This window comes from Brevundimonas sp. UBA7664 (assembly GCF_002483305.1).
Taxonomy (GTDB): Bacteria; Pseudomonadota; Alphaproteobacteria; order Caulobacterales; family Caulobacteraceae; genus Brevundimonas.
The window spans coordinates 54,222-109,417 of record NZ_DLHQ01000025.1 but is presented as its reverse complement, the minus strand read 5'-3'; the positions used below and the strand labels follow the sequence as shown (position 1 = coordinate 109,417).

The window sequence follows — 55,196 nt, the reverse complement described above, 5'->3', positions numbered from 1 at the left end:
GCTAGGCTTGCCTGATGGACACCCTTGCCGCCCGCTGGACCCTTCTGGCGCCGCACATCACCGTCGCCGGCCCCGACGATGACCGCCCGCGCCCGGCGGTGATCCTGTTCCACGGCTGCGGCGGCCTGCGCGGCCATCTGCCGAAATATGCCGCGGCGGCGAAGGCGGCCGGTTGGCGCGCCTTCATCGTCGATTCCTACGGACCGCGCGGCTGGAGCCGCCAGTTCGCCATGGCCATGGTCTGCACCGGCGTCCTGCTGCACGGCTCGCAGAGGGCGGGAGACGTGCTGGCTGCCTTGCATGGCGTGTCGCAAAGGCCCGACGTCGATGCCTCGAAGATCGTGCTGGCCGGCTGGAGCCACGGCGGCTGGGGCATCATGGAGGCGATGAGCTCGGATCGGGCCGCGGGCCAGCTGGGCGTCGCCGACCCCGGCGCCGTCCCGCTGGACGGGGTGATCGGGACCTGGCTGGCCTACCCCTATGTCGGCATCGGCGCCTTCAACCGGATGCGGCCCTGGCGGCATTGCCCGAAGACCGTGGCGGTGATCTCGCGCACCGACCACCTGACCACGGTGCGCAACGCCGAGCGGGTTCACGACATGGTCCGCAATTGCGGGGCCGATGTGGAGACCTGGATCGCCGACGGCACCCACAGTTTCGATGAGCCGATGACCGCGCCGCCGATGCGCTACCATCCGGAACTGGCGGTCGAGGCCGAGCGGCGTTTCGTGGCCCTGCTGAACGACGTCGCCGTGGCCCCGGCGGGTTAGCGCGCCTCGATCGTCACATCCGCCCGGATCGAATTGGCGATGTAGCACGCCTCGTGGGCGCGGTGATGCAGGGCGTCGATGGTGGCGGCGTCCGGTCGGTTCTCGCCGGAGAATGCGACGGCGGGCCTCAGCGCCACGGAGGTGATCGAGGTCTTGCCCCGCTCGTCCCGCCCCAATACGCCGACCGCCTCATCGCGATAGCGATCGACCGTGAAGCCGCCCTTGGCCGCGAAGGCGAGGAAAAACAGCATGTGGCAGCTCGACAGGGCCGCCACCAGCGCCTCCTCCGGATCGACCGCGGCCGGATCCGACAGCGGCGCCGGCACGAGGTCGGACGGCGCCGAGGACCCGCGGACCTCCGCCCCGCCGTCAAAGCGCCAGTCGTGGGCGCGGGCATAGCGCTTGTCCAGGAACGGCTGGTCGCCGCGGCTCCATTCGATGGTGGCGAGGTGTTCGCTCATGACTGTCCTCCATTGGGCGATGAACCAACCGTGTAGCACGACACGGCCGGGAAACCCGGCGCGCGCCTTGCTCCCGCCCTCGACCCGCCTTATCCCCGCTGACATGGCCGCGCCCCTGATCTGCCCCTCCATCCTCGCCAGCGACTTCGCCCGCCTCGGCGAGGAGGTTCGCGCCCTCGACGCCGCCGGCGCCGACTGGATCCACGTCGATGTGATGGACGGCCATTTCGTGCCCAACATCACCATCGGCCCCGAGGTGGTGAAGGCGCTCCGTCCCCACACCGCCCTGCCGTTCGACGTGCACCTGATGGTCGCGCCGGTCGACCCGTGGCTGGAAGCCTATCGCGAGGCCGGGGCCGACATCCTGACCGTCCATCCCGAGAGCGGGCCGCACCTGCACCGCACCTTGGGCCGCATCCGCCAGCTCGGCGCGAAGGCCGGGGTGGTCCTGAACCCGGGCACCCCCCTCGGCGTGCTGGAAGACGTCATCGACCTGGTCGATCTTGTGCTGCTGATGTCAGTCAACCCCGGTTTCGGCGGCCAGTCGTTCATCGAGGGGACCCTGCGCAAGATCGAGCGGACCCGCGCCCTGCTCGACGGCGCCGGATCGGCGGCGCATCTGCAGGTCGACGGCGGGGTCACCGCCGCCAACGCCGGAGCCTGCGTCGCCGCCGGCGCCGATGCCCTGGTCGCCGGCACGGCCGTGTTCCGGGGCGGGCCGTCCGCCTATGCCGCCAATATCCAGGCGCTGAAGTCCGCGTGAGTCCGCTGGGTCCCTTTTCCCGCGCCGAGGCCGACAGTCCGCCGCCCGGAGAGATTCCCGGCCTGCGCGGCGCCCCGATGCGTACGCCGGTGCGCACGGCCGGCTCCGGCGCCGGAGCTGGCCTCTGGCCCGCAATCGTCGGGCGGTTTCTGACCCGCCAGCTATGGATCGAACTGTACGGCCTGCCCGGCTACAGCCTGACGCTCAAGGGCCGCCCGGCCCAAGGGTTCGCGGCCACGCCGCGCGATTTCCGGCCCGCCGATCCGGCACCCGGCAAGCTCGCGGTCGACGGCCGGTTCATCCTGGCCGGGGCCAGCCTGGAAGCCCCGGCCCCGGAGGATCCATGGAACCGGCCCAGCCCGAGCCGGGCCTTCGCCACCGAACTGCACGCCTTCGTCTGGCTGCCCTCGCTGATGATGCAGGGCGAGCGCGGCGCGCGGGAGGCCGTGCGGCTGACCCTCGCCTGGTACGCCGCCTTCGCGCGGTGGTCGCCGTTCGCCTGGGGTCCCGAGGTTCTGGCGCGGCGTACCTTCAATCTTGCCTGCGCGGCCCGCCGGATGGGGCAGGTCGCCACCGAGGCCGAACGGCTGAAACTCGCCGATGTCCTCGGCCGGCAGGGACGTCAGCTGCTGCGCCCGCCCGGCGGTCTGGCCGGCAGCGCCCAGCGGCTGATCGCCGCGGCGGTGGCGGGCTGCGTCCTGGCCGGCGCCGCGGGAGCCTCCCTGCGCCGCGCCGCGCTGAACCGCCTGCCCGGCGTCCTGGCCCGCACCGTGGGCGTCGACGGCGGCCATGCCTCGCGCAGTCCGGAGGCGGGGCTTGAGCTTCTGCTCGACCTGCTGACCCTCGATGACGCCCTGTCACAGCTGTCCGAGGCGAGTCCGGAAGCGGTCCGGGACGCCATCCAGCGCCTGACTGTCGCGCTGCGCCTGCTGACCCTGCCCGACGGCCGGCTGGTCACCATGCAGGGCGGCGGACCGTCGACCCAGGCCCGGATCGCGGCCGCCCGCGCCCATGACGACGCCCCGGCGGCGGAGCTTCCGACCCGGATCGTCGGCGGCATCGCCCGCATCCGCAGCCCGCTCCTGACCATCGCCGCTGATGTCTCGGGACCGGGACGCGGGGCCTGGTCGGTCGCGGCCTGCGCCCAGCCGATGGCGCTGGAGATCGTCTGCGGCAAGGATCGGCTGGTCACCGGCTGCGGCTGGACGCCCCGCGCCGCCGACCGCCAGGGCCTGCGCCTCTCGCCCGGCCATTCGACGCTGATTCTCGGCGAAGGCTCGACCGGCCAGCCACTCGGCGGCTGGAAGGCCGAGCTGATGGGGCACCGGCTGATCGGCCGGCCGCTGCACGTCGATGTCCAGCAGCGCGACGGCGAGGGCGCGGTCTGGCTGGAGGTCGAACACGACGGCTGGGTCCATGACTACGGCCTGCTGCACCAGCGCCGCCTGTATCTCGACCAGAAGCTGGACGAGCTGCGCGCCGAGGAACGGCTGCATCCGGCCCCGAACCAGAAAGACGTCGTGCGCGCCATCGCCGCCCCCTATGCCGTGCGCTTCCAGCTGGAGCCCGGCGTCCAGGCCTCGCTGGCGCGGGATCGGCGGTCCATCCTGCTGCGCGGCCATTCCGGCCGGGGCTGGTGGTTCCGCACCGACGGGCCGGATGTGGCGATCGAGCCGTCGGTCCATATCGATGAGGGCCTGACCCGCCGTTCGCTGCAGATCGTCGTGCGCGGCTCGGCCCGCACCGACTCCGAGACCAAGATTCGCTGGAAGCTGAGCCCGGCGGGCGCTGGAACCGATCCGAGCTGAGCCCCTTGAGACGGGCCGCGCCCGCGACCATCTGAAGCCTGCCGCGTTCCGCCTTTTCCGATACAGGATCGATTGATGAGCTTCGCCGACCCGACCGCCCTGCCCGAAGACCTGATCAAGGACGGCTCCGACGCCGGCTTCATGACCGATGTCATCGAGGCCTCGAAGTCGCAGCCGGTGCTGGTCGACTTCTGGGCCACCTGGTGCGGGCCGTGCCGGACGCTGACGCCGATGATCGAAAAGGCCGTCCGCGCCGCCGGCGGGGCGGTGAAACTGGTCAAGATCGACGTCGACAAGAACCCGGCCTATGCGGGCCAGCTGCGGGTCCAGTCGATCCCCACCGTCTATGCCTTCGTCAACGGCCAGCCGGTCGATGGCTTCCAGGGCGCGGTGCCCGACAGCCAGCTCAAGGCTTTCATCGACAAGCTGACCGGCGGGACGAGCGCCAATTCCGACATCGAACAGCTGATGTCGCTGGGCGAGGAATCACTGTCGCTCAACGATCTCGGCGGCGCCGCCCAGGCCTTCGCCCAGGTGATGACGCTGGAGCCGGCCCACGAGCGGGCCATCGCCGGAATGGCGCGGGTCTATCTGGCCGACGGCGACATCGATCAGGCCCGCCAGACCATCGCCATGGCCCCGCAGGACTCGAAGGACGCGACAGTGCAGTCGGTCCGGGCCCAGCTGGCCCTGCTCGCGTCCGCGCCCGCCGACGCGGGCGGAGAGCTGGAGGCCAGGGTCGCCGCCGACCCGGCCGATCACCAGGCCCGCTATGACCTGTCGCTGGCCCAGGCGGCCTCGGGGGATCTGAAGGGCGCGGTCGACAGCCTGCTGACCATCGTCGCCGCCGACCGCGAATGGAACGACCAGGCCGCGCGCAAACAGCTGCTGGTGGTGTTCGAGGCCGCGGGCGCGGCGTCCGATGTGGCGAGGGACGGGCGTCGTCGCCTGTCTTCCATCCTGTTTGCATAGGAGACGGATCGTGGCCCAGGGGTATGTGAAGGCCGCCGACCTGCCACAGGTGATCCCGGTCTTTCCCCTGCCCGGCGTCATACTGCTGCCGCGCGGCCAGCTGCCGCTGAACATCTTCGAGCCGCGCTATCTCAACATGATCGACGACGCCATGGCAGGCGACCGGATCATCGGCATGGTCCAGCCGCAGCTGGGACCGCAAGGCCTGTCACCGATCGGTTGCGCCGGCCGGATCACCAGTTTCGCCGAGACGTCGGACGGCCGCTACCTGATCACCCTGACCGGCTGCGCCCGCTTCCGGCTGGCCAGCGAAATCCCGACCCAGACCCCCTATCGTCAGATCCGCGCCGACTTCGGTCCGTTCGAGACCGATCTGAGCCCGCCGCCCGTGGATGACATCGGCCTCGACCGCGACGGCCTGCTGGACGCCCTGCGCGCCTATCTGGAGACGCGCGGCCTCGATATCGACTGGGACACGGCCGAAACCGCGCCGCCCGAAGCCCTCGTCAACAGCCTGTCCATGGCCCTGCCGTTCGATCCGCCTGAGAAACAGGCCCTGCTCGAAGCCGCCAGCCTGACCGACCGCTCCGCCGTCCTCACCGCCCTGCTGACGATCGATGCGGCCAGCGACGGGGACGGCGAGGCCCCGTCCATGCAATAGGTGCGATCATGAGCGACGCCTTCCACACCCCGCCGTCCGTAGATCCGCGCCTGCTGGAGGTGCTGGTCTGCCCCGTCACGCGCGGCAAGCTGACCTATGACCGTGAGCGTCAGGAGCTGGTGTCCAAGGGGGCGAAACTGGCCTTCCCGATCCGCGACGGCGTGCCGATCATGCTGCCGGAAGAGGCGCGGGCGCTGGACTAGCCTCGCTCAAGCAGCAAGCCGCCGCGCGGCGAGCGATACCGATCAAACCGCTTCACCCCTGAGCAACCGCGGCAGGTCCCCCGTCGCGCCGCCGGCCTCATGCATGAAGGTCCGGCGCAGGGGGGCGATGCGGTTGACGGCGGCGATGCCGATAGTCCGGGCCAGACGCACAGGCGCGATATCGTTCGAGAACAACCGCACGAAGCCGTCGAACCCGGCCGCCAGCGCCGCATTGTCGAACCGGCGCCAGCGGGCGTAGCGGTCGAGCACCGTCTCCGACCCCACGTCCTCGCCCAGCCGCACCGCCTCGACCAGCACTTCGGCAAGGGCGGCGGCGTCCTTCAGCCCCATGTTCAAGCCCTGGCCGGCGACCGGATGCACGGCATGGGCGGCGTCGCCGATCAGGGCGGTGCGCGGGGCGGTCAGTTGCTCCGCCAGTTGCAGCGACAAGGGATAGACGAAACGCGGTCCCACCACCGTGACGTCTTCGAGAAAGTCGCCGAACCGCCGCATCAGGTGGGACTGGAAGGCTCCGTTCGAGGCTGCCCTCAGGGCCTCGCCCCGCCGCGTCGATTCCGTCCAGACCAGGCTGGCCCGGCGTTCCGTCAACGGCAGGATGGCGAAGGGGCCGGACGGCAGGAAATGCTCATGAGCGACATTGCCGTGGTCCCGCCCGAGAGACACGGTCGCGACCACCCCGCTCTGCCCATAGCCCCAGCCGACCGTCTCGATCCCCGCGGCCTTGCGGACCGGCGAGGTCCGACCCTCGGCGCCGACGGTCAGCGGCGCCTCGATCACCGATCCGTCGGCGAGGGTCACCCGCGACATCGCCGGTCCGGCCTCGACCCCGACGACAGAGGCGGGCGCCCGTACCTCGATCCCGGCCGCCGTCACGGCTTCGGCCAAGGCTGCACGGATGCGCCGGTTCTCGACCATATAGCCCAGCGGTTCGCCATCGGTGCGGTCGCCGATCTCGTCGGCGTCGAACCGAAGGAAGGCGGAGGAGGCTGACCGCGAGGCCGCCCCCGGCCGGCGTCCGTCGGTGACCAGAATCCGGTCCATCCGGCAGGCATGGGGCCGCAGGGCCGCCCCGACGCCGAGCGCGTCCAGCATCCGGAAGGTGGCGAAGGCGATCGCGGTCGAGCGCCCGTCGAAACTCGGCGCCAGCTGGGCGTCGAACGGCTGGGGATCGATCACAACGACCTTCAGCCCGCCCTGCGCCGCCGCCAGGGCGAAGGTCGCCCCGGCCAGGCCGGCGCCGGCGATGATGACGTCGTAACGGTCAGGCTGGGTCATGGGGCGGTTGTCGCGCTTCGCCGCGCGCCCGTCCAGCGCCGGAAGGTCGCGGCGCGGTCCGCTGGTAAACAGCCCCTTAACCCTCCGCGCGCGACAACAGCGGGTCTGTACCTTCGACCGGAGTTCCCACCCGTATGTCCGCCGCCCTCGCCATCGGCCAGCGCGCCTGGGTCAGCGCCCGCATCATCTGGGGCGCGCCGATCTCGGTGAAATTCCGCGGCGTGCTCCAGGCCCTGCTGGCGGCCCTGCTGCTGGTGGCGCTGATCTCGTGGAATCCGGCCGATCCCAGCCTCAATGTGGCCTCCGGCGCGGAGCCGACGAACTGGCTGGGACTGAACGGCGCCCTGTTCGCCGACATATTCATGCAATCGCTGGGGCTGGCGGCCTGGCCCGCCGCCATACTCCTGATCGCCTTCGGACTGGCCGCCGCCATCGGCGACGCCATTCAGCAACGGCTCAAGCCCACGGCGCTGAAGGCCCTGTCGGCCACCGGCGGCGTTCTGGCCCTCTCGACCGCCCTGTCGGCCCTGGCCGCGCCGGCCGCCTGGCCGCTGGCGGCGGGTCTGGGCGGCCTTTGGGGGGACGCGATCGTCGGCCTGATCCGCCTCATCTGCGACGGCCTGCGCCTGCCCGGCGCCCCCGTCATCGCCGGCCTGCTGTTCCTGCCGCTGGCCCTGTGGGGCATCGGCTACGCCGTCGGCCTGAGATTCGCCGACCTCGGGGAGGGGCTGGCCTGGGCCCGGGGCGCCCGCGGCCCCGCGCCGGCGGCTCCGAAATCGCGCCGCGCCGCGGTCAAGTCGCCGCCGCGCACCCGCCCGGCGCCCGAACCAGAGGACGAACCGAACGGGTACGACGCGCCCCCGCCCTGGGAAGCCCCCGCCCCGGCGCGCGGCGCGCCCGAGCCGAAAGTCGCCGCCGCCAAGGCGCCGAAGCCGCGCCGCGAGGCCGACGACAGCCAGGCCGCCTTCGACTTCGTCCGCCCCTCGACCGGCTTCGACCTGCCGCCGCTGTCGATGCTGACCAAGCCGGCCAAGCGCGTCACCTCGGTGGACGAAGACGCCCTGAAGCAGAACGCCAAGATGCTGGAGGGCGTGCTGCAAGAATTCGGCGTGCGCGGCGTCATCGACCAGATCCGCCCCGGCCCCGTCGTCACCCTGTACGAACTGGTCCCCGCGCCGGGCGTGAAACACGGCCGCGTCGTGGCCCTGTCGGACGACATCGCCCGGTCCATGTCGGCCCGCGCCTGCCGGATTTCGGTCGTGCCGGGCCGCAACGCCATCGGCATCGAACTGCCCAACGCCAAGCGCGAGACCGTCTATCTGCGCGACCTGCTGGCCTCGACCGAATACGACAAGCCGGCCCACCTGCTGCCGCTGGCGCTGGGCGAGACCATCGGCGGCGAGCCCTATGTCGCCGATCTGGCGCGCATGCCCCACCTGCTCATCGCCGGCACCACCGGCTCGGGCAAGTCGGTCGGGGTCAATGCCATGATCCTCTCGATTCTCTACCGGCACAGCCCGGCCGAGTGCCGCTTCATCATGATCGATCCCAAGATGCTGGAGCTCAGCGTCTATGACGGCATCCCGCATCTGCTGGCCCCGGTCGTCACCGATCCGAAGAAGGCCGTCGTCGCGCTGAAATGGACCGTGCGCGAGATGGAGGACCGCTACCGGCGGATGTCCAAGCTCGGCGTGCGCAACATCGCCTCCTACAACGAGCGCGCCCGCGAGGCCGTGGCCAAGGGCGAGCATTTCGAACGCACCGTCCAGACCGGCTTCGACGAACAGGGCCGCCCGGTCTATGAGTCCGAGAAGATCCGCCCCGAACCCCTGCCCTTCCTCGTCGTCGTCATGGACGAGATGGCCGACCTGATGCTGGTCGCCGGCAAGGACGTCGAAGGCGCGGTGCAGCGACTGGCCCAGATGGCCCGCGCCGCCGGCATCCACCTGATCATGGCCACCCAGCGCCCCTCGGTCGACGTCATCACCGGAACCATCAAGGCCAATTTCCCGACCCGGATCAGCTTCCAGGTCACCTCCAAGATCGACAGCCGCACCATCCTCGGCGAGCAGGGCGGCGAGCAGCTGCTGGGCCAGGGAGACATGCTCTACATGGCCGGCGGCGGACGCATCACCCGCCTGCACGGCCCGTTCGTGACCGACCAGGAGGTCGACGAGGTCTGCAAACACCTGCGCAGCCAGGGCGAGCCCGACTATCTGGACCTGATCACCGACGATCCGGACGGCGACGGCGACGCGGCCTTCGACGATGAGGGCGGCGGCGGCTCGGGCGACGACCTCTATGATCGCGCCGTGGCCGTGGTCACCCGCGACCGCAAGGCCTCGACCAGCTACATCCAGCGCCGCCTGCAGATCGGCTACAACCGCGCCGCCTCCCTGATCGAGCGGATGGAGCAGGAGGGCGTCGTCAGTCCCGCCAACCACGCCGGCAAACGGGATATCCTCGCCGGGCCGCCGCCGATGTAGCAGGCAACGCGAGGCGCAGCCGCCGCGTTGAGGGCCTGTCGTCGTCGCCTGAAGCTGAACAGGGCTTCATCGCAGCGCCGGAATATGGTCAGGCTCGGGCCATGCCCGCGCCTTTCCCGTTCCGCATCACGGCATGATCCACAACCATCCCGAACGGGAGAAGACCCAGATGACTGTTTCACGCCGAGCGTTCGCTTTCGGAACCGCCGCCATCGCGGCCGTCGCCGCCATGCCCGCCGCCGCACAGGGCGCCCTGTCGGCCGAGGATCGCGCCGTCCTGGCCCAGGCCCAGACCTATCTGCAGGGGCTGACATCGGCCCAGGGCAATTTCGTCGAAACCTCGGGCGCCCAGCGCCGGGAGGGTCGGTTCTACCTGCAGCGCCCCGGCAAGATGCGGTTCGAATACACCAATCCGGCCGGGCTGCTGGTCGTGTCGGACGGCTCGAACGTCAAACGCTACGACCCCCGCCTGAACGTCTTCCGTCAGGTGCCCCTCGGCGCGACGCCGCTGTCGACCTTCCTCGCCCGCAACGTCCGTTTCGATCAGGGGGTGCGGATCGACCGGGTCACCCGCATGGCCTCCGGCGCCTTCGCCATCATCGCCCGCGACGCCCGCCGGCCCAATGAGGGCTCGGTCATCCTGTCCTTCGCCGGCAATCCCGTCCGTCTGCACGAATGGACCATTCGCGACGCCCAGGGCGGCAGCACCCGGACCCAGCTGACCTCGCTCACGCCGGCGCCCAACCTCAGCGCCAGCCTGTTCCAGCTGCGTGATCCGACCCGCCGGCCGGGCCGGAGCTGATTTCGCCTGCCGCGCGAACGCGGGTTTGACATTTTTCGCCGACCGTGGCACTTTCGTCACAGGTCGGCGGGAGAGCCGATCTGACCCGCTACGGATTTCATCCCCTTCCCGGCGGCGAGAGACGAACCTTCCAGCGCCCGGTCCCACGGCCGGGCGCTTTTTTGTGCACGGCCCGCGACGGCTGCTACAGCCCTCACATGCTTCGTATCGCCACCTGGAATATCAACTCCGTCCGCCTGCGCATCGACCAAGTCGCGCGGTTCGTCTCCGAAAGCGGGACCGACGTCCTGTGCCTGCAGGAAATCAAATGCCTTGAGGACCAGTTCCCCCGCGCCGCCTTTGAAGCGATGGGCCTGCCCCATCTGAAGATCGGCGGGCAGAAGGGCTGGCACGGGGTGGCGATCGCCAGCCGCAAGCCGATCACGCAAGCGCCCGTCCTCGACGTCTGCCGCGAAGGGCACGCCCGCTGCGTCGGGGTCATGGTCGACGGCGTCGAGGTGCAGAATTTCTATATTCCGGCCGGCGGCGACGTCGCCGACCGGGCGCTGAACCCGAAATTCGATCACAAGATGGATTTCTACGAACGCCTGACCGCTGAAATGGCCGGGCGCGACCGGCAACGGCCGCTGGTCCTGGCCGGGGATTTCAACATCGCCCCGGGCGAGAACGACGTCTGGAACCACCGCTATATGTCGAAGATCGTCAGCCACACCCCGCTGGAGGTCGAGACCCTGCGCCGGCTGCAGGCGGCGGGCGGTTTCGCCGACGTGGTCCGCGACCAGATCCCGGAACCGCAGAAGCTGGCCAGCTGGTGGAGCTATCGCGCCGCCGACTTCCGCAAGTCCAACCGGGGCCTGCGGCTGGACCATCTGTGGACCTCGCCGGGCCTGACTCCGGCGGTGACGCCGGGCAGCGCCCGCATCCACGACACGGTCCGCGAATGGACCCAGCCCAGCGACCACGCCCCGGTGACGATGGACCTCGCCGTCTGATGCGTCAGAAGGGGAAAAAGATCGGGATGGCGATCATCGCCGCCACCCAGGTGATCAGGTTCAGCGGCACGCCCACCCGCACGAAATCCATGTAGCTGTAATTGCCCATCTGGAAGACCAGCACATTGGTCTGATAGCCGAAGGGCGTTGCGAAGGCGGCCGAGGCCGCCATCATCACACAGACCAGAAACGGACGCGGATCCACCCCCAGGCTCTCGGCGAGGGCGACGGCGATCGGGGTGATCAGCACCGCCACCGTGGCGTTGGACAGCAGCTCCGTCGCGAACAGGGTCACGCCGTAGAGGATGATCAGGGCGACCAGCGGTCCGAACGGCCGGATTACGCCGATCAGCATGCCCGCCCCGGCCGCCGCCAGGCCGGTGACCTCGATGGCGATGCCGATGACGACCATCCCGGCGATCAGAAGCAGGATCTCCGGCCGCAGCCCGGCATAGGCTTCCTCCGCCGTGATTACGCGCAGAAGGATCAGGGCGACGGCGCCGGCGAAGGCCGAGGCGGCGATCGGGGCCAGGCCGAGGCCGGCGGAGGCGACCACCGCGACAAATACCCCGAGCGCGATCAGGGCCCGACGGAGATGGAACGGGCGATCCGCCGCGCCGAACAGGGCCACATCGCCGAGATGGGCGTCGCCGGAGCCGTCGGCGTGGGTGCGGGCCTCGCCCAGTCGCGGCAGGTTGAAAGGGAGGATGCGGCGCTTGCGGGCCGCCGCCTCGGTCGCCGCCTTGCGCCGCGCCTCCTCCATCTCGGCCAGCCGCGCCTGTTCCGCCTCGTCGGCAGCCACGCTGCGCCCCAGCTGTCGCGCGCCGACGAAATACAGCCAGAACCCGCCGGCGAGGGCGATGGTCAGGCCGACGGGCGTGATCTCAAAGAGGCTGAAGACGGGCTGTCCGGCGTTGCGGGCCATGTCGTTGACCAGCAGATTGGTCGAGGTGCCGATCAGGGTCATCAACCCCCCCAGCACCGAGACGTGGCTGAGCGGCATCAGGAAGCGTTTGGGCGACAGCTTCAGCGACTGGGCGACGTCGCGGATGACGGGGGCGGCCAGCACCACCACCGGCGTATTGTTGAGAAAACCGCCCAGAACCCCGCACATGCCGATCACGGCCCAAACCCCGATGGCGCCGACCCGCGCCGCCAGCGCCGTCGCCTTGCGGATCATCAATCCCAGCAGGCCGGACAGTTCGATCGCATAGGCGATGACAAACAGGCCGGCCAGGGCGATGACGGCGGGACTGGCGAAGGCGCTCTGCACCTCCACCGGCCGCACAACACCCAGGAGCAGCAGCACCGCCGCTCCGGTCAGGGCGACGACGTCTGCCCGCACCCGGCCGTGTATCAGCACGCCGACCACCGCCGTCAGGACCGCCAGGGCCGCGATTTGATCGAAGGTCATGGAACGGCGCTGGCCCCGGCAGCTTCCTGAAAGGGGTCCCGCATCGGGGCTCCCCATGTCCAAGCGGACGATGTGCTAGGGTTGTTCCATGGCTTTCGAGATCAATGCTCCCCTGAGGACGGCGGCGATCCTGTTTTCGGCGGGCGTTCTGGTCGCCGGCTGTGACCGGCCGGCGGAACCGGCCGCAGCGCCCGAAGTCCCGGCCGCGCCCGCGCCGCCCTCGCCCACGCTGGACCGGGGCTCCATTCTCGCCGCCATCGACGCCGCCGCCTCGGACGCTGCGGCGGGCGTCGCGCGGCCCGGGCCCGATCCCCTGGTGGGCCGCACCTTCTCCCTGAGGCTGGCTTTCGGCTGTTTCGGCCCGCAAGCCCCCACGCCGGGCGAGTCGGCCGACCGCGACGGAACACCCCGCTGGTCCGCCCCGGATGACGGCCGGACGATCCGCCTGACGCTGTCCCCCGCCGACTGGTCGGCCGGCGACGTGTCAGGCCCCGCGCCCGACGGCTTCGACACCCTGTCCGGCGTCTGGATCAATCAGCCGTGGATGCGGTCCGAAGCCTGCCCGGCCTGGAGCGTTCAGGAGGCTGAGGCGCCTGAAGCGCCACGGCCCGCCCGGGTCGCCGCCCTGGTCATGGTCCGGCCGTCGGGCGCCTCGCGGGTCGGGCGGTCCGGCGACCAGACCTTCACCCACGTGGTGCGAACCCAGGGCGAGGCCCCGGTCGCGAGGCCGGCGCTGGGCTACCGGCTGGTTCTGGAAGGCCGGCTGGCCGGGTGGGCGGACGGACGCGTCATCCGTTGCCGGGTCGTCACGCCGGAACGCCCGCCGGCCTGCGCCGTCGGCGCGACGGTGGATCGCGTCGCCTTCGAGGACGGCGCGACCGGCGCCATTCTCAGCGAATGGCGGCCCGGCTAGGGCTGCAGCCGGTAGCCGCCGGCGTCGGTCAGCAGCAGACGCGCCTGCCCCGGCTCGGGCTCGATCTTCTGGCGCAGACGGTAGATGTGGGTTTCCAGGGTATGGGTGGTGACCCCGGCGTTGTAGCCCCAGACCTCCGTCAGCAACTCCTCGCGCGACACGGCCTTGGCCCCGGCGCGGTAGAGGTATTTCAGGATGTTGGTTTCCTTCTCGGTCAGGCGGACCTTCTTCGCCTTGTCGTCGATCAGGACCTTGGCGGCCGGACGGAACTCATAGGGGCCGATGCGGAAGACGGCGTCCTCGGACTGTTCGTGGCTGCGCAGATGGGCGCGGATGCGGGCCAGCAGGACGGCGAAGCGGAAGGGTTTGGTGACATAGTCATTGGCCCCCGACTCCAGCCCCAGCACGGTGTCGGAGTCCGAGGACTGGCCGGTCAGCATGATGATGGGGGTCGAAACCCCGTCCTTGCGCAGCAGGCGACAGGCCTCGCGGCCGTCCATGTCAGGCAGGTCGACGTCGAGCAGGATCAGATCAGCCCGAACTTCCCGGCCCATGCGGACGCCTTCAGCCGCCGTTGCGGCCTGGACCGGCCGGAAGGCCTCGTGCAAGGCCAGCTGTTCGGCCAGGGCCTCGCGCAGGTCGTCGTCGTCGTCGATGATCAGGATGGTCTTGGGCGTGGGCATGGGTACCAGAATGGCGAGCGTCGCCCGATCCGCCAAGGGTTGGACCCCAAGCGGAGCGGTTTTCAGTCAATAGAGGGGGTTTCGGGGCCCTTTCGTTCCCCGAACAGCGACGATCCGACCCGGACATGGGTCGCGCCGAAGCGGATCGCGGTCTCATAGTCGCCGCTCATCCCCATCGACAGGGTCCCCAGGCCGTGGCGGCGCGCGATCTTTCGCAGCAGGGCGAAATGCGGTCCCGGCGCCTCGTCGGCGGGTGGAATGCACATCAGGCCCTCGACGATCAGGCTCGCGGCGCGGGCGCGGGCGATCAGGTCGCCGACGTCTCCGGGCAGGACGCCGGCCTTCTGCGGCTCGGCGCCGGTGTTGACCTGGACCAGGACGCGCACAGTCTTTCCGACGCGCGCGCCGGCAGCCGCAAGGGCGTCCGCCAGTTTCACCCGGTCCAGGGTCTCAATGACATCGAACAGGGCGACCGCGTCGGCGGCCTTGTTGGTCTGCAGGGGCCCGATCAGGCGCAGCTCGAGCCCGGCCAGGTCCCCCCGGCGCCCGCCCCAACGGGACTGCGCCTCCTGCACGCGGTTCTCGCCGAAGACGCGTTGGCCAGCCGCGAGGGCGGCATCGATCGCCTCGGGCGGCTGGGTCTTGGACACCGCCGTGAGAGTCACCTCGTCGGGGGCGCGGCCGGAGGCGCGGCAGGCTTCCGCGATCCGGCGGCGGACGATCTGGAGCCGCGCCGCGACAGCGCTGGACGGCAGGTCGGGTTCGGGGGAAGAGGAGATCATGAACCGGGCGGACGCCAAAATCCTGTGGGATGCCGCCTGCGTCCTCGCACGGGACGCCGGCAAAGTCAGCCGCGATGGCGATCGGGCGCCGCGGGACCTTCCGCCGCTGCTGTTCTTCACCGACCCGGACCAGACGCCTCGGCCCTGGGAGACGGCGGCGCGCCTGCCGGCCGGCGCGGGCGTGGTGTTCCGGTCTTTCGGCCGGGTGGATGCGCATGAGACCGCGCTGCGCCTGCGTGAGGCCACGCGGGGCCGCGGCGTTCTGCTGCTGATCGGGCTGGACGCCGCCCTGGCCGAGGCGGTCGGCGCCGACGGCGTCCACCTGCCAGAGCGGGCGCTGGACCAGGCGACCGCGCTCGCGGCGGCCCGGCCCGATTGGCGCATTACCGGCGCGGCGCATTCAAGGGCGGCATTGGGCGCATCAGGCCTGGATGCGCTGGTCGTGTCGCCGGTCTTTCCGACCCGGGGGCCCTCAGCGGGCCGCGCACACTTGGGAGTCGTAGGCTTCAGCGAGCTGGTCCGCGCCGCGCCCTGCCCGGTCTACGCCCTCGGCGGGATCGGAAGCGGCAATGCGCGCACCCTGATCGGCTCAGGCGCGTGCGGACTGGCGGGGGTTTCGGCGATCCAGGCGGCCTTCGGGCCGGCCTGATCAGGCTCTAGAACCGGAAGATCGATTCCAGCCGGAAGCGCGGTGCGGCGCGGCGGTCAGTCTGCGGCGCGCGGGCCGGATCGGTCTCGGGCTCGGCCAGACCGGCGGTGGCGCCGACGCGCAGGCGGGGGTTGACGCGGTAATAGGCTCCGGCCTCAACGTCGCCGAGGGTGCTGTCGCGGCCCACCGGCTGGCTCAGGTTGAGATCCAGACCCCAACGCCCCCGTTCGGTGAACCGCAGACGCGAGGCTCCGGGTTGAGCCGCCGCGGCGCGCGCAGCCTGGGCATCGTTCAGGGACACGGCGGGCGTGCGAGCGCGCGCGGACGCGCCAGTGGCCTGGGCCGAGGCGATGTCGGCCACGGCCAGGAGCGAGAGCCCCGCGGCCATTCCAACGATCAAGGCGCTCGTCTTGCGCGTCATGCGGCGCATATCCTGCCCTTCACATCACAACAGGGAACGTCGTGATCCCCAGCAGATAGACACCGCTGGTCAGCCTGGTCAACGGAACGGCGCCGCCGGGACCCGGTTCCCTGCGACTCTGGAAGACTCCTGTGGCGCGAGCGTCACGCGAATCCGCCCCCGCGGCCCGATCCGCCCCCCGATCGCCGCGGGCCTCCGCGTCGAATGCGTCTTCGCCTTGTCATAGCCCCTTTTCGCCGTGTTATAGAGCGACGCTTCGGCTTGCCCGTGTTCGGGAGGGCCAGCGCGTGCGTTGGAACCGGTCCGCTGCACGTCATGATCGAATGGAGATGTCTCGATGGTGCTGGTTCGCGGCGCAGCGGTCGCCCTGATCGCCTCGGGTCTGATGCTGGGCGGATGCGGCGGTCTTCCCGGCATGGGCGGAGGCTCGCAGGCGGCGGCATCGGCCCAGACGGGCATCGGCGTCAACGCCTATCTCTGGCGCGCCACGCTGGACACGCTGAGCTTCATGCCGCTGGCCAACGCCGATCCCTGGGGCGGCGTCATCAACTACGGCTGGTACATCGACCCGCAGACGCCCAACGAGCGTTTCAAGGCGACCGTCTTCATCCTCGACCGTCGTCTTCGCGCCGACGCTCTGAACGTCAGCATCACCAAACAGGTCCTGCGCCCCGGCTGCACGCCCAATCCGGCTGACGCCGACGCGGAAGTCGACACCGCCGGCTGCTGGACCGGCGCCCGGGTCGCGGCCCAGACCGAGACCGATCTGGAAAACGCCATCCTGACCAAGGCGCGTCAGCTCAACCTTTCCAACGCCGGCTGACGGCCCTCCCCATCGACTAGCCTCCGTCGGGCCTGTTCCTGAAGGAGCAGCCTGAAAGACTCCCGTGGCCAAGACCCCGGTTCGCTACGAACCCAAGACCGCCGAACCCCGCCAGCAGGCCCGCTGGGCGGCCGCCGATGCCTTCCGCATGCCCACCGAGGGCACCGGGCGGCCGAAATACTATGTGCTGGAGATGTTCCCCTATCCGTCGGGGGCCATCCACATGGGCCACGCCCGCAACTACGTCATGGGCGACGTGGTGGCGCGGTCTAAGCGGGCGCAGGGCTTCGATGTCCTGCACCCGATGGGCTGGGACGCCTTCGGACTTCCGGCCGAAAACGCGGCGATCGAGCGCGGCATCCATCCCGGCGACTGGACCTGGTCCAATATCGCCGCCATGCGCGACCAGCTGAAGCTGCTGGGTCTGTCGCTGGACTGGAGCCGCGAGTTCGCCACCTGCGACCCGGCCTATTACGGCAAGCAACAGGCCTGGTTCCTCGAGCTGCTCAAGCGCGGTCTGGTCTATCGCAAGGACTCGGTGGTCAACTGGGATCCGGTCGACAATACGGTTCTCGCCAATGAGCAGGTGGTCGACGGCCGCGGCTGGCGCTCCGGCGCCGTGGTCGAGAAGCGCAAGCTGAACCAGTGGTTCCTGCGCATCACCGACTACGCCGACGATCTGATCGAGGGCCTGAAGGAACTGGAAGGCCGCTGGCCCGACAAGGTCCGGCTGATGCAGGAGAACTGGATCGGCAAGAGCCGCGGCGCCACCCTCTGGTGGGATATCGCCGATGCTCCCGCCGTCCTGCCGGCGTCCGCGCCGGGCGAGCCCAACCACGCGCGCGACCCCGTAGAGATCTACACCACCCGGCCCGACACCCTGTTCGGGGCCAGCTTCCTGGCGCTCGCGCCGGACCATCCGCTGACCAAGGCCATCGCCGCGCACCGGCCCGACGTGGCGGAATTCGTGGCGGCCTGCGCCCGGTCGGGGACCAGCGAAGCCGATATCGAGAAGGCAGAGAAACTGGGTGTCGATCTCGGCGTCCGCGTCCGCCACCCGTTCGACCCCGACCGTACCGTGCCGGTCTGGGCAGCCAATTTCGTTCTGTCGACCTACGGGTCCGGAGCCATCTTCGGTTGCCCGGCCCACGATCAGCGAGACCTCGACTTCGCCCGCAAATACGGCTTGCCCGTCGTCCCGGTCGTGAGACCGGATGACGCCTCTGCTGATTTCGGTGTCGAAACAGAAGCTTACGTTGGCCCCGGTCGGCTGTTCAACTCCGATTTCATGGACGGGCTCGAGGTCGAGGCCGCCAAGGCCGCTGCCATCGCCCGGCTCGAAGCGGCCGGTCAGGGCGAGGGCGCGACCCTCTACCGCCTGCGCGACTGGGGTGTCAGCCGTCAGCGCTACTGGGGATGTCCCATCCCCGTGATCCATTGTGAAAAGTGCGGTCCGGTCGGCGTTCCGGCCGACCAGCTGCCAGTCGAGCTGCCCAAGGACGTGACCTTCGACACGCCCGGCAACCCGCTCGATCGCCACCCGACCTGGAAGCACGTCGCCTGCCCGTCCTGCGGCGGCAAGGCGGTGCGTGAGACCGACACACTCGACACATTCGTCGACTCCAGCTGGTATTTCGCCCGCTTCACCGATCCGACCGCGGCCGAGCCGATCTCCCGCGCCGCCGCCGACAAATGGCTGCCGGTCGACCAGTATATCGGCGGGGTCGAGCACGCGGTGCTGCACCTGCTCTACGCCCGCTTCATCAGCCGCGCCCTCTCCGACGCCGGCCTGATGTCGGTGCGCGAACCCTTCGCCGGCCTGTTCACCCAGGGGATGGTGGTCCACGAGACCTACCGCCGCGCCGACGGCGCCTGGGTCGAGCCGACGGATGTCGATCTCACCAATGACGCCGGCCATCGCTCGGCCCGCCAGCTCTCGACCGGTGAAGCCCTGACGATCGGCGACATCGAGAAGATGTCCAAGTCGAAGAAGAACGTCGTCGCCCCGCAGGAGATCGTCGACACCTATGGCGTGGACGCCGGCCGACTGTTCGTCCTGTCCGACAGCCCGCCCGAACGTGACGTGCAATGGACGCCCGGCGGCGTCGAGGGTGCGGCCCGCTTCGTGCAGCGCGTCTGGACCGAGGTCGACGGCTTCGATCCCGACGCCCCCGCCCATGAGTCTGACGCCGCCCTGATCCGCGAGACCCACAAGGCGATCAAGGCCGTGTCCGAGGGCGTCAGCGGTTTCCGCTTCAACTCGGCCATCGCCAAACTCTATGCCTTCGTCGCCACCGTGCGCGATCACGGCGCGGCGGGCGGCGCGGCGCGGCGTCAGGCCCTGTCGGCCCTGGTCCGGCTGGTCGCCCCCTTCACCCCCCACCTGGCCGAGGAGTGCTGGACGCGGCTCGGCGAAGAGGGGATGGTGCTGGACGCGCCCTGGCCGGAATTCGACCCGGCGCTGGCGGCCGACGACGAGGTGATCCTGCCCATCCAGGTCAACGGCAAGCGCCGCGGCGAAATCCGCGTCGCCCGTGGGCTGGAGCCGGCCGAGGTCGAGGCCATCGTCATGGCGGACGCCGACGTGCAGGCGCGGCTGGAGGGTCAGACGGTGAGGAAGATCGTGGTGGTCAAGGATCGCATCGTCAATCTGGTGGTCGGCTGATGCGCCGCCTTGCCCTGGCGGCTGTCGCGATTGTGGGACTGGCCGGTTGCGGCTTTACGCCTCTGTACGGCGACGCCGGGACAGGTTCCTCGCTGTCTCGCATCTCCGTCACCACCCAGGACGACCGTCTCGGCTACCGGGTCCGTGAACAGCTCGAGGACGCCCTCGGCCGCAACGGCGCCGAGACGCCGCTGTGGCGGCTGCAGACCACCCTCGACCAATCGCGCCGTCCGCTCGGCCGGCGCATCGACGACACCGCCACCCGCTATGAGCTGACCTTGCGCGGCGCCTGGGTCCTGACTCCGGCGAACGGCGGACCCGCCGTCTCGGGCGTCGAGACCGTGACCACCACCTATGCCGCGGCCGACCAGCCCTTCGCCGCCATCGCCGCCCAGCAGGACGGCGAGGAGCGCGCCGCGGCCGAACTGGCGCGCCTGATCCGGCTCGACGTGATGCGGGCCCTGTCAAACCAGCCATGATTCCCGCCCGATGATCCTGGCGAAACGCCCCGAGGTCGACCGCTTCCTGAAATCGCCGGACCGGGGCGTCCGCGCCGCCGTCATCCATGGCAAGGACCGGTCGGGCGTCGGCGAACGCGCCGAGATCCTGTGCAAGGCGATCACGCCCGATCTCAACGATCCCTTCAACGTCACCGTCCTGACCGACAGCGACATCGACGGCGACGAGGCCCGGCTGGAAGAGGCCCTGACCGCGCTGTCGATGATCGGCGGCCGCAGGCTGGTCCGGGTCCGGCTGGGATCGGAGAAGGCCGCGATCGACAAGCTGCTGGCCGCCGCGCTCAAGGTCCACGCCGAGGGCGGCTACAATCCCGACGCCATGCTGGTGATCGAGGCCGGCGCGCTCGGACGTGACTCAGCCCTGCGCAAGGCGGCCGAGGCGTCGCCGGGCGCCGTCGGCATCGCCTGCTATGAAGACGAGACCGGCGACGTCGCCCGCATGACCCGCGAGGCCCTGGCGGCGGACAAGGTCGGCCTGACCGGCGACGCCCTCGACCGGTTCGTCAGCCGCCTGCCGCGCGAACGCGGCCTGATGCGTCAGGAGATCGAGCGTCTGGCTCTCTACATCGGCCCGGGCTCCGGCAAGACCATCGATGTGGAAGAGCTGGAGCGGCATCTGGGGGTCGAAGCTGACGCCTCCCTGCAGGACGCGGCGCTCCAGGCCTTCGGCGGTCGGCCCGCACCGGCTCAGTCAGGCCTGAGGCGCGCCCTCGCCGAAGGGGAATCGCCTGTCATGGCGGTGAGACAAGCCTCGATCCATCTCGGCAAGCTGCGCCGGATCAATGTGCTGCAGTCCAACGGCGCTGGAGCCAAGGAGGCGGCCAAGGCGGCCGGCGTGTTCTGGAAACAGGAGGCCGAAATGCTGCGCCAGGCGCGCAGCTGGCGGCTGGAAGACCTCGACCGCGTGCTCGACAGCGTCAATACGGCTGATGTGGCGACCAAGACGACGGGGTCGCCGGACCAGCTGATCGCGGAGCGGCTGCTGCTGGAGATTTCCGCGCGGGCCCGGCGGCTGGGGCTCTAGCCCCGCTTCGACGCCTTGCGGAAGGCGGGCTTGGCAAGCGCGGCGCTGCGCGCCTGCTGCGCCTTCTCCTCGGCCCGGGCGGAGCCCTGCAGGCCCCCATGCGATGGACCGCCGCCGGCCTTCTTGGCGGCGAGGGCGCGCTTCATGGCTTCGGCGGTCGGGTTGGAAGGCTTGTCGGTCATGTCCTCAGCCTAGCACAAACCGGCCTCAGCCGCGCATCAATCGGCGGCACAAGTCGTCGAGCTGCTCAAGGGAGCCATAGCGGATGGTCAGCTCCCCCTTGCCGCCGCGGTCGGCCAGTTCGACCTTGAGGCCGAGAGCGTCGGCCAGATCCTGCTCGAGTGCGGCGACATCCGCGGAGGTCTCGCCGCCGGCCGGCGAAGCGCCCGGCTTGCGGCTCTTCGGGCCGTCGGCCTCGCGACGCGCCAGCGCTTCGGCCTGACGGACGTTCAGCCCCTCGGCCACGATCCGGTCGGCCAGGGTCACGGGATCCGGCGCTGTGATCAGGGCCCGCGCATGACCGGCGCTCAGCTTGCCGGTGCGGACATGGTCCAGCACCGCCTCGGGCAGCTGCAGCAGACGCAGGGTGTTGGCCACATGGCTGCGGCTCTTGCCGACCACGCCGGCGACGGCGTCCTGGGTGCGGCCGAACCGGTCCATCAGCAGGCGATAGGCGTCGGCCTCCTCCAGCGGATTGAGGTCGGCGCGCTGGACGTTCTCGATGATGGCGACCTCGAACACCGCGACGTCATCCATCTCCTTGACGATGATCGGGGCCTCGGTGAGCCGGGCCATCTGCGCCGCACGCCAGCGGCGTTCGCCGGCGATGATCTGCCAAACCCCATCCTCCTTCGGATGAGACCGGACCAGAATGGGTTGAAGCACGCCCTTGTCGCGGATCGACGCGGCCAATTCCTCCAGGTCATCGCGGTCGAAGATCTTGCGCGGCTGATCGGGATTGGGCTTGAGGCTCTCGATGGGCGCCATCTGAACGCCGACCGGCGTAGCGGCGCCGTCGACCGGGGCGCTCTCGGCGACCTGTTCTCCGAGAAGGGCGGAGAGACCCCGGCCGAGACCGCGCTGACGTTCGCTCAACTGATTGTTTCCGTTCTTCTAATCGTTCTCACGCGGCCTGGAGCCGGCGGGATTTTTCGCGGGCCACGACCTCGCGGGCGAGGCGCAGATAGGCCTGGCTGCCGGCGCATTTCAGGTCGTAGATCAGGGCCGGCTTGCCGAACGACGGCGCTTCGGCCACGCGGACGTTCCGCGGGATCACCGCCTCATAGACCTTGTCGCCGAAATGCGCCCGGACATCGGCCGCGACCTGCCCCGACAGGGTGCTGCGCCGGTCGTACATGGTCAGGACCAGGCCCTGGATTTCCAGCGTGGGGTTCAGGCTCTGCCGCACCATTTCGATCGTCTTCATCAGCTGGGTCAGGCCCTCAAGCGCGAAGAACTCACACTGCAACGGCACCAGAACGGCGTCGGCGGCGGCCATGGCGTTGAGCGTCAACAGGTTGAGCGAGGGTGGGCAGTCGATCAGCACATAGTCATACCGGGTCTGACCTTCTGCCCCCTGCCCCTGCAGCGCATCGCGCAGACGGAAGGAGCGCCGATCGGCCTGGCTGAGCTCGATCTCCACGCCCGACATGTCGGCGTCGGCGGGAACGATATCCAGACCCGGAACTGTGGTCGGTACGGCGGACTCATCAACCGAACGCCCGTCCACGATGACGTCATAGATGGTGACCCGGCGTGTTTCACGTGGAACACCCAGACCCGTTGAGGCATTGCCCTGCGGGTCCATGTCGACAATCAGGACCTTTTCACCGATCGCGGCGAGGGCCGTGCCGAGGTTGATGGCCGTGGTGGTCTTGCCCACCCCGCCCTTCTGATTGGACACCGCGAGGACGCGGGTCTTACCGGCTTTGAACACGTCGGAGGCTCCGGACGGAAACGATACGGCCGCGCGGGTCACTGCGCGAAACGGAGAGGTCGCTGTCGAACTGCCAGACCTTGCGGGCTTCGATCAACTCAACCTCCGCCTTTTCCCCCTTGAGAAACAGCCCCTGTGCGCCCCGTTGTAGATAAGGCTGTGCATAGCCCAGCAACCGGTCCATCGGTGCGAGGGCGCGGGCGGTGACGACATCGGCCTTGATCCGTTGCTCCTCGGCCCGACCGTTGACGACCGTCGCGCGCAGGGACAGGGCGTCGACCACCTCCTGCAGGAAGCGACAGCGTTTGCCGAGACTGTCGATCAGCCAGACGTGACTGTCAGACCGGTCCTTCAGCAGGATGGCGAGGACCAGTCCGGGGAAGCCCGCGCCGGCGCCGAGATCGGCCCAGGTCGCAGCTTCCGGCGCGAGATCGAGCAACTGGGCAGAGTCGAAGATGTGCCGGCTCCAGACGTCGGGAATCGTGTCCGGTCCGACCAGGTTCATGACCGCATTGGCTGCGGTCAGCCGCTCGATCAGCGTATCGAGATCGGCCATCTGCGCCGGGGTGGCGGCGCGCAGGGCCTGGAATTCGGAGGGAGTCATGCCGCGTCTCCTCCCCCTCTTGGGGGAGGGGGACCATGCGAAGCATGGTGGAAAGGGCTCTCCCCCTCCGTCACGCCGCTGACGCGGCGCGACACCTCCCCCAAAGGGGGGCGGAGACAGATCGCCGAACTTCTCACGCCGCGACCTTCGCCTTCTTCACATGCGACAGCAGCGCCGTCAGGGCGCCGGGAGTCATCCCCTCGATCCGACCGGCCTGACCCAGGGTGCGGGGCTGGATGAGGGTGAGCTTCTCACGGACCTCATTGGAGAGACTGCCGATGGCGGCGTAGTCGAGGTCAACAGGCAGGGCCAGCGCCTCTTCATGGCGCAGGGCCGCGGCGTCCGAGGCCTGACGGTCGAGGTAGCCCGCATAGCCGGCGTCGATCTCGACCTGTTGTCGGACCTGGGGGGACCAGGCCGCGATCTCCGGTCGGATCGCTTTGAAGGTGTCCAGAGTCACACCGGGGAAGGCCAGAAGGTCGCGAATGGAGCGGCGCTGACCATCAGCGTTGACGTGGATCCTGAGAGCCGCGGCCTCCTTCGGCGTGAACACGGTTTCACGTGAAACAACGGCCGCTTCCGCAAGCTGGGCGGCCTTGGCCGCGAAAGCCCCGGCGCGCTGTCTCGAGACGAGTCCGCTGTTGATCGCCAGGGGAGTCAACCGTTGATCGGCATTGTCGGCGCGGAGGGTCAGCCGGTACTCGGCCCGGCTGGTGAACATCCGGTAGGGCTCGGTCACCCCACGTGTGACCAGGTCATCGACCATGACGCCGATATAGGCCTCATCCCGCCCGAGGATCACCGGATCGGACCCGGCGGCGGCGCGGGCGGCATTCAGCCCGGCAAGCAGGCCCTGGGCGCCGGCTTCCTCATAACCCGTGGTCCCGTTGATCTGGCCGGCCAGATACAGGCCGGGACGCTTCTTGACCTCCAGCGCCGGGGTCAGTTCGCGCGGGTCGACGTAGTCGTATTCGATCGCATAGCCGAAGCGGAACACCTCGACCGCCTCCAGACCCGGGATGGTCCGCAGGAAGGCCGCCTGGGTGGCATCTGACACCGAAGTCGAAATCCCGTTCGGGTAAACCGTCGGGTCGTCCAGCCCCTCGGGCTCGAGGAAGATCTGGTGCGAGGTCTTGTCGGCGAACCGGACCACCTTGTCCTCGATCGAGGGGCAGTAGCGAGGACCCCGGCCCGACAGGTGGCCGCCATAGACGGCGCTGTCGCCGAGGTTGTCGGCGATGATCCGGTGGGTGGCCTCGGTCGTATGGGTGACGCCACAGGCGATCTGGGGCACGTCGATCCGGTCGGTCAGGAAGCTGAACGGCACCGGCTCGGCGTCGGCCTGCTGCATCTCCAGCCGGTCCCAGCCGATGGTCCGGCCGTCCAGCCGCGCGGGGGTTCCGGTCTTGAGCCGGCCCATCTGCAGGCCGGCGCCGTACAGGTCGGCGGCGAGGCCCGTCGATGGCGCCTCGCCGTGTCGGCCGGCAGGGATGCGCTGGTCGCCCTTGTGGATGACGCCGTTGAGAAAGGTCCCCGTGGTCAGGACGACGGCGGCCGCGCGGACCTCGGTCCCCTCCCCCGTGACCACGCCTGCGACGCGATCGCCATCCAGCATCAGCCGTTCGGCTGTGCCGGCCATCAGTGTCAGGTTGGGCGTCTGCGCGAGCTCGGCCTGCATGGCTTCGCGGTAGAGGCGCCGATCGATCTGGCTGCGCGGACCCTGGACCGCCGCGCCTTTCGACCGGTTGAGCAGGCGAAACTGGATCCCGGCCTGGTCACCGAGCCGGGCCATCAGCCCGTCCATGGCGTCGATCTCCCGGACCAGATGGCCCTTGCCGAGTCCGCCGATGGCCGGGTTGCAGGACATCTCGCCGATGGTCTCGAGTTTCTGGGTCAAAAGAACGGTGCGCGCACCCGCGCGCGCGGATGCCGCCGCGGCCTCGCAGCCGGCGTGACCGCCGCCGATGACAATGACGTCAAAACCCTTCATGGGCGGGCACATAGGGCAAAACCGGCCCAACCGCCACCTTGGCCGCAAGGGTGTTTCACGTGAAACGACTCACTTGCCGATGCAGAAGGTCGAGAACACTTCGCCGAGAATGTCCTCAACGCCGATGGCGCCGGTCACGCGGGCCAGGGCATCGGCCGCACGGCGCAGGTCATCCCCCGCCATTTCGGGGGCGACCTCGAGCGCGGCACGGCCCGCCTCGGCGGCCGCCAGGGCTTCCACCAAGCGACGACGATGTCTCTCGCGCGTGACAGCCGGAAAATCGGCGCCGGAAAGGTCTCGGGCCAGCCGCGCCGCGATCCAGTCGTGGAGCTCGGCCAGACCCAGCCCGGTCGTGGTGCTGATCGAAAGGGTTTCATACCCGGCCACCGACGGGGCGAGGCCCAGATCGGCCTTGGTCAGGACCAGGAGATCGCCGGCCCGCGCAAAACCGGCGGCGTCGCCTTCCTCGTCGTCGGGACCGCGGACCCACAGACGGAGGTCCGCCGCTTCGGCCCGCGCCCTCGCGCGGCGCACCCCCTCCGCCTCGACCGGGTCCGCGCTGTCGCGGAGGCCGGCGGTGTCGGACAGGGTCACGGCGTAGCCGCCGATGATCAGGTCGGCGTCGAGCACATCCCGCGTGGTCCCGGCGATCGGCGTGACGATGGCCGCCTCGCGCGCGACGAGGGCGTTGAACAGGGAGGATTTGCCGGCGTTGGTCTCGCCGATCAGGACGATCCGATAGCCCTCTCGCACCCGCTCGCCACGGCGGGCGTCGGCGAGGGCGGCCTTCAGGTCGGCGATGAGCCGGTCGAGCACAGGACCGGCGGTCCGCGCCAGATTGTCGGGAACTTCCTCGTCCGGAAAGTCGATCTCGGCCTCGATCAGCGCCAAGGCGGTCAGCAGATCACGGCGGAATCCGGCATAGGTCTGGCTCAGCGCCCCGTCGAGCTGACCCAGCGCCTGAGCGGCTTGGGCCGCCGTCTCGGCGTCGATCAGATCAGCGACGGCTTCGGCCTGGGCCAGGTCCATGCGGCCGTTCTCGAAGGCCCGTCGGGTGAACTCGCCGGGATCAGCGGGTCGCAGGCCGAGGGCGACCAGGGCATCGGCCGCCGCCTCGACCACGGCGCGACCGCCGTGCAGGTGCAGTTCGGCGCAGTCCTCGCCGGTGTAGGAATTCGGCGCCGGGAAACGGAGGACCAAGGCCTGGTCGATCGGCCGACCGTCGTGGACGAGGTCGCGCAGGGCGGCGTATCGCGGCTTCAGCCCTCCGGCGCCGAGGGCGGCCAGAGCGGCGTCTGTCCCCGGGCCAGACAGGCGCAGGATGGCGATAGCGCCCCGTCCAGGCGGGGTGGCAAGGGCGAAGATGGTGTTCATGCCGTGTCTCCTCCCCATGAAATGGGGAGGGGGACCGCGAAGCGATGGAGGGGTTTGGCCGCATCGGACGGTGTCCGGGGATATACCCCTCCACCATCCTTCGGATGGTCCCCCTCCCCACGTTGTGGGGAGGAGACGGTCGTCACGGCTTGACGGCCGCTTCCATCAGTTTGCGGAACTGGTCCTGGGCCTGCATGCCGAAACTGGTCCAGGTCTTCATCAGTTCGTCAGGCTGCATGGCGGACATGTTCTCGTCCATGCGCCGCTTCATCTCGGCGACGAGATGATCGTTCAACGGCTCGACATTGGGCAGGCCGAGGAAGGCGCGCGCCTCCTCCGGTGTGCATTCGACCTCGACATTGACCTTCATGCCGCCGCTCCGTGTTTCACGTGAAACAGCCGAAGCCGCATCAGGTGTTCATCGACTGGAAGAAGTCCGCATTGTTCTTCGACTGACGCAGCTTGTCGATCAGGAACTCGATCGCGTCCTGCGGGCCCATCGGGTTGAGGATGCGGCGCAGGACATAGGTCTTGGCCAGCTGGTCCTTCGGCGTGGTGAGCTCTTCCTTGCGGGTGCCCGACTTGAGCACGTCGATGGCCGGGAAGATCCGCTTGTCGGCGACCTTGCGGTCCAGGACGATTTCCGAGTTACCCGTGCCCTTGAACTCTTCGAAGATCACCTCGTCCATCCGCGAGCCCGTATCGATCAGGGCGGTGGCGATGATGGTCAGCGACCCGCCCTGCTCCACATTCCGCGCCGCGCCGAAGAACCGTTTCGGCCGCTGCAGGGCGTTGGCGTCGACGCCGCCGGTCAGGACCTTGCCCGACGACGGGACGGTGGCGTTGTAGGCGCGGCCGAGGCGGGTGATGGAGTCGAGCAGGATGACGACGTCCTTCTTGTGCTCGACCAGGCGTTTGGCCTTTTCGATGACCATTTCGGCGACGGCGACGTGGCGGGTGGCCGGCTCGTCGAAGGTCGAGGCGATGACCTCGCCCTTCACTGTGCGCTGCATGTCCGTCACTTCTTCCGGCCGCTCATCGATCAGCAGGACGATGAGGAAGACCTCAGGGTGGTTCTTCTCGATCGACTTGGCGATGTTCTGCAGCATGACCGTCTTGCCGACGCGCGGCGGGGCGACGATCAGACAACGCTGGCCCTTGCCGAGCGGGGCGACGATGTCGATGACCCGGCCCGAGCGGTCCTTCAGCGTCGGGTCCTGGATTTCCATGTGCAGCCGCTCTTCGGGATAGAGCGGGGTCAGGTTGTCGAACAGGACCTTGGTCTTGACCGTCTCGGGGTCCTCGAAATTGATCGTGTCGACCTTGAGCAGGGCGAAATAGCGCTCGCCCTCGCGCGGGCCGCGGACGGCGCCGTGGATGGTGTCGCCCGAGCGCAGGCCGAAGCGGCGGATCTGCGACGGCGAGACGTAAACATCGTCCGGGCCCGGAAGATAATTGACGTCCGGGCTGCGCAGGAAGCCGAAGCCGTCGGGCAGGATTTCGAGCACGCCGTCGGCGATGATCTCGACTTCCTCATCGGCCAGGGTCTTGAGGATGGCGAACAGCAGGTCCTGTTTGCGCAGGTTGCCGGCGTTCTCGATCTCGAGGCTTTCGGCGAAGGCGACCAGATCTTCCGGCGTCTTCTCGTTCAGTTCCTGCAGGGTGATGCGGCCGTTGGGCACGATCGGCTCGCCGTCGTCATCCTCGTCGCCATGCTCCTGGTCGACCATGGGCAGGTCGGCGGCAGCGACTTCATTGCCGGCCTCGGGCGCTTCGGCCTCTGCGGTCAGTTCGGTTTCAGGCGTGTCGGTGGCGTCGGTCATGGCGTGCAATCAAAAGCATCGCCGCGAGACAGGGCGTCTCGCGGGCGGGAAAATCCAGCAATGTCTGGCCTTGCGGCCGGGTGGGAAGGCGACGGGTCGTCCCGGCGAGATCGGCGGGCGTCGCAGAGAGTGGGACCGCCCCAGACTCCTGCAGGGCGGTTCGCCTGAGCGAAACCACGCGGGGGGCCTCAGGTCAAGCTGAGCGGCTCAGCCGAAGGTCCATTGGGTTGTGACGGAAAGGACCATGACCACAGCGATGATGAAGGGGACTTCGTTGGTCATGCGCCAGAATTTGCCGGAGCGGGTCGAGGTCCCTGCCTTGATCCGCTTGAGCTCGCCGGCGAGGAAGCCGTGCCAGGCCGAAAGCGCGAACACTCCGGCCAGTTTGGCGACCATCCACGGCTGGGCGAGGAAGCCCCAGCCCTCGCCGTATTCGAACATATGGATGACGATCATCCAGACGCCGAAAATCCAGGCTGCGATCATGGACGGATTGATGATGATCTTCAGCAGCCGGTGCTGCCAGATCCGCAGCAGGCCCCGCATCTCCGACCGCAGGGGCTCGGCCTTGTCCGCCTGTTCGGCGTCATAGGCATAGAGGCGCGGCAGGAAGAGCATGCCGGCCATCCACGCGATCACCGCCAGGATATGCAGGCCGCGCACGATCTCGAATGTCATGCCGCCCTCCGCTCGCAGGTCCGGGGACAGGCCTTCCAGTCCGCCCGGCAACCGGGACCGTAGGGCGCCGCGCCCGTTCGCGACAGGGCCTCGACCACGGCGTCCGCGAGCGTCCTGATGAAGGGGGCAGCCACGCCGACCGCGGGGCTGCGCAGATAGGGCGCCACGCCCAGCTCGTGGGCGAGTTCGGCGTATTCGATGTCCAGCTCGACCAGGGTCTCGATATGCTCCGAGACGAAAGCGACCGGCGCCACGACGACGCCGACCCCGTCACGCCCGGCCTGGGCGATGGCGTCCGGGGTCGAAGGTCCCAGCCATTTCATCGGTCCGACCCGGCTCTGGTAGCAGATCGCCCAGGCGCCCTCGGCCAACCCGGCCCGGGCGGCGATGGCGGCGCAGGTCGATTCGATCTGCTCCTGATAGGGGTCGCCCTTCTTCGAAATCAGGCTTTCGGGGATGCCGTGGGCCGAGAACAGCACCCGGACGGGCCGGTCGCCGGCTTCCGCCAGCTTCGCGCGCACGCCCTCGGCCTGGGCCTCGATCCAACCCGACGCCTCGGGGTAGCAGCAGACCGTCCGGCTGACGCCCGGCCCGGCATAGATCTCGCGCCAGGCCTTCAGTGAGGACTCGGTCGTTGTCGTCGAGAACTGCGGATAAAGTGGCAGCAGGACAATCTCGTCCGGCGCGAAGGCTGCGACCTCGGCGGCGGTTTGTTCGGTCAGGGGCGACCAGTAGCGCATGGCGATGAAGGAGCGGATCTCGTCGCCCGGCAGAACTCCGGTGAGGACCTGCGTCAGGGCCTCCGTCTGACGGCGCGTCTCCGGCAGCAGGGGCGAGCCGCCGCCCATCAGGGCGTAGTTGGCCTGGGCGCCGGTTTCGCGACGGCTGGAGATCAGCCGCGCCAGAAGCGCGCGAAACGGATTGGGCAGGCCGATGATGGCCGGATCGCTGAACAGGTTGAACAGGAAGGGTTTGACCGAGGCCTGGTCGTCCGGCCCGCCGAGATTGAACAATACCACCGCGATGCGACGGCCGCCCGGGGTCCCGCTCATTGGGCGCCGATCCGTTTCAGAACCTGTTCGACATGGGCGATCGGCACGTCGGGCAGGATGCCGTGGCCGAGGTTGAAGATCCACGGCCCCTGCCCCCAGGCCTCGAGCAGCTGGTCGACACGGCGGTCCAGCATCGGCCCGCCGGCGCGCAGCAGCAGGGGATCCAGCGCGCCCTGGATCGGCTTGATCGCCTGCACGCGCCGTCCGATCTCCAACGGACAGGCGGTGTCCAGCGCCACGGCCTGGACGTCGACCTCGGCGGCATAGCGTTCCGCCAGCGCCGCCGAGCCACGGGGGAAGCCGATCAGCGGGACGGTGACGCCCAGCTCACGTATGCGACGCACCACCTTCTGGTGCGGCCGCAGGACGAGGCTTTCGAAGAGATCCTCCGGCAGGCCCTCGGCCCAGCTCTCGAAGATCTTCAGCACCTGGGCCCCGGCATCGGCCTGCATCTTCAGATAATGGGCCGTGGCTTCGACCAATACGTCCAGCAGGGCCGCGACCTTGTCCGGTTCGGCATAGGCATAGGTCCGAGCCTGCGCCCGTTCGCCCTTGCCGATGGTCCGGGCTTCCCCGTCGAGCATATAGGTCGCCACAGTCCAGGGCGCGCCCGCAAAGCCGATCAAGGCGCGTTCGGGCTCCAGCTGCGCCCGCACGAGCGACAGGGTCTGGCCGACCTGTTTCAGGGCCTCTCCGGCCCCGGCGGTGAGATCGTGCATGCCCTTGACCGGCGGCAGGGCGCCGAGGCGCGGTCCCTCGCCGGCCTCGAACCAGACCTCCTGGCCCAGGGCCCGGGGGATGAGCAGGATGTCGGCGAAGACGATGGCGGCGTCAAAGCCGAACCGCCGCATCGGCTGAAGGGTCGCCTCGGCCGCCTTTTCGGGATCAAGGCAGAACGAGATGAAGTCCGGCGTCGTCGCCCTGAGCGCCCGGTACTCCGGCAGGTAGCGACCGGCCTGACGCATGAACCATACCGGCGGTCGGTCCGTCGCCTCACCGGCAAGAACCTTGAGCAACAGGGGGGCGTCGGGGGAAACGGTCATCTGACCTTGGTCCTACCGGCCAGCCCGGTCCCGCTCAAGCCCGTCCCGTGTCGCACCCTTCCTGTTCTTCTCAAGAAAAGAATCGAAAGGTTCGGAAGTAGAAGGCAGGGCCGGGGATGGCGGGGACAAGTCAGCTGATCCATCCGGTCAGGGACGGGTTTTCCGCAAACCGTCACAAGGCGCGGGCGCGGTCTCCACCGGGCTGGTGAAAGCGGGGATAAATCCTAACGAGGCCTTAACGGCGGGCTTCGCGGCCGGCGCGACCCTCTCCGGCCTGGGCGCCGTTAACGTCTCGTTAAGGATCTCCACAGCCGGACGGGACATGAAGGTCGGCCTTGGGATGAAAGATGCCGGCGGGTCGGTCGCCGTCCACCTCTGTCCCCGCTCGCGGCCCGCGTCCGGCCCGGCTATAGGAAAAGGCGCCCCCTTCGCCGCCGCCGGCGCCCCGATGGCGCCCCGCCCCGTCCACAGGAGTCTCGCAATCATGGACAGCCGCCGATGACCCCGGGTTCGTCCGGCCCGGGCCGCGCCTCGGGCCCGTCGCGGCTGGCGACCTATTTCCACGTCCATCTGGTCTCGGATTCCACCGGCGAGACCCTGAACGCCATGGCCAAGGCTGTGGTGGCCCGGTTCGACGGGGTCATTCCGATCGAGCACATCTACGCCCTGGTTCGCTCCGGAAAACAGATGGAGCGGGTGCTGGAAGAAGTCGCGGCCTCGCCCGGCGTGGTCTTGCACACCCTGGTGGACCGCGAGCTGCGCGAACAGCTCGAGCAGGGTTGCCTCAAGCTGGACATGCCCCAGATCGCCGCCCTGGACCCGCTGGTCGGCGCGCTGTCTCGCTATCTCGGTGCGGCCCTGTCGACCCGGGTCGGGGCGCAGCACGCACTGGACACCGACTATTTCAACCGCATCGCCGCCCTCGACTACGCCATGGCCCATGACGACGGCCAAGGCACGGCGGTCCAGCTGGAAGGCGCGGATGTGGTGCTGTGCGGGGTCAGCCGCACCTCCAAGACCCCGACCTGCATCTATCTGGCGCATCGCGGCATCCGCGCCGCCAATGTGCCGCTGGTGCCGGGACAGGAGGACGGCGAACGTCTCGTCGGGCTGAAGAATCCGCTGGTGGTCGGCCTCACCGTCTCGCCGGACCGGCTGGTGCAGATCCGCAAGAACCGGCTGGAGGGACTGAACGCCGACCGGGCCAGTTCCTATGTCGACCATGAGGCTGTGCGCGAGGAAACGGTCAAGGCCCGGCGCGCCTTCGAACGACGCGGCTGGCCGGTCATCGACGTCACCCGGCGTTCGGTCGAGGAGACGGCCGCGGCCATCATCAACCTGCTCAACGAGCGCCGCACCCGGAAGCTGGGAGCGGCCTGGTGACAGCGCCCTCCGAACGGCTGATCCTCGCCTCCAAGAGCGCGGCGCGCCGGGCCATGCTGGCCGACGTCGGCGTGCTCTTTTCGGTTCAGGTCGCCGATGTGGATGAGGACGCGGTCAAGAACGCCCATGATCCGGCCGACGCCGCGGGACTGGCGGTCGAACTGGCGCGGATCAAGGCGCTGGCGGTGTCGCGTCATGACGCCGACGCCTGGGTGCTGGGGGCGGACCAGACCCTGGCCTTCGACGGCGGCCTGGTTTCGAAAGCCCCGTCGCTCGATGCGGCGCGGGTCAGGCTGGCGGCGATGCGCGGCCGGGCTCATCATCTGCACTCCGGCGCGGCCCTGGCCCGCAATGGCCAGATTGTCTGGTCCGGGGTGGATACGGCGACGATGCGGGTGCGGGAGTTCTCCGACGCCTTCCTTGACGCCTATCTGGCGGCCGAGGGCGAGGGTGTGCTGGCCTGCGTCGGATCCTACCGGCTGGAGGGCATGGGGTCCCAGCTGTTCGAGGCGGTGGAGGGCGACTATTTCACCGTCCTGGGCCTGCCGCTGTGGCCGGTGCTCGCCGAACTGCGCCGGGCCGGGGTGCTGAAATCATGACCGTGGTTGTCGGCGTCGTCGGCCAGCCCGTGATCCACTCGCTGAGCCCGCCGATCCATTCCGCCTGGATCACAGCGGCCGGTCTTGACGCCCGTTATGACCGCTACGGGCCGGCCGACGACGACCAGTTCAGGGCCCTGATCGACCGCGGCCGACGGGGTGATCTGCGCGGCCTGAACGTCACGGCGCCTTTCAAGGCGCTGGCCCTGTCGCTCGCGGATGAGGTTGGAGCCACGGCCGCCGCCTGCGGATCGGCCAATCTGCTGGTGTTCGAGGAAGGGAAGATCGCCGCTGACAGCACGGACGGGTCTGGATTGATGTCGGCGCTGGAGGAGCAAGCCCCTGATCTGGCGCTCCCGGGGCGCCCGGTGGTGGTGCTGGGCGCCGGGGGCGCGGCGCGGGCGGCGGTGGCGGCCCTGACCGGGGCCGGGGCGCGTGTCGGAATTCTGAACCGGACGCCGGCGCGCGCCGAGGCGCTGGCGGTGGAGGTCGGCGGGTCTGTCGTCGGACCGGACGCCCTCGCCGGGGCGGTGCTGGTCGTCAATGCGCTCAGCGTTCCCCCCGCCGTCGGGATGTCGGCGCTTCGCCCGGACGCGGTCCTGATGGACATGACCTATCGGCCCCTGATGACGCCGTTCCTGACGGCGGGGCGTGAGCGGGGCCTGACGGTGGTGGACGGTCTGGCCATGCTGATCGGCCAGGCCCGGCCATCCTTCCGGGCCCTGTTCGGAATCGACCCGCCGGATGTGGACGTCCGCGGGATCGCGCTCCGTGTGCTGGAGAGCGGGTCATGATCGTCCTCGGCCTGACCGGCTCGATCGGCATGGGCAAGTCGACGACGACAGGCATGTTCGCCGACGCCGGCGCCCTGATCTGGAACGCCGACGATGCGGTTCACCGGCTCTATTCCAAGGGCGGTGCGGCCGTCGGCCCGGTCGGAGACGCCTTCCCCGGCGTGGTCGTGGACGGGGCGGTCGACCGGACCCGGCTGGCCGAGACCCTTGGCCGGGATGGAGAGGCCTTCCGGCGGCTGGAGGCGATCGTCCATCCTCTGGTGCTCAAGGGACGGCTGGAGGACTTGGCGGCGGCGCAAGCCCGGGGCGTCAGGCTGGCGGTGCTCGACATCCCCCTGCTGTTCGAGACCGGGGGCGACGCCGCGGTGGACGCCGTGGTGGTCGTGACCGCCCCGGCGGCGGTGCAGGCGGCGCGGGTGCTGGCCCGGCCTGGGATGACCCGCGAGCGGTACGAGGCCATTCTGGCGCGCCAGATGCCCGACGCCGAGAAGCGCGACCGGGCGGATTTCGTGATCGACACGGGCGTCGGCCTCGAGGCGGCGCGGGCCCGGGTGGACGAAATCGTGGGGATGGTTCTGGCCAAGGGGTGGACGCCGCCCCGGCATGGTCTTCCGAAAGCGGGCGAACGGTCGCAATAAGGGGTCATGTCCCGCGAAATCGTTCTCGACACCGAAACCACCGGCTTCGACCCCCGCACGGGCGACCGGATGATCGAGGTCGGCTGTATCGAGATCGAGGATCTGCTGCCGACGGGGCGGACCTTCCACCGGCTGATCCATCCCGAGCGGCTGATCCCGGCGGACGCCATCCGGGTGCACGGCATCACCGACGAGAAGGTGAAGGACGCGCCGAAATTCGCCGAGATCGTCATCGACCTGTGCGACTTCATCGGCGACGCCCCGATCATCGCCCACAACGCCCAGTTCGACCGCAATTTCATCGATCACGAATTCGGCCGCTGCGGCCGGGTCCTGTTCCCCGAAGACCGCTGGATCGACACGCTGAAACTGGCCCAGGCCCGGTTTCCGGGCATGGCCAATTCGCTCGACGCCCTGTGCAAGCGGTTCAAGGTCTCGCTGGTCGAACGCACCCTGCACGGCGCCCTGATCGACGCCCGTCTGCTGGCCGAGGTCTATCTGGAGCTCAAGGGCGGCAAGGAGCGTCGGCTGGACCTGTCGGCCTCACGCACGGTGACGGCGGCGGCGGCGGCCCATGCGGCGGCGGGCTATCCGCCGCGCCCGCGTCCGCTGCTGACCCGCGGCGGCGAGGCTGAACAGGCGGCGCACGAGGCCTTCCTGCGGGCGACGCTCAAGGACTGGTCGCTGTGGAAGGGCTATGGTCTGGACATCGAAAAGGCGTCCGCCGCCTGACGGACGCCCTTCGAATGTCCCGGTGCGGCGGCGGACCGCCGCCGGGTCTCAGGCCTTGCCGGTTTCCGCGGGTCCCCGCGCGATCGACTGCTGGCGGGCGACGTAGATGCCGGCGAAGTCGATCGGGTCGAGCATGAAGGGCGGGTAGAAGCCGCCGTCCGAGGTGGCGCGGGCGATGATCTCGCGGGCGAACGGGAAGAGGTAGCGCGGGCATTCGATCAGCAGCAGCGGCTCGATGTCCTGCTCGGCCACGCCCTGCAGGGCGAACAGGCCGCCGTACAGCAGTTCGACGTTGAACACCGTCATGGCGTCGGTGGTGGCCTTGATGGTCAGGCGCAGATCGACCTCGAACAGGCCGTCGGGACGGCCCTGGGCGTTCATCTCGACGCCCATGTCGATGGCCGGCTTGCCGTCGACGCGCAGGCTGTCGGGGGCCTTGGGGTTCTCGAAGGACAGGTCCTTCACGAACTGGGCGACGATGCGGAAGCCGGGGCCGGCCGGGCCCTGGGGGCCGTTATCGGCGGGCGCGGCGGTGTTGGCGTCGGAGGGAGGCGCGGCGTCGGTCATCGGTCAGGTCTGTCTGAATGAGTGGACGGCGTCCGATTACGGCGCCGGGAAGGCGCGGCGACTAGCACGAGGCTCCGGATGCGGCAACGATGCTCGCCCGGGAGGATTCAGGCCCTGGCAAGCTGGAGAGGCGACAGGTCGCACCTGGCCGGATGGGCGGTTCCGGTTGCGCGTCCCTATATCAGCCCCTAATCGTCTCCCGTCGCGTCCGGACCCTCCGCCGGACGCCAGTCAAGGATTGCCAGTGCCGCCGGTCCAGATCCAGATCATCATCTTCGCCGTCATCGCCGCCGTGATCCTGTTCCAGCTCTACAATGTGCTGGGCAAGAAGGTCGGTCGTCAGCCGGAGGAGGACGCCCGGTCCAAACCAGCCGCTGCTCCGAACGCCTCCGCGCCCGATCAGGCCGGCGGCCGGCCCAATGTGCTGGACGCCGTCACCCTGGCCTCGATCGCCGGCCTGAAGGCCCGCGATCCGGCCTTCGACCCGGTGCGCTTCCTCGAGGGCGCGCGCCAGGCCTATGAGACCATCGTCCGCGCCTATGCCGCCGGCGACCGCGAGACGCTGAAACCCCTGCTGACCCCGACCGTCATGGCCTCGTTCGAGATCGGCATCGCCGCGCGCGAGAGCCGGGGCGAGACCGAGATCGCGGAATTCCTTCATCCCGCCCGCGCCGATCTGGAACAGGCCTCGGCCGAGGAGAACCTCGCCACCGCCAAGGTCCGGTTCCTGGCCGAGCTGCGCAACCGGGTGAAGCCGGGCGATCCGGCGGCCGAGGAACAGGTCGAGGAGCGTCGCGTGGCCGAGCTGTGGACCTTCGAACGCACCCTCGGCGCCAGCGACCCCAACTGGGTGCTGGCTCGCACCGAAGCCGCCGCCGCCTGATGCGGGGCGGCCCGCGCGGCTGGCAGACGGCCGCCTGCCTCGCCCTGACCATGGTTCTGGCCGCCTGCGCCACCGCGACGACCCGGCCGCCGCCTGCGCCCCCCCCGACGGAGACGCCCGCGCCCGGTCCCGCCCCGGCCGGGGCCAGTCCCGCGACCCTGCCCGGCTGGAACGATGAGGATCACCTCGCTGCTTTCGAGGCCTGGGCGGTCGGCTGCGCCGTGGCCCGCGACGCCGCCTCCCGGACGCAGTGCGACCGGGCGATGCACATCAAACAGACGTCAAAGCCGGTCACGCCCTCGGCGGCCCGCGCCTTCCTCGAGACCGGCTTCACCGTCGTGGCGGCCGTGACGCCGGACGGCGGACCGGGCCTGATGACGGCCTATTTCGCCCCGGAGTATCAGGCCCGCCGCGCGCCCGACGCCGAGTTCGACATGCCCCTCCGGGCCCGCCCGCCCGGCTGGGCCCGCGGCGACGTATCGGCGGTGCGCGCGGATATCGAGGCCTCCCCGGCGGACGACGCCCTGGCCTGGATGCGGGCCGAGGACCTGTTCTTCCTGCAGATCCAGGGCTCAGGCTATCTGACCTTCGAGGACGGGTCGAAGGCCCGCGCCGCCTATGCCGCCGACAACGGCCGTCCCTTCGTCGGCATCGCCCGGCCGATGGCGGAGCAGGGGCTGCTGCCGCCCAACGGAACCTCGGGCGAGGCCATCCGCGCCTGGCTGGCGGCCCATCGCGGGCCCGAGGCGAGGGCGGTCATGGCCCTGAACCCCCGCTACATCTTCTTCGCCCTGGACCCCGACGACGGCGGCGACCCGAACGGCGCGGCGGGCATTCCCCTGACCGCCCGCCGGTCCATCGCCGTCGATCCGGCCCACTGGCGCTATGGCGATCTGGTGTGGATCTCGGCCGACGGCGGCAATCTGGTCGGGGCGCGGGGCAGCTATCAGGGTCTGGTCGTCGCGCTCGACACCGGCTCGGCCATCCGCGGGCCCGTCCGCGCCGACTTCTACATGGGCCGAGGCCCCGCGGCCGGCGCGGAGGCGGGCGCGGTGCGCCATCCGCTCAGGATGTGGCGGCTGGTTCCGCGGGGCTAGATCGGGCCGGTCCGAGCGCCAAAGATTGCATTCAGAAGTCGAGACGCCAGCCCCGATCTCAGTGGTTCGAAAGCCTTCACGCGTTCCAGAATGCTGGCCGGGTAGGGTGAAGGGTAGGCGGCGGCGAGCATCCGGACCTGACGGGCCAGGGGAGCAAGGTAAGTCTGGTCAAGACTCCAGGCGATCCGGTGATCCTCTTCGTCGTAACCAATCCGCAAGGCGAGCACGGCGTCGACATGACCGAGAGGCCTCATCGTCAGAGTCAGGACCATTACCGTTCCTCCTTCGGAAGCCTCCAGAACCGCCTCTCCGTCCAGCGTGTCGACGATGGATGCCAGGTCCCGACTGAAACCTGCCAATCGGGCGGCCGATAGCGTGCCGCCACATCGAACCGTCGACCAAAGCGTTTCAACTGTGATCTCGAAACTCAGGAGGTCCTGACCGTAGTCGTCCTCCACGTCCGAATAGGGTTTCCCTATCACCCACAGGCAAAAGCCGCCGAGAACGAGGTCCGGGTCGCGCTCCGTCACCGCCGCCGCAAACCGCCCAGCAGGCCGCGCAGCAGTTCGCGCGTGATCGTGCTCCCCGCCGTGCGCAGGACGGACTTGGTCGCGGCCTCGATCGGCGTCTCGCGGGTCGAGCGGCGGGCCGGGGCGCGGGGGCGGGCGGCTTCGCGGTCGTAGCGGGCCTGTTCGCGGGCCTCGACCTTCTCGCGGGCGGCGGCGGCCTTTTCGGCCTCTTTCGCAGCCGCGGCGTCGGCTTTCGCCCGGGCCTCGGCCATTTTGGCGTCGGCCGTGGCCTGATCCGCCGCGCCCCGGCGGAGGGCGAGGATTTCCTCGGCGGAGTCGCGGTCGACCACCGCCTCATACAGCCCCCGCACCGGGCTGGCGGCCATGACGGCGGCGCGTTCGGCGTCGGTGGCGGGGCCAAGCCGGCTGTCCGGCGGGCGGATCAGGGTGCGGGCGACCACATGGGGCGCGCCCTTTTCGTCGAGGGTCGAAACCAGGGCCTCGCCAACGCCCAGACCCTGTATGGCCTCGGCGGTGTCGAAGGCCGGATTGACCCGGAAACTGTCCGAAGCCGCCTTCAGCCCGCGCTGTTCGGCCGGGGTGTAGGCGCGCAGGGCGTGCTGGATGCGGTTGCCCAGCTGGGCCAGCACGCTGTCGGGAATGTCGGCCGGGTTCTGGGTGACGAAATAGACGCCGACGCCCTTCGAGCGGATCAGGCGAACGACCTGTTCGACCTTTTCGCGCAGGGCGGGCGGGGCGTCGTTGAACAGCAGATGGGCCTCGTCGAAGAAGAAGACGAGGCGCGGCTTTTCGGGGTCGCCGACCTCGGGCAGCTGTTCGAACAACTCGGACAGCAGCCACAGCAGGAAGGCGGCATACAGGCGCGGGCTGGCCATCAGCTTCGTCGCGTCCAGCACATTGACCTGGCCGCGGCCGTCAAGGCCGGTGCGCATCATGTCTTCCAGTCGCAGGGCCGGCTCGCCGAAGAAGGCCTTGCCGCCCTGCTGCTCCAGCTGAAGGATGGCGCGCTGGATCGAGGCGATCGAGGCGGGGGCGACATTGCCGACCTCGCGGCCGATGCGCTCCGAATTCTCGCCGACGTAGGCGAGCATGGCGCGCAGGTCGTCGAGGTCGAGCAGCAGGAGCTTTTCGGTATCGGCGACGTGGAAGAGGACCGACAGCACGCCTTCCTGGACGTCGTTCAGGTTCAGCATCCGGGCCAGCAACAGCGGGCCGATCTCACTGACGGTGGTGCGGATCGGATGGCCCTTGAGGCCGTACAGGTCCCAGAACACGGTCGGGGCGGCGCGCGGCGTCAGCGTCAGCCCCATGCCGGCGGCGCGGGCCAGCAGTTTCTCATTGGGCGAACCCGGCACGCAGATGCCGGACAGATCGCCCTTCACATCGGCGCAGAAGACGGGGACGCCGGCGTCGGAAAAGCCCTGGGCCATGATCTGCAGGGTGACGGTCTTGCCCGTGCCGGTGGCGCCGGCGACGACGCCGTGGCGGTTGGCGCGGTGGAACAGAAGCTGTTCCGGCTTGTCAGACTGGCCAAGAAACAGGCCGGGGGCGGCGTCGGGCATGGGAACTCCGGGCGGGGGGCGGCGCTCATGCTCTACCGGCGGCGATCCCGGTTCAAGGCCGGATTGACGCCGACCGCCTGGACCTTGACCATATGCCGATGAAACCCCCCATCTCCGTCCCGACGTCCACCGTCTCGCGCAACGCCCTCGTGCTGATCGCCGTCGTCGCAGGCGGCGCGGCGCTGTACTGGCTCAGGGGCATACTGACGCCGCTGGCCATGGCCATCTTTCTGATGATCATGATCGACGGGGTGAAACGGGGGATCGAGAACCGCACGCCCGTGCCCGGCCGCTGGGCCGGGGTCGCCGCCCTGCTGGTGGTGATCATGGGCTTTTTCGCCTCGATCGCCATCATCACCAACGGAGCCCTCAACTTCTTCAGCGAGGCTTCAGGGGTTTCGACCGGGATCGGTCCGCGCATCGACCAGATCCTGTTCGACGTTTCGCGCCTGTTCGGCGTCGAGACGGCGCCGACCGCGACCCAGCTGATCGCCCAGCTCGACATCCGGGCCTATCTGACGATGGCGGCGAGTCAGGCGTCGGGAGTGCTGTCGGGGTCCTTCTTCGTCCTGGTCTATCTCGGCTTCCTGCTGGCGGCCCAGACCGGGTTCCGCCGCAAGATCGTCGGTCTGTTCCCCGGCCGCGCCTCGCGGTCCGAGGCGATGGGCGTGTTCGATCGCGTGCGCGGCGGAGTGGAGGGTTATCTCTGGGTCCAGACGGTCACCGGCGCGATGATCTGCGCCGCCGCCTGGCTGCTGATGCGGGCCGTGGGGCTCCAGAACGCCGAGTTCTGGACCTTCGTCATCTTCGTGGTCGGATTCATCCCGGTCCTGGGCGGCGCCGTGGCGGGTCTGGCCCCGCCGCTGTTCGCCCTGGTCCAGTTCGAGAGCTACTGGCCCGCCGCGATCCTGCTGGTCGGCCTGCAGACCATCCTGTTCATCAGCGGCAATATGATCCAGCCGCGCATGCAGGGCGACAACCAGAACATCGATCCGGTGGTGGTGCTGTTGTCGCTGGCCTTGTGGGGCCAGCTGTGGGGCGTGGTGGGCATGTTCCTGTCGACGCCGCTGGCGGTCATGGCCATGGCCGTGCTGGCGGAGTTCAAGGGCTCGCGCTGGATGGCCATCCTGCTGTCGGGCGATGGAGAGCCCTATGCGGACGATGACGAAACCGCGGCGCCCGGGCCCCGACGGGGCCGCGTCAACCCGCCGCAGTCAAAGGCCGTTTGAGGCGGTTCGGGCGCCCTTGATTGGCCACAAGCGGCGCCTATTTCACACTTGTCACCGCGGCCCCTCCCCTCCCCCCAAAGGCCGCGGCGGAACAGATCGGCGCCAACCCTCCCCCCTCCCCGGCGCCGATCCGAAGCAGGCCGCCGAACGCAAGTTCGGCGGCCTTGTCGTTTCCGCAATCAGCGTCTGCGCTTTCAGCGCCACAGAGGGGTCCCTGCGGATGGATTTGCGCCCGGCGGCGGGAACAGGCGGCGGACAGGTCGCGTTAGCGGCGGCGGAAGGGCGAACCGCGGGTGTCCCGCGCAAAGCTCAAAAGGTAAGTCCTGATGATAAAGACGATTTCCGCCGCGTCCCTGACGCTTCTGCTGGCCGGCGTGGCCGCCCCCGCCCTCGCCCAATCCGCGCCCGACTGGAGCGGCCCCTACATCGGCGTCTATGGCGGCGTGATCGATAACAGCGAGGACTCCGACGAACGCCTGGTGTTCGACCGCGATTTCGACGGTGAGTTCGATGACACGGTGGTCCTGAACGGCACGACCAACAGCGCCTTCAGCCCCGGTTCCTGCGACGGCGCTGCCCTGAACAACAACGCGGCGGCCGGCTGTGATTCCGACACGACCGGTGTCGAGGCCACCGTGCGCGTCGGCTACGACATGCAGTTCGGCTCCTTCGTGGTCGGCGCGGTCGGCGAATATGGCGTATCGGACGTCGACGACGCCGTGACTTCGTTCAGCACCACGCCGGCGGCCTATCAGTTCTCGCGCGACCTCGAATCCATGGCGGCCCTGCGGCTGCGCGCCGGCTTCGCTGCCGGACCGGCCCTCTACTACGTCACCGGAGGCGTCGCCCGCGCCAAGATCGACAACAGGTTCCGCACCACCAATGGCCTCAACAGCTTCACCGAAACGGTCAATGACGACGAGGCCGACGGCTACCAGCTGGGCGCCGGAGTCGAATGGCGGCTGGCTCCGAACCTGAGCCTGACGGGCGAATACCTGTACACGGACCTGGAGCCCGGCGACTACGTCGTCCGTGTTGGTCCGGGGGCGGCGGGGCCGACCAATCCCTTCATCCTGCCGCCGAACACCGCCGGCACCGATCTGGCCCGCAGCAATGACGCGATGGAGCTGCATGCCCTGCGGCTGGGCATGAACGTCCGGTTCTAACTCCCCGCTTCGCGGATAACTGACCGGCGCGGCGCCGGCTCCGGAAACGGGGCCGGCGCTGTCGTTTTGGGGGTTCCCGAGCCCGCCTGCCTGGCCTAGTCAGGCGCCGTTCGACGCGGACGGCTTGCCCGGGCGGCAAAGCGGCCTAGTCTGACCCCATCTCCGGCGGCCCGTTGACGAGGCCGCGTCCTCAAGAGTTCTGTCCATGTCCGGCGAAACGGCACCCTCGCACCCTCAGGCGATCCCCCTGGAGGCGCTGGAAGCCAGCTTCGCGACCGCCATCGGCGGACCGCCCGGGCCCGACGCCCGATCCTACCTGGCCCAGGCCTGGGACGACTACGCCGCCGACGAGACGCCCGAGCTGAGCGGCGCGGACCTGGGCGCCCTGCTGGCCGCCGTCTGGAAGCTGGCGGGCGAGCGCAAGCCCGGCGAGGCCGCCCGCATCACCATCAGCCCGCTGACCGGCGCCGACGGCCGCCCCGCCGGCTTTGACAGCATCGGCATCGTCCAGGACGACCGGCCGTTCCTCGTCGACAGCGTCATGGGCGAACTGGCCGAGGCCGGGGTCACCGTCCGTTCGATGTACCATCCGATCGTTGAGATCGCAGGCCGGCGGGTCTCGCTGATCGTCGTCGTCATCGACCCCGTGCCCCAGGAACGTCGCGACGCCCTCGGCGAGGGCCTGGCCCAGACCATGGCCGATGTGCGCGACGCGGTCGCCGACCACGCCGCCATGAACGCCCTGATGGCGCGCTCGATCACCCATCTGGAAGCGACGCCGCGCGGCGTGGATCCAGGAGTCCTGGCCGAGAATCTGGCTTTTCTCCAGTGGCTGCAGGCCGATCATTTCGTCTTCCTCGGCGCCCGCGACTACGACTATCCGCGAAGCAAGGACGGCGGCTATGAGGCCGAGGCGCCCCTGTCGCAGTCGGGCGTCGGCCTGGGCGTGCTGGCGGATCCGGAACGGACCGTCCTGCGCCGCGCCAATGAGCCGGCGGTGCTGACCCGGTCGATGAAGAAGCAGCTGGACCTGTCCGAACCGGTCACTGTGGCCAAGGCCAATGTCCGCTCCCGCGTCCACCGGCGCGCCTATATGGACTATATCGGGGTCAAGCGGTTCGGACCGGACGGTCGCCCCTCGGGCGAGACCCGGTTCGTCGGCCTGTTCACCGCCGAGGCCTATGACAAGACGGCAACCCAGGTGCCGCTGGTCCGCCGCAAGGTCGCCAACGCCCTGACCCGCGCCGGCAAGACGGCCGGCAGCCACAGCGAGAAGCGCCTCAAGAACATTCTCGAGAACTACCCGCGCGACGAACTCTTCCAGGTCAGCGAGAACGAGCTGCTCGAGATCGCGCTGGGCATCCTGCACCTGCACGACCGGCCGCGCATCAAGACCTTCACCCGCAAGGATCCGTTCGACCGGTTCGTCTCGGTTCTGGCCTTCATCCCCCGGGAGCGGTTCGACGCCTCGGTCCGTGAACGGATCGGCAAGATCCTGGCCCGGGCCTGGGGCGGCCGTCTGTCGGCCTGGTATCCGCAGCTGTCGGACCAGCCGCTGGTGCGCATCCACTACATCATCGGCGTCACCCCGGGAGATCATCCGTGTCCGGATCAGGCGGCCCTCGACGCGGAAATCGCCGAGGCCGGCCGCAGCTGGATCGACCGTTTCGAGAGCGCCCTGCGCGAGGCCGATGTGGACGATGTCGTCGTCGGACCGTTGAGCGCGCGCTGGGCCCAGGCCTTCGGGGCCGGCTATCGGGATCGCTATGATGCGATGGAGGCCGTGCGCGACCTTCAGGCCGTCGATGTCCTGAACGACTCGGGGGTCAACGACGGCGGCGAGCCGGTGGCGGTTCGCGCCTTCCGCGCCGCGGGCGACGGCCCGCTGAATTTCCGCTTCAAACTCTATCACCGCGGCGGCGCCGTGCCGCTGTCGGACGTGCTCCCGATCCTGGCCGACATGGGACTCAAGACGCTCGAGGAATGGGGCCACGCTCTGTGTCCCGCGGGCGACTCCGAGATCCATGTGCATGAATTCCTGCTGGAGGACCCGCGCGGCGGTGGCCTGGAGTTCAGCGATGTGAAGGGGCCGTTCGAGGCCGCCTTCTCGGCGGTCTGGACCGGGCGGACCGAAAGCGACGGCTTCAACCGGCTGGTGCTGGAACTGGGCGTCGACTGGCGCGAGGCGGCGCTGGTGCGGACGCTGGCGCGCTACCGCCAGCAGACCGGTCTCGATCCCAGCCAGGCTGTGCAGGAAGAGGCGCTGCGCGACTATCCGGCCGTGGCGCGGGGCCTGCTGGCCCTGTTCGCGGCGAAATTCGATCCGGCGGCGGGCGGCGACGCCGCCAGCCGGGCGCCCGCCCTGGCCGCGCTGGTCGAGCAGATCAACGCCCTGCTCCAGGAGGTGAAGAGCCTCGACCACGACCGCGCCTTGCGGCGGATGGTCCTGCTGGTCCAGGCGATCAAGCGCACCAACTACTATCAGACCGGCGCCGACGGGGCGCCCAAGCCGCATATCTCGATCAAGATCGCCTCGCGCGAACTGGCCGACCTGCCCCTGCCCAAGCCGTTCCGAGAGATCTTCGTCTGCGCGCCGCATATCGAGGGCGTGCACCTGCGCTTCGGACCGGTGGCCCGCGGCGGCCTGCGCTGGTCCGACCGCCGCGACGACTTCCGCACCGAGGTGCTGGGTCTGGTCAAGGCGCAGCAGGTCAAGAACGCCGTCATCGTGCCGGTCGGCTCCAAGGGCGGCTTCTTCCCCAAACATCTGGCGGCCATCGTCCGCGCCGGGGGCGACCGCGACGCCCAGCAGGGCGAGGCCATCCGCGCCTACAAGACCTTCCTCTCCGGCCTGCTGGACATCACCGACAACATCGACAGGTCGGGCGCCGTCACCCATCCGAATGGCGTGGTCCGGTTTGAAGGCGACGATCCCTATCTGGTCGTGGCCGCCGACAAGGGCACGGCGACCTTCTCCGACATCGCCAACGGCATTTCGGCCGACTACGGCTTCTGGCTGGACGACGCCTTCGCCTCCGGCGGCTCGGTCGGCTACGACCACAAGGTCATGGGCATCACCGCCCGCGGCGCCTGGGAGGCGGTCAAGCGTCACTTCCGCGAGATGGGCAAGGACATCCAGACCGAGCCCTTCACCGTGGTCGGCGTCGGCGACATGTCGGGCGACGTGTTCGGCAACGGCATGCTGCTGTCGAAGGCGATCAGACTGGTCGCCGCCTTCGACCACCGCGACATCTTCATCGACCCGAACCCCGACCCGGCCTCCAGCTGGGCCGAGCGCGACCGGATGTTCAAACTGCCGCGCTCGTCCTGGCAGGACTACGACAAGTCGAAGATTTCACAGGGCGGCGGCGTCTTCCCGCGCTCAGCCAAATCGATCGAGCTGAGCCCCGAGATCAAGGCGGCGCTGGACATCCAGGAGGACGTGCTGGACCCGGCCGCCCTGATGAAGGCCATCCTGCTGGCCCCGGCCGAACTGCTCTATTTTGGCGGTATCGGCACCTATGTGAAGGCGCCCAACGAGACCGACGCCCAGGTCGGCGACAAGGCCAATGACGCCATCCGCGTCGACGGCGGCGAGGTCCGGGCCAAGGTCATCGGCGAGGGCGCGAACCTCGGCTTGACGCAGGCGGGTCGGATCGCCTTCGCCCAGTCCGGCGGCCGGATCAACACCGACGCCATCGACAACTCGGCGGGGGTCGACAGCTCCGACCATGAGGTCAACATCAAGATCCTGACCGGCGCCGCCATCGCCTCGGGCGCGCTGAAGGCCGGCGATCGTAACGCCCTGCTGGCCTCGATGACCGATGAGGTCGGGCTCAAGGTGCTGGCGCACAACTACGACCAGACGCTGGCGGTGTCGCTGCAGGAGGCGGAGGGCGCGGACGCGCTCAACGCCCAGCAGCGATTCATGCAGTGGCTGGGGGCCAAGGGCAAGCTGGACCGCAAGGTCGAGGGCCTGCCCGACGACGGCAAACTGGCCGAGCGCAAGGCGGCGGGCCAGGCCCTGACCCGGCCGGAGCTGGCGGTGCTGACGGCCTATTCCAAGCTGGAGCTGTTCGACGACATCGTCGGCTCGACGGCGCCGGACGACCCGTTCTTCAAACAGACGCTGGTGCGCTATTTCCCGGCCCCGCTGGCGAAGTTCGAAGCGGACATGCAGCGTCACCGCCTGCGCCGCGAGATCGTCTCGACCATATTGGCGAACGAGATCGTCAACATGTGCGGCCCGACCTTCCCCGAGCGTCTGCGCCTGTCGGCGCGGTGCGATACGGCGGCCCTGGTCATCGCGTTCGAGACAGCGCGGCAGGTGTTCCGTCTCGACCAGGCCTGGGACCAGGTCTCGGCCCTGGACCTGAAGATTTCGGCGGAAGCCCAGACGGTGCTGTACCAGGAAATCGCCACGGTTCTGCGCCGTCAGACCTTCTGGCTGGCGCGCCGCGCCATGCGGCCGGGCTGCACGGTCGACGCCCTGGTGGCCGCCTACCGGCCGGCGGCGGACGCCCTGCGCGCGGCGGGCGGGACGGTGCTGTCCCGCTTCGAACAGGACCGGCTGGAAGGCCGGGTCCAGAGCTTCACCGCTCTCGGCGTGCCGGAGGCCATGGCGCGTGACTTCGCCATGCTGCGCCCGCTGGTCGCCACGGCCGACATCGGCGATCTGTCGCGGCAGGCGGGCTGGCCCGAACCGGCCATGGCCATGCTGTACCACCAGGTCGGCGCGGCCTTCGATTTCGACCGGCTGCGGGCGGGGGCGGGCAATGTGCCCTCGGCCGATCATTTCGACCGGCTGGCGGTGCGCCGCCTGATCGAGGACCTGATGGCCGAACAGGCCACCCTGACGCGGGCCGTGGCCAAGGCCGCGGACGTCTCGGTCGGGGTCAGCGAGGCGACGGCCGAGGCCGCCGTGGACAGCTGGATCGGTCCGCGCCAGGACACGGTCGAAGGTGTGCGCGCCTCGGTCGACGAGATCGAGGCCTCGGGTGCGGGCTGGACCTTCGCCAAGCTGACCATCGCCAACAGCGTCGTCCGTGAGATCGCCTCGTCAGCAGGCTGATGGGGCCTTCTTGTGGGGCCGCGGTCGTCGGCCCTGCGGGACCTCCCGACCCGACGCGGGCAATCAGGTGGGCCGCGGTCAAAAGGCTTCGCCTTTTCGACCCGGCGCGGCCTGGCGCTTCGCGCTCGCGCCCGCGTTCTGCTAGCGTCGGGGGCTAAGGGAGAGGCTGATGCCGCGTAAATTTCTGGTCGTGGTCGACGACAGTCCGGAGTTCGAGACGGCGCTGCGCTACGCGTCGCGTCGCGCCCGCTCGACGGGCGGCCGGGTCGCCCTGCTGCGTGTCATCCCGGCCGCGGCATCGGACGCCCACTGGGCCGGGGTGCGCGAGGAGATCGAACGCCAGACCCGGCTTGAGGCCGAGGCCTCGCTGAACAAATGGGCCGGGGAGGCGGCGGAACGATCCGGCGAGACGCCCGTGCTGTTGATCGAACGCGGCGAGCCGCAGGACGCCATCCGCAAGGTCGTCGGCGAGGATATCGAGATCAAGATTCTGGTCCTCGCGGCGGGCGGCGGCGGGCGCGGGCCCGGTCCGCTGGTTTCGGCCGTGGTCAAACAGGGCGCGGCCTTCACCGGGCGCAAACTGCCGGTGACGATCGTCCCGGGCGAACTGACCGAGAAGGACATCGAGGATCTGGCCTGACGCGAGGGGCGCTATCGCTCGCGACGCGGTCGCTCGCTGTTTGAGCGCGTTAGGGTGCGCAGCGGAAGACCACGCGTCAGGGAGTCGCTCTTGAACCGGCCGCCCGCGGAGCGCACTTACGCGCCATGTTCATCCAGACCGAAGCCACCCCCAATCCCAATGCGCTGAAATTCCTGCCCGGACGGGATGTCGCTTCCGATCCGCGGGACTTCGTGAACCGGGACGAGGCTGCCGCATCGCCCCTGGCCGAGGCCCTGTTCCAGCTGGACGGCGTGACCGGGGTCTTCTTCGGCTATGACTACGTCTCCGTCACCCGTGGCCCCGACGGCCCGGACTGGACCGCGATGAAGGCCCCCATCCTCGCGGCGATCATGGATCATTTCGTCTCGGGCGCGCCGCTGATGCGCGAGGGGACGACGGTCGACGACGCCGGAGGCGACGAGGACTCCGAGGTCGTGGCCGAGATCAAACAACTGCTCGACAGCCGGGTCCGCCCCGCCGTGGCCCAGGACGGAGGCGACATCCTGTTCGACGCCTTCGACGAGGAGACGGGCGTCCTCACCCTGCGGATGCGCGGCGCCTGCGCCGGCTGCCCCTCGTCGACCGCCACCCTGAAGTCCGGGGTCGAGCAGATGATGAAACACTACATTCCGGAAGTGACCCGCGTCGAACAGGTGATCTGAGGGGTTGGCGCGCTAACGCTCGCGACGCGGTCGCTTGCTGCTTGAGCGCCGAGAGCCAGCGCTCAAACAGCGAGCCGCCGCGCGGCGAGCGGTAGCGCCCAAACAAACTGAAACGAATCTGTCCTCGCGTCCGGGGGCCGATTGCGCCATCATCCGTCCATGCCCCGTTTCCAGAGCGACAGCGACGCCCGACGTCTCGGCGAGGCCCTCGCGGCGCTGCGCCGGGGCCGCGCCCTGAGCCAGGCCGAGGCCGGCCGCAGGGCGGGCATGACCAGCCAGGGGTGGGGTCTGTATGAAACCGGCAAACGCTCGGGCCTGTACCGCCCCGACGTCCAGCGCCGGCTGACCGCCGCGCTGGACGCCACGCCGGAGGACCTGTTGCTGCATCAGGGTGCCGCCGCGCCCGGGATGGCCAGCGAAGGCCGCGCCTTCGTTCATGCGCCCGCGCTTCCCGGGAAAACAGGGACCCGCCGGCTGCAACTGTCCAATGACGACCTCGCGCCCTGGGCCGCCTCGGGCGTGGTGGTGGAGTATGAGCCGGGCCGCTGGCCACGGCGCGATCAGGGTTGCGTGATCGAGATGGCGAATGGCGAGATCCAGGTCCGACTCTATGACGGCGCGGACGCCGACGCCCTGACCGTGCGCGGCGGCCCGGGCGGTCTGATGGCGCGGGCGCGGATCGCGCGCTCGGACACCCGCGCCGTGTCCGCCGTCGTGGCCCGGCTGGAGCTCTGAATGAAACGAATTTATTGCAACGATTTCGTTTCCATGAAACAGTTCGTTCTCGCAAGGGACGGAGCGGACGGCCATGGCCAGAATCGGCGGACGGGACGAAGTCGACGTCTATGTCGGCGCGCGGATCGGGCTGAGGCGATCGGCCCTCGGCCTGTCGCAAAGCGCCCTCGCCCAGCAACTGGGGATCAGCTTCCAGCAGGTGCAGAAATACGAGACCGGCCAGAACCGCATTTCGGCTTCGCGGCTGCATCGCGCCGCCACGGTGTTGGGAACCTCGGTGGAGACCTTCTTCCCGCCGGTCGAGACAGCGCGCGGCACGGGCGACGACGGGTGGGAGCAGATGCGGTTCATCACCGCGACCACCGATGGACGCAGCGTCGCGGCGGGCTTTCCCTTGATCGAGGATCGCGACATCCGCAGGGCGGTGGCCCGCATCGTACGGGCGCTGGCGCGGGACGACTGAGGGTTCGCAGCCCCGGCGCGACGTCATGAGGTTGATGATCGTCGATACGGCCCTGGGCCTGTGCACCGCCGGCGTGTTCGCGGTCGACGGCGCTGACGCACGCCAACTGGGCTTGCGGTCGGAACCGATGGTCAAGGGCCATTCCGAACGCATCGCCGGCTTCGCCCGGGACGCGGCGGCGGAGGCGGGCGTGGCCTTCGCGGACCTGGACCGGATCGGCGTCACGGTCGGGCCGGGGTCGTTCACCGGCCTGCGGGTCGGCCTGGCCTTCGCCCAGGGGCTGGCGGCGGCGCTCGGTCGGCCGGTGGTCGGGATTTCGGCGCTCGACGCCCTCGCGGCCTCGGCGGGCGAGGCTCCGGCGGTCGCGGCCCTGATCGACGCCCGCCGCGGCCAGGTCTATGCCCGCTTCTGGCGCGACGGCGGCCCCGAAGGCCCCGCCGAGGCCCTGACGCTCGAAGCGGCGGCTGGCCGGATTGAACGCCTCGGGTCCGGTGCTGTGCTGGTCGGGTCCGGCGCGGCGCTGTTCACCGGACTCGCGCCCGACATGATCCTCCGCCTCCTCGACGGGCCGGAGCCTGGGGCCCTGGCCCGGCTGGCGGCGGCGGCCGATCCGGCCTTCGCCCGGCCGACCCCCCTGTATCTGCGCGCGCCCGATGCGACACCGCCCACCCGGCTTCCGGGCCAGGCCCGGACGCCGGCGCCATGAGCCGGAGCGCCGAGACGGCGGCGCGCCTCGCGGAGATTCACGCCGCTGCCTTTCCCGCGCCTTGGGACGCCGCCGCGTTCGAGGCCCTGCTGGCGCAGACGGGCGTCTTCGTGCTCGAGGCGCGGGACGGCTTCATCCTGCTGCGGGCCGTCGCCGACGAGGCCGAGATCCTGACCCTGGCCGTGCGTCCAGCGGCGCGGCGGTCGGGTCTGGGCGCCGGGCTGGTCAAGCAGGGCGCGGCGGCGGCGGCGGCGCGCGGCGCGACCCAACTGTTCCTCGAAGTGGCCGATGACAACGCCCCCGCCCGCGCCCTCTACGCCCGCGCGGGCTTCGCCGAGGCCGGCCGGCGACCCGGCTATTACGCCCGCCCCGACGGCGGCCGGCAGGACGCGCTGATACTGGCCCTAAACTTGACGGCCCCGCTTCCCTAGCGCGGGCGGCCCGCCTATCCTGCCCGCCATGGACCGGATCGAAAAACTCTGCGCTGAGCGCGGCATGCGCATGACCGAGCAGCGGCGGGTGATCGCCCGGGTGCTGTCCAGCGCGGACGACCATCCGGACGTCGAGGAACTGTACCGCCGCGCCTCGGCCATCGATCCGCACATCTCGATCGCCACCGTCTATCGCACCGTCCGCCTGTTCGAGGAGGCCGGAGTCGTTGAAAAACATGACTTTGGCGATGGGCGCAGCCGCTATGAAGAGGCGGGCGACGACCACCACGACCATCTGATTGACACCCGCACGGGCGAGGTCATCGAATTCTTCGACGCCGAGATCGAGCGGCTGAAGACCGAGATCGCCGAACGCCTCGGCTTCGAACTGATCGGCCACAAGCTGGAGCTCTACGGCAAGGCGATCGAGGGGGCGGAGCCGTCCAAGCGGGAAGGCCTGATCTTCACCCGCCACGCCCACCGGGTCGATCCGGACAAGCTCGATATTTGATCGGGCCGCGGTCAGGAGGCTCCGCCTCCTCGATCCGACGCGGCCCGGGGCTGGAGTTCCGGTAGCCTGCCGTAACCCGGCGCGCTAAACACGCCGTCCATGACCGAAACCCTCGCCCCGCCGCAGGACGGACCGGCCGCGCCCAAGCGGCTGTTCATCAAGACCTACGGCTGCCAGATGAACGTCTATGACAGCGAGCGCATGGCCGATGTGCTGCGCCCGCTGGGCTATGCCACGACCGACACGGCCGAGGGCGCCGACTTCGTCATCCTCAACACCTGCCACATCCGCGAGAAGGCGGCCGAGAAGGTCTATTCCGAGCTCGGCAAACTGAGAGAATTGAAGGACGCGCGGGCGAGGAATTCGACGACTCCGATGATTATCGCCGTGGCCGGTTGCGTCGCCCAGGCCGAGGGCGAGGAGATCATGCGCCGGCAGCCGGCGGTCGATCTGGTCGTCGGGCCGCAGGCCTATCACCAGTTGCCCGAACTGCTGACCCGCACGGCGCGGGCGCGGGGCGAGCGGATCGGGGCGGATTTCGCCCCCGTCGACAAGTTCGACGCCTTGCCGGCGGCGCGTGGCGTCGATGGGCCGACCGCCTTCCTGACGGTGCAGGAGGGATGCGACAAATTCTGCACCTTCTGCGTCGTGCCCTATACGCGCGGGGCCGAGTGGTCGCGGCCGGTCGCCGCCATTCTGGCCGAGGCGCGGCGGCTGTCGGATCAGGGGGTGCGCGAGGTGACCCTGCTGGGCCAGAACGTCAACGCCTATGACGGCGAGGGGGCCGACGGCGCGCCCTCGACCCTGGCGCGGCTGGCGTACGCCCTGGCCGACATCCCGGGGATCGACCGCATCCGCTATACGACCAGCCACCCCAACGACATGTCGGACGACCTGATCGCCGCCCATGGGGAGCTGGAGGCGCTGATGCCCTGGCTGCATCTGCCGGTGCAGGCGGGATCGGACAGCATCCTGCGGGCGATGAACCGCAAGCACGGGCGACAGAAATATTTCGACCTGATCGACCGCGTTCGCGCGGCGCGGCCCGACATCGCCCTGTCCGGGGATTTCATCGTCGGCTTCCCCGGCGAGACCGACGCGGACTTCGAACAGACGATGGATCTGGTCCGGCGCGTCGGCTACGCCTCGGCCTTCTCCTTCATGTATTCGCCCCGGCCCGGCACGCCGGCGGCGACCATGGGGGCGCAGGTCCCCGAGGCTGTGGCGCGGGAGCGGCTGCATGCGCTGCAGGCCCTTCTGTGGGAGCAGCAGACGGCATTCAACGCCGCCATGACCGGACGAACCATGGACGTCCTGCTCGAGAAGAAGGGCCGTCACGGCGCCCAGGCCATCGGCCGTTCGCCCTGGCTGCAGTCGGTCCATGTCGACGACGCGGATCATCTGATCGGCCGGATCGTTCCGGTCGAGATCGAACACGGCCAGCAGAATTCGCTGAAGGGCCGACAGACCGAAACCGACCGCCCTCAAGAAGCGAGACGCCGCGCGTCGAGCGGTAGGGCGCAAGAGAGCATCCATGGCGCGTGAGAGTGAGTTCCTGGCCCTCGGCGACGTCGCCCTGCGCGCCGTCATCGGTCCCAACAGCCGCCACCTCGCCCTGATCGAGGACCGGTTCAAGGTGCTGGTCGAGACCCCCGGCGGGGGTGTCTCGATCAACGGCTCGGCGCGTGACCGGGCCCAGGCCAAACGGGTCATTGAGACCCTGATCACCCGCGCCGAAACCGGCGCCGAAATCACCGAGGCCGATGTCCGCACCGCCCTGGGCGCCGCCGTGGCCCAGCCGCGGGCGGGGCAGGGGAGCGTGGCCCCCGACGCCATCGCCCTGCCGGTCGGACGGCGCGGCGCGATCGCGCCCAAGACGGCGGCCCAGGCCAACTATCTGTCGCTGCTCAGCCGCTGCGAGCTGACCTTCGGCGTCGGCCCGGCGGGCACGGGCAAGACCTTCCTGGCGGCGGCCTACGGCGCCTCCCTGCTGCGGCGGGGACAGGTCGACCGTCTGGTCATCACCCGCCCGGCGGTCGAGGCGGGCGAGAAGCTGGGCTTCCTGCCGGGCGATCTGAACGAGAAGGTCGATCCCTATCTGGCGCCGATCTGGGAGGCGCTGAACGATATCCTCGGTCCCGACGACGTGCGCCGCCGGCGCGACAAAGGCGAGATCGAGGCGGCGCCCATCGCCTTCATGCGCGGCCGCACCCTGGCCCACGCCTTCATCATCGTCGACGAGGCCCAGAACACCTCGCGGCTGCAGATGAAGATGGTTCTGACCCGTCTGGGGGAGGGCGCGCGGATGGTGGTGACGGGCGACCCGTCGCAGGTCGACCTGCTCAATCCGCGCGACTCCGGCCTGAAACACGCCCTGCGCATCCTCGAGGATGTGAAGGGGGTGGGGGTGCAGCGGTTCGAGGCCCAGGACGTGGTCCGCCACGCCATGGTCGAGCGGATCGTGCGCGCCTATGACGCCGATTCCGCCAGCCGCCGCCCGGCCGCCGATCTTGAGGATCCCGACGCATGATCGAGGTCGAGGTCGAGGACGCGGCCTGGACGGCGGCCCTGCCGGACGCCGTGGCGGTGGTCGAACGGGCGGCGGCGGCGGCGCTGGGGGCGATCGAGGGCGATCTGGTCATATTGCTCACCGACGACGCGGCGGTCGGCGAGCTTAATCAGCGGTTCCGCGACCGGCAGGGGCCGACCAATGTCCTGTCCTTCCCGGCCGCCGAAAGCGCCGCGCCGCATCTCGGCGACCTGATGCTGGCCTTCGGCGTCTGCGCGGCCGAGGCGGCGGCGCAGGGCAAGACCCTGTCCGACCATCTGACCCATCTGACCGTCCACGGCGTGCTGCACCTGCTGGGCCGCGACCATGTCGACGAGGCCGAGGCCGAGGCGATGGAGGCCGAGGAGCGAAGCCTGCTTGCCAGCCTGGGCGTCGCCGACCCATACAGGCCGAATGAACCTGCTCACGGCGACGCTTGACGACGACGGCCCCAATGACGGACGGGGCGCGCGGCTGATCCTGCGCCTCGGCCGCATTGGTCTGGCCCTGGCCGCCGGGGCGGGCGCGGCCGTTGCCCACCCTCCGTTCGGCTTCCTCCCCGGCCTGCTCGGCTACGCCCTGCTGATGTTCCTCGCCGAGCGATCGACCTCGGTGCGCGGCG

Annotated in this window: 56 protein-coding genes (1 of these 56 only partly in view); 36 read left to right on the top strand and 20 right to left on the bottom strand. The window is 69.6% G+C overall.

Annotation, left to right across the window (positions count from 1 at the left end):
• Positions 1-14: 14 nt before the first annotated feature.
• The gene (locus B2742_RS05655; protein WP_292063922.1) at positions 15-770 is read left to right on the top strand and encodes a dienelactone hydrolase family protein; all 756 of its coding nucleotides are present in this window, start codon (positions 15-17) and stop codon (positions 768-770) included.
• Here B2742_RS05655 and B2742_RS05650 read toward each other — a convergent pair.
• Entirely contained in the window at positions 767-1,231 is a 465-nt protein-coding gene (locus B2742_RS05650) for an OsmC family protein (protein ID WP_292063921.1), read from the bottom strand. The two genes, B2742_RS05655 and B2742_RS05650, sit on opposite strands and share 4 nt — an antisense overlap.
• 103 nt (positions 1,232-1,334) lie before the next feature.
• Between B2742_RS05650 and rpe the strand changes: the two genes are divergently transcribed.
• From rpe to B2742_RS05625, 5 genes are all read left to right on the top strand, one after another.
• Complete coding sequence (gene rpe / locus B2742_RS05645; RefSeq protein WP_292063920.1) at positions 1,335-1,994, top strand: ribulose-phosphate 3-epimerase; 660 nt, start codon at positions 1,335-1,337, stop codon at positions 1,992-1,994.
• Complete coding sequence (locus B2742_RS05640; RefSeq protein WP_292063919.1) at positions 1,991-3,802, top strand: heparinase II/III family protein; 1,812 nt, start codon at positions 1,991-1,993, stop codon at positions 3,800-3,802. Before rpe ends, B2742_RS05640 begins: the two co-directional genes overlap by 4 nt.
• A gap of 75 nt (positions 3,803-3,877) precedes the next feature.
• A complete protein-coding gene (gene trxA / locus B2742_RS05635; protein ID WP_292063918.1) occupies positions 3,878-4,774 on the top strand; it encodes a thioredoxin in 897 nt (298 codons plus the stop codon).
• Positions 4,775-4,784: 10 nt separating this feature from the next.
• Positions 4,785-5,435: an LON peptidase substrate-binding domain-containing protein gene (locus B2742_RS05630; RefSeq protein WP_292063916.1), complete on the top strand. Its 651-nt coding sequence runs from the start codon at positions 4,785-4,787 to the stop codon at positions 5,433-5,435.
• 8 nt (positions 5,436-5,443) lie between these two features.
• Complete coding sequence (locus tag B2742_RS05625; RefSeq protein ID WP_292031045.1) at positions 5,444-5,638, top strand: Trm112 family protein; 195 nt, start codon at positions 5,444-5,446, stop codon at positions 5,636-5,638.
• Between the two features lie 42 nt (positions 5,639-5,680).
• Here B2742_RS05625 and B2742_RS05620 read toward each other — a convergent pair whose 3' ends face one another.
• Positions 5,681-6,934 (bottom strand): UbiH/UbiF/VisC/COQ6 family ubiquinone biosynthesis hydroxylase, encoded by a 1,254-nt coding sequence (locus tag B2742_RS05620; RefSeq protein WP_292063915.1) that lies wholly within the window; start codon positions 6,932-6,934, stop codon positions 5,681-5,683.
• A gap of 134 nt (positions 6,935-7,068) precedes the next feature.
• On the opposite strand from B2742_RS05620, the gene B2742_RS05615 reads away from it, so the two are divergent.
• From B2742_RS05615 to B2742_RS05605, 3 genes are all read left to right on the top strand, one after another.
• Positions 7,069-9,420, top strand: coding sequence for an FtsK/SpoIIIE family DNA translocase (locus B2742_RS05615; protein WP_292063914.1), 2,352 nt, complete (start codon positions 7,069-7,071; stop codon positions 9,418-9,420).
• Positions 9,421-9,589: 169 nt separating this feature from the next.
• Positions 9,590-10,222: a LolA family protein gene (locus B2742_RS05610; protein ID WP_292063913.1), complete on the top strand. Its 633-nt coding sequence runs from the start codon at positions 9,590-9,592 to the stop codon at positions 10,220-10,222.
• A gap of 197 nt (positions 10,223-10,419) precedes the next feature.
• Complete coding sequence (locus tag B2742_RS05605) at positions 10,420-11,214, top strand: exodeoxyribonuclease III (RefSeq protein ID WP_292063912.1); 795 nt, start codon at positions 10,420-10,422, stop codon at positions 11,212-11,214.
• A gap of 4 nt (positions 11,215-11,218) precedes the next feature.
• On the opposite strand, the gene B2742_RS05600 is transcribed toward B2742_RS05605, so the two are convergent.
• Complete coding sequence (locus tag B2742_RS05600; protein WP_292063911.1) at positions 11,219-12,628, bottom strand: SLC13 family permease; 1,410 nt, start codon at positions 12,626-12,628, stop codon at positions 11,219-11,221.
• Positions 12,629-12,716: 88 nt separating this feature from the next.
• Between B2742_RS05600 and B2742_RS05595 the strand changes: the two genes are divergently transcribed.
• Positions 12,717-13,541 carry a hypothetical protein gene (locus B2742_RS05595; RefSeq protein WP_292063909.1) on the top strand — a complete coding sequence of 275 codons (825 nt, stop codon included), beginning with the start codon at positions 12,717-12,719 and terminating at the stop codon, positions 13,539-13,541.
• Here the strand turns inward: B2742_RS05595 and B2742_RS05590 are convergent.
• Both B2742_RS05590 and B2742_RS05585 read right to left on the bottom strand, forming a co-directional pair.
• Positions 13,538-14,224, bottom strand: a complete 687-nt coding sequence (locus B2742_RS05590; RefSeq protein ID WP_292063908.1) for a response regulator transcription factor — start codon at positions 14,222-14,224, stop codon at positions 13,538-13,540. The two genes, B2742_RS05595 and B2742_RS05590, sit on opposite strands and share 4 nt — an antisense overlap.
• Before the next feature lie 62 nt (positions 14,225-14,286).
• The gene (locus B2742_RS05585; RefSeq protein ID WP_292063907.1) at positions 14,287-15,006 is read right to left on the bottom strand and encodes a YggS family pyridoxal phosphate-dependent enzyme; all 720 of its coding nucleotides are present in this window, start codon (positions 15,004-15,006) and stop codon (positions 14,287-14,289) included.
• On the opposite strand from B2742_RS05585, the gene B2742_RS05580 reads away from it, so the two are divergent.
• A complete protein-coding gene (locus B2742_RS05580) occupies positions 15,005-15,655 on the top strand; it encodes a thiamine phosphate synthase (protein ID WP_292063906.1) in 651 nt (216 codons plus the stop codon). The genes B2742_RS05585 and B2742_RS05580 overlap by 2 nt on opposite strands.
• A 7-nt stretch (positions 15,656-15,662) precedes the next feature.
• On the opposite strand, the gene B2742_RS05575 is transcribed toward B2742_RS05580, so the two are convergent.
• Positions 15,663-16,076 (bottom strand): NtrZ family periplasmic regulatory protein, encoded by a 414-nt coding sequence (locus B2742_RS05575; protein WP_292063905.1) that lies wholly within the window; start codon positions 16,074-16,076, stop codon positions 15,663-15,665.
• A 337-nt stretch (positions 16,077-16,413) separates the two neighbouring features.
• On the opposite strand from B2742_RS05575, the gene B2742_RS05570 reads away from it, so the two are divergent.
• The 4 genes from B2742_RS05570 to holA all read left to right on the top strand — a co-directional run bounded on the left by B2742_RS05570 (position 16,414) and on the right by holA (position 21,106).
• A complete protein-coding gene (locus tag B2742_RS05570) occupies positions 16,414-16,899 on the top strand; it encodes a DUF3576 domain-containing protein (protein WP_292063903.1) in 486 nt (161 codons plus the stop codon).
• 64 nt (positions 16,900-16,963) lie between these two features.
• Positions 16,964-19,564, top strand: a complete 2,601-nt coding sequence (gene leuS / locus B2742_RS05565) for a leucine--tRNA ligase (protein WP_292063901.1) — start codon at positions 16,964-16,966, stop codon at positions 19,562-19,564.
• Complete coding sequence (gene lptE, locus B2742_RS05560; RefSeq protein ID WP_292063899.1) at positions 19,564-20,043, top strand: LPS assembly lipoprotein LptE; 480 nt, start codon at positions 19,564-19,566, stop codon at positions 20,041-20,043. The genes leuS and lptE overlap by 1 nt, the downstream gene beginning before the upstream one ends.
• 10 nt (positions 20,044-20,053) lie before the next feature.
• On the top strand, positions 20,054-21,106 hold the full coding sequence (gene holA / locus B2742_RS05555; protein WP_292063897.1) for a DNA polymerase III subunit delta: 1,053 nt from the start codon (positions 20,054-20,056) through the stop codon (positions 21,104-21,106).
• On the opposite strand, the gene B2742_RS05550 is transcribed toward holA, so the two are convergent.
• From B2742_RS05550 to hemE, 11 genes are all read right to left on the bottom strand, one after another.
• Positions 21,103-21,288 (bottom strand): hypothetical protein, encoded by a 186-nt coding sequence (locus B2742_RS05550; RefSeq protein WP_292063895.1) that lies wholly within the window; start codon positions 21,286-21,288, stop codon positions 21,103-21,105. The two genes, holA and B2742_RS05550, sit on opposite strands and share 4 nt — an antisense overlap.
• Positions 21,289-21,313: 25 nt before the next feature.
• Positions 21,314-22,201 carry a ParB/RepB/Spo0J family partition protein gene (locus tag B2742_RS05545; RefSeq protein ID WP_292063893.1) on the bottom strand — a complete coding sequence of 296 codons (888 nt, stop codon included), beginning with the start codon at positions 22,199-22,201 and terminating at the stop codon, positions 21,314-21,316.
• 28 nt (positions 22,202-22,229) lie between these two features.
• Complete coding sequence (locus B2742_RS05540) at positions 22,230-23,042, bottom strand: ParA family protein (protein ID WP_292063891.1); 813 nt, start codon at positions 23,040-23,042, stop codon at positions 22,230-22,232.
• Positions 23,026-23,646 carry a 16S rRNA (guanine(527)-N(7))-methyltransferase RsmG gene (rsmG, locus tag B2742_RS05535; RefSeq protein WP_292063888.1) on the bottom strand — a complete coding sequence of 207 codons (621 nt, stop codon included), beginning with the start codon at positions 23,644-23,646 and terminating at the stop codon, positions 23,026-23,028. The genes B2742_RS05540 and rsmG overlap by 17 nt, the downstream gene beginning before the upstream one ends.
• 133 nt (positions 23,647-23,779) lie before the next feature.
• Positions 23,780-25,636, bottom strand: coding sequence for a tRNA uridine-5-carboxymethylaminomethyl(34) synthesis enzyme MnmG (gene mnmG, locus B2742_RS05530; protein WP_292063887.1), 1,857 nt, complete (start codon positions 25,634-25,636; stop codon positions 23,780-23,782).
• 69 nt (positions 25,637-25,705) lie between these two features.
• Positions 25,706-27,010: a tRNA uridine-5-carboxymethylaminomethyl(34) synthesis GTPase MnmE gene (gene mnmE, locus B2742_RS05525; protein WP_292063885.1), complete on the bottom strand. Its 1,305-nt coding sequence runs from the start codon at positions 27,008-27,010 to the stop codon at positions 25,706-25,708.
• Positions 27,011-27,152: 142 nt separating this feature from the next.
• Positions 27,153-27,380: a DUF6489 family protein gene (locus tag B2742_RS05520; protein ID WP_292063884.1), complete on the bottom strand. Its 228-nt coding sequence runs from the start codon at positions 27,378-27,380 to the stop codon at positions 27,153-27,155.
• A gap of 40 nt (positions 27,381-27,420) precedes the next feature.
• Positions 27,421-28,833: a transcription termination factor Rho gene (gene rho, locus B2742_RS05515; protein WP_292063882.1), complete on the bottom strand. Its 1,413-nt coding sequence runs from the start codon at positions 28,831-28,833 to the stop codon at positions 27,421-27,423.
• Positions 28,834-29,040: 207 nt separating this feature from the next.
• Positions 29,041-29,511: a CopD family protein gene (locus B2742_RS05510; protein ID WP_292063879.1), complete on the bottom strand. Its 471-nt coding sequence runs from the start codon at positions 29,509-29,511 to the stop codon at positions 29,041-29,043.
• Positions 29,508-30,563 (bottom strand): ferrochelatase, encoded by a 1,056-nt coding sequence (gene hemH / locus B2742_RS05505; RefSeq protein WP_292063877.1) that lies wholly within the window; start codon positions 30,561-30,563, stop codon positions 29,508-29,510. Before hemH ends, B2742_RS05510 begins: the two co-directional genes overlap by 4 nt.
• A complete protein-coding gene (hemE, locus tag B2742_RS05500; RefSeq protein ID WP_292063876.1) occupies positions 30,560-31,606 on the bottom strand; it encodes a uroporphyrinogen decarboxylase in 1,047 nt (348 codons plus the stop codon). The genes hemH and hemE overlap by 4 nt, the downstream gene beginning before the upstream one ends.
• 498 nt (positions 31,607-32,104) lie before the next feature.
• Here hemE and B2742_RS05495 point away from each other — a divergent pair, with 498 nt between their 5' ends.
• From B2742_RS05495 to dnaQ, 5 genes are read left to right on the top strand one after another with little or no spacing between them, the layout of a single operon-like run.
• Positions 32,105-32,989 (top strand): pyruvate, water dikinase regulatory protein, encoded by an 885-nt coding sequence (locus B2742_RS05495; RefSeq protein WP_292063872.1) that lies wholly within the window; start codon positions 32,105-32,107, stop codon positions 32,987-32,989.
• Entirely contained in the window at positions 32,986-33,588 is a 603-nt protein-coding gene (locus B2742_RS05490) for a Maf family protein (RefSeq protein WP_414633045.1), read from the top strand. Before B2742_RS05495 ends, B2742_RS05490 begins: the two co-directional genes overlap by 4 nt.
• Positions 33,585-34,382 (top strand): shikimate dehydrogenase family protein, encoded by a 798-nt coding sequence (locus B2742_RS05485; protein WP_292063871.1) that lies wholly within the window; start codon positions 33,585-33,587, stop codon positions 34,380-34,382. The genes B2742_RS05490 and B2742_RS05485 overlap by 4 nt, the downstream gene beginning before the upstream one ends.
• Positions 34,379-35,020, top strand: coding sequence for a dephospho-CoA kinase (gene coaE / locus B2742_RS05480; protein ID WP_292063869.1), 642 nt, complete (start codon positions 34,379-34,381; stop codon positions 35,018-35,020). Before B2742_RS05485 ends, coaE begins: the two co-directional genes overlap by 4 nt.
• 6 nt (positions 35,021-35,026) lie before the next feature.
• Entirely contained in the window at positions 35,027-35,752 is a 726-nt protein-coding gene (gene dnaQ, locus B2742_RS05475) for a DNA polymerase III subunit epsilon (RefSeq protein ID WP_292063866.1), read from the top strand.
• Positions 35,753-35,800: 48 nt separating this feature from the next.
• Here dnaQ and secB read toward each other — a convergent pair whose 3' ends face one another.
• Complete coding sequence (gene secB / locus B2742_RS05470; protein WP_292063864.1) at positions 35,801-36,319, bottom strand: protein-export chaperone SecB; 519 nt, start codon at positions 36,317-36,319, stop codon at positions 35,801-35,803.
• A gap of 238 nt (positions 36,320-36,557) precedes the next feature.
• On the opposite strand from secB, the gene timA reads away from it, so the two are divergent.
• Positions 36,558-37,202 (top strand): TIM44-related membrane protein TimA, encoded by a 645-nt coding sequence (timA, locus tag B2742_RS05465; protein WP_292063863.1) that lies wholly within the window; start codon positions 36,558-36,560, stop codon positions 37,200-37,202.
• Positions 37,202-38,299, top strand: a complete 1,098-nt coding sequence (locus tag B2742_RS05460; protein WP_292063862.1) for an MltA domain-containing protein — start codon at positions 37,202-37,204, stop codon at positions 38,297-38,299. Before timA ends, B2742_RS05460 begins: the two co-directional genes overlap by 1 nt.
• Here B2742_RS05460 and B2742_RS05455 read toward each other — a convergent pair.
• Together B2742_RS05455 and B2742_RS05450 are read right to left on the bottom strand one after the other, a co-directional pair.
• Complete coding sequence (locus B2742_RS05455; RefSeq protein ID WP_292063861.1) at positions 38,296-38,829, bottom strand: WapI family immunity protein; 534 nt, start codon at positions 38,827-38,829, stop codon at positions 38,296-38,298. The two genes, B2742_RS05460 and B2742_RS05455, sit on opposite strands and share 4 nt — an antisense overlap.
• Entirely contained in the window at positions 38,826-40,391 is a 1,566-nt protein-coding gene (locus B2742_RS05450) for a helicase HerA-like domain-containing protein (RefSeq protein WP_292063860.1), read from the bottom strand. The genes B2742_RS05455 and B2742_RS05450 overlap by 4 nt, the downstream gene beginning before the upstream one ends.
• Positions 40,392-40,489: 98 nt before the next feature.
• On the opposite strand from B2742_RS05450, the gene B2742_RS05445 reads away from it, so the two are divergent.
• The 14 genes from B2742_RS05445 to lnt all read left to right on the top strand — a co-directional run.
• Positions 40,490-41,620 carry an AI-2E family transporter gene (locus B2742_RS05445; RefSeq protein ID WP_292063859.1) on the top strand — a complete coding sequence of 377 codons (1,131 nt, stop codon included), beginning with the start codon at positions 40,490-40,492 and terminating at the stop codon, positions 41,618-41,620.
• A gap of 326 nt (positions 41,621-41,946) precedes the next feature.
• The gene (locus B2742_RS05440; protein WP_292063857.1) at positions 41,947-42,786 is read left to right on the top strand and encodes an outer membrane protein; all 840 of its coding nucleotides are present in this window, start codon (positions 41,947-41,949) and stop codon (positions 42,784-42,786) included.
• Positions 42,787-42,991: 205 nt separating this feature from the next.
• The gene (locus B2742_RS05435; RefSeq protein ID WP_292063855.1) at positions 42,992-47,857 is read left to right on the top strand and encodes an NAD-glutamate dehydrogenase; all 4,866 of its coding nucleotides are present in this window, start codon (positions 42,992-42,994) and stop codon (positions 47,855-47,857) included.
• Between the two features lie 169 nt (positions 47,858-48,026).
• On the top strand, positions 48,027-48,497 hold the full coding sequence (locus B2742_RS05430; protein WP_292063853.1) for a universal stress protein: 471 nt from the start codon (positions 48,027-48,029) through the stop codon (positions 48,495-48,497).
• Between the two features lie 125 nt (positions 48,498-48,622).
• A complete protein-coding gene (locus tag B2742_RS05425; protein ID WP_292063852.1) occupies positions 48,623-49,180 on the top strand; it encodes a NifU family protein in 558 nt (185 codons plus the stop codon).
• A 159-nt stretch (positions 49,181-49,339) separates the two neighbouring features.
• Positions 49,340-49,915 (top strand): helix-turn-helix domain-containing protein, encoded by a 576-nt coding sequence (locus B2742_RS05420; protein ID WP_292063851.1) that lies wholly within the window; start codon positions 49,340-49,342, stop codon positions 49,913-49,915.
• Positions 49,916-49,988: 73 nt separating this feature from the next.
• Positions 49,989-50,378: a helix-turn-helix domain-containing protein gene (locus B2742_RS05415; protein WP_292063850.1), complete on the top strand. Its 390-nt coding sequence runs from the start codon at positions 49,989-49,991 to the stop codon at positions 50,376-50,378.
• A gap of 25 nt (positions 50,379-50,403) precedes the next feature.
• Positions 50,404-51,084, top strand: coding sequence for a tRNA (adenosine(37)-N6)-threonylcarbamoyltransferase complex dimerization subunit type 1 TsaB (gene tsaB, locus B2742_RS05410; protein WP_292063849.1), 681 nt, complete (start codon positions 50,404-50,406; stop codon positions 51,082-51,084).
• Positions 51,081-51,515 carry a ribosomal protein S18-alanine N-acetyltransferase gene (gene rimI, locus B2742_RS05405; protein ID WP_292063848.1) on the top strand — a complete coding sequence of 145 codons (435 nt, stop codon included), beginning with the start codon at positions 51,081-51,083 and terminating at the stop codon, positions 51,513-51,515. The genes tsaB and rimI overlap by 4 nt, the downstream gene beginning before the upstream one ends.
• A gap of 28 nt (positions 51,516-51,543) precedes the next feature.
• On the top strand, positions 51,544-52,026 hold the full coding sequence (locus B2742_RS05400) for a Fur family transcriptional regulator (RefSeq protein ID WP_292063847.1): 483 nt from the start codon (positions 51,544-51,546) through the stop codon (positions 52,024-52,026).
• A 99-nt stretch (positions 52,027-52,125) separates the two neighbouring features.
• Positions 52,126-53,571: a tRNA (N6-isopentenyl adenosine(37)-C2)-methylthiotransferase MiaB gene (gene miaB / locus B2742_RS05395; RefSeq protein WP_292063846.1), complete on the top strand. Its 1,446-nt coding sequence runs from the start codon at positions 52,126-52,128 to the stop codon at positions 53,569-53,571.
• On the top strand, positions 53,561-54,556 hold the full coding sequence (locus tag B2742_RS05390) for a PhoH family protein (RefSeq protein ID WP_292063844.1): 996 nt from the start codon (positions 53,561-53,563) through the stop codon (positions 54,554-54,556). The genes miaB and B2742_RS05390 overlap by 11 nt, the downstream gene beginning before the upstream one ends.
• The gene (gene ybeY / locus B2742_RS05385; protein ID WP_292063842.1) at positions 54,553-55,014 is read left to right on the top strand and encodes an rRNA maturation RNase YbeY; all 462 of its coding nucleotides are present in this window, start codon (positions 54,553-54,555) and stop codon (positions 55,012-55,014) included. Before B2742_RS05390 ends, ybeY begins: the two co-directional genes overlap by 4 nt.
• Positions 54,989-55,196 carry the start of an apolipoprotein N-acyltransferase gene (gene lnt, locus B2742_RS05380; protein ID WP_292063841.1) on the top strand. The gene runs 1,415 nt beyond the window's last position, so only the first 208 of its 1,623 coding nucleotides appear in the window; the start codon lies at positions 54,989-54,991; its stop codon lies off the right edge, out of view. The genes ybeY and lnt overlap by 26 nt, the downstream gene beginning before the upstream one ends.

Excerpts from the sequence above, each read along its gene's own strand:
- B2742_RS05655 (WP_292063922.1), top strand. The coding sequence starts at position 15 with ATGGACACCCTTGCCGCCCGCTGGACCCTTCTGGCGCCGCACATCACC.
- B2742_RS05650 (WP_292063921.1), bottom strand. The coding sequence starts at position 1,231 with ATGAGCGAACACCTCGCCACCATCGAATGGAGCCGCGGCGACCAGCCG.
- rpe (WP_292063920.1), top strand. The coding sequence starts at position 1,335 with ATGGCCGCGCCCCTGATCTGCCCCTCCATCCTCGCCAGCGACTTCGCC.
- trxA (WP_292063918.1), top strand. The coding sequence starts at position 3,878 with ATGAGCTTCGCCGACCCGACCGCCCTGCCCGAAGACCTGATCAAGGAC.
- B2742_RS05625 (WP_292031045.1), top strand. The coding sequence starts at position 5,444 with ATGAGCGACGCCTTCCACACCCCGCCGTCCGTAGATCCGCGCCTGCTG.
- B2742_RS05620 (WP_292063915.1), bottom strand. The coding sequence starts at position 6,934 with ATGACCCAGCCTGACCGTTACGACGTCATCATCGCCGGCGCCGGCCTG.
- B2742_RS05615 (WP_292063914.1), top strand. The coding sequence starts at position 7,069 with ATGTCCGCCGCCCTCGCCATCGGCCAGCGCGCCTGGGTCAGCGCCCGC.
- B2742_RS05610 (WP_292063913.1), top strand. The coding sequence starts at position 9,590 with ATGACTGTTTCACGCCGAGCGTTCGCTTTCGGAACCGCCGCCATCGCG.
- B2742_RS05605 (WP_292063912.1), top strand. The coding sequence starts at position 10,420 with ATGCTTCGTATCGCCACCTGGAATATCAACTCCGTCCGCCTGCGCATC.
- B2742_RS05600 (WP_292063911.1), bottom strand. The coding sequence starts at position 12,628 with ATGACCTTCGATCAAATCGCGGCCCTGGCGGTCCTGACGGCGGTGGTC.
- B2742_RS05595 (WP_292063909.1), top strand. The coding sequence starts at position 12,717 with ATGGCTTTCGAGATCAATGCTCCCCTGAGGACGGCGGCGATCCTGTTT.
- B2742_RS05590 (WP_292063908.1), bottom strand. The coding sequence starts at position 14,224 with ATGCCCACGCCCAAGACCATCCTGATCATCGACGACGACGACGACCTG.
- B2742_RS05580 (WP_292063906.1), top strand. The coding sequence starts at position 15,005 with ATGAACCGGGCGGACGCCAAAATCCTGTGGGATGCCGCCTGCGTCCTC.
- B2742_RS05585 (WP_292063907.1), bottom strand. The coding sequence starts at position 15,006 with ATGATCTCCTCTTCCCCCGAACCCGACCTGCCGTCCAGCGCTGTCGCG.
- B2742_RS05575 (WP_292063905.1), bottom strand. The coding sequence starts at position 16,076 with ATGACGCGCAAGACGAGCGCCTTGATCGTTGGAATGGCCGCGGGGCTC.
- B2742_RS05570 (WP_292063903.1), top strand. The coding sequence starts at position 16,414 with ATGGTGCTGGTTCGCGGCGCAGCGGTCGCCCTGATCGCCTCGGGTCTG.
- lptE (WP_292063899.1), top strand. The coding sequence starts at position 19,564 with ATGCGCCGCCTTGCCCTGGCGGCTGTCGCGATTGTGGGACTGGCCGGT.
- holA (WP_292063897.1), top strand. The coding sequence starts at position 20,054 with ATGATCCTGGCGAAACGCCCCGAGGTCGACCGCTTCCTGAAATCGCCG.
- B2742_RS05550 (WP_292063895.1), bottom strand. The coding sequence starts at position 21,288 with ATGACCGACAAGCCTTCCAACCCGACCGCCGAAGCCATGAAGCGCGCC.
- rsmG (WP_292063888.1), bottom strand. The coding sequence starts at position 23,646 with ATGACTCCCTCCGAATTCCAGGCCCTGCGCGCCGCCACCCCGGCGCAG.
- mnmG (WP_292063887.1), bottom strand. The coding sequence starts at position 25,636 with ATGAAGGGTTTTGACGTCATTGTCATCGGCGGCGGTCACGCCGGCTGC.
- mnmE (WP_292063885.1), bottom strand. The coding sequence starts at position 27,010 with ATGAACACCATCTTCGCCCTTGCCACCCCGCCTGGACGGGGCGCTATC.
- B2742_RS05520 (WP_292063884.1), bottom strand. The coding sequence starts at position 27,380 with ATGAAGGTCAATGTCGAGGTCGAATGCACACCGGAGGAGGCGCGCGCC.
- rho (WP_292063882.1), bottom strand. The coding sequence starts at position 28,833 with ATGACCGACGCCACCGACACGCCTGAAACCGAACTGACCGCAGAGGCC.
- B2742_RS05510 (WP_292063879.1), bottom strand. The coding sequence starts at position 29,511 with ATGACATTCGAGATCGTGCGCGGCCTGCATATCCTGGCGGTGATCGCG.
- hemH (WP_292063877.1), bottom strand. The coding sequence starts at position 30,563 with ATGAGCGGGACCCCGGGCGGCCGTCGCATCGCGGTGGTATTGTTCAAT.
- hemE (WP_292063876.1), bottom strand. The coding sequence starts at position 31,606 with ATGACCGTTTCCCCCGACGCCCCCCTGTTGCTCAAGGTTCTTGCCGGT.
- B2742_RS05495 (WP_292063872.1), top strand. The coding sequence starts at position 32,105 with ATGACCCCGGGTTCGTCCGGCCCGGGCCGCGCCTCGGGCCCGTCGCGG.
- B2742_RS05485 (WP_292063871.1), top strand. The coding sequence starts at position 33,585 with ATGACCGTGGTTGTCGGCGTCGTCGGCCAGCCCGTGATCCACTCGCTG.
- coaE (WP_292063869.1), top strand. The coding sequence starts at position 34,379 with ATGATCGTCCTCGGCCTGACCGGCTCGATCGGCATGGGCAAGTCGACG.
- dnaQ (WP_292063866.1), top strand. The coding sequence starts at position 35,027 with ATGTCCCGCGAAATCGTTCTCGACACCGAAACCACCGGCTTCGACCCC.
- secB (WP_292063864.1), bottom strand. The coding sequence starts at position 36,319 with ATGACCGACGCCGCGCCTCCCTCCGACGCCAACACCGCCGCGCCCGCC.
- B2742_RS05460 (WP_292063862.1), top strand. The coding sequence starts at position 37,202 with ATGCGGGGCGGCCCGCGCGGCTGGCAGACGGCCGCCTGCCTCGCCCTG.
- B2742_RS05450 (WP_292063860.1), bottom strand. The coding sequence starts at position 40,391 with ATGCCCGACGCCGCCCCCGGCCTGTTTCTTGGCCAGTCTGACAAGCCG.
- B2742_RS05445 (WP_292063859.1), top strand. The coding sequence starts at position 40,490 with ATGAAACCCCCCATCTCCGTCCCGACGTCCACCGTCTCGCGCAACGCC.
- B2742_RS05440 (WP_292063857.1), top strand. The coding sequence starts at position 41,947 with ATGATAAAGACGATTTCCGCCGCGTCCCTGACGCTTCTGCTGGCCGGC.
- B2742_RS05435 (WP_292063855.1), top strand. The coding sequence starts at position 42,992 with ATGTCCGGCGAAACGGCACCCTCGCACCCTCAGGCGATCCCCCTGGAG.
- B2742_RS05430 (WP_292063853.1), top strand. The coding sequence starts at position 48,027 with ATGCCGCGTAAATTTCTGGTCGTGGTCGACGACAGTCCGGAGTTCGAG.
- B2742_RS05425 (WP_292063852.1), top strand. The coding sequence starts at position 48,623 with ATGTTCATCCAGACCGAAGCCACCCCCAATCCCAATGCGCTGAAATTC.
- B2742_RS05420 (WP_292063851.1), top strand. The coding sequence starts at position 49,340 with ATGCCCCGTTTCCAGAGCGACAGCGACGCCCGACGTCTCGGCGAGGCC.
- B2742_RS05415 (WP_292063850.1), top strand. The coding sequence starts at position 49,989 with ATGGCCAGAATCGGCGGACGGGACGAAGTCGACGTCTATGTCGGCGCG.
- tsaB (WP_292063849.1), top strand. The coding sequence starts at position 50,404 with ATGAGGTTGATGATCGTCGATACGGCCCTGGGCCTGTGCACCGCCGGC.
- rimI (WP_292063848.1), top strand. The coding sequence starts at position 51,081 with ATGAGCCGGAGCGCCGAGACGGCGGCGCGCCTCGCGGAGATTCACGCC.
- B2742_RS05400 (WP_292063847.1), top strand. The coding sequence starts at position 51,544 with ATGGACCGGATCGAAAAACTCTGCGCTGAGCGCGGCATGCGCATGACC.
- miaB (WP_292063846.1), top strand. The coding sequence starts at position 52,126 with ATGACCGAAACCCTCGCCCCGCCGCAGGACGGACCGGCCGCGCCCAAG.
- B2742_RS05390 (WP_292063844.1), top strand. The coding sequence starts at position 53,561 with ATGGCGCGTGAGAGTGAGTTCCTGGCCCTCGGCGACGTCGCCCTGCGC.
- ybeY (WP_292063842.1), top strand. The coding sequence starts at position 54,553 with ATGATCGAGGTCGAGGTCGAGGACGCGGCCTGGACGGCGGCCCTGCCG.